Annotated in this window: 41 protein-coding genes (2 of these 41 only partly in view); 10 read left to right on the top strand and 31 right to left on the bottom strand. The window is 73.1% G+C overall.

Annotated elements, in window-relative coordinates; genetic code table 11:
- The 3 genes from Sru01_RS06060 to Sru01_RS06050 all read left to right on the top strand — a co-directional run.
- Positions 1-1233 carry the 3' portion of an NsdA family TPR-like regulatory protein gene (locus tag Sru01_RS06060; RefSeq protein ID WP_203982869.1) on the top strand. The gene continues 186 nt to the left of window position 1, outside the view, so 1233 of the gene's 1419 nt are visible here — the last part of the coding sequence; its start codon lies off the left edge, out of view; its stop codon occupies positions 1231-1233.
- A 93-nt stretch (positions 1234-1326) separates the two neighbouring features.
- Entirely contained in the window at positions 1327-1743 is a 417-nt protein-coding gene (locus tag Sru01_RS06055; protein ID WP_203982868.1) for a hypothetical protein, read from the top strand.
- A 23-nt stretch (positions 1744-1766) separates the two neighbouring features.
- Positions 1767-5126, top strand: coding sequence for a tetratricopeptide repeat protein (locus Sru01_RS06050; protein ID WP_203982867.1), 3360 nt, complete (start codon positions 1767-1769; stop codon positions 5124-5126).
- A 71-nt stretch (positions 5127-5197) separates the two neighbouring features.
- Here Sru01_RS06050 and Sru01_RS06045 read toward each other — a convergent pair whose 3' ends face one another.
- The 9 genes from Sru01_RS06045 to Sru01_RS06005 all read right to left on the bottom strand — a co-directional run bounded on the left by Sru01_RS06045 (position 5198) and on the right by Sru01_RS06005 (position 18975).
- Positions 5198-6427 (bottom strand): acyltransferase family protein, encoded by a 1230-nt coding sequence (locus tag Sru01_RS06045; protein ID WP_203982866.1) that lies wholly within the window; start codon positions 6425-6427, stop codon positions 5198-5200.
- A gap of 202 nt (positions 6428-6629) precedes the next feature.
- Positions 6630-7433, bottom strand: coding sequence for a thioesterase II family protein (locus tag Sru01_RS06040; RefSeq protein WP_203982865.1), 804 nt, complete (start codon positions 7431-7433; stop codon positions 6630-6632).
- A 45-nt stretch (positions 7434-7478) separates the two neighbouring features.
- On the bottom strand, positions 7479-8291 hold the full coding sequence (cuyB, locus tag Sru01_RS06035; protein ID WP_203982864.1) for a cysteate racemase: 813 nt from the start codon (positions 8289-8291) through the stop codon (positions 7479-7481).
- Between the two features lie 97 nt (positions 8292-8388).
- On the bottom strand, positions 8389-10962 hold the full coding sequence (locus Sru01_RS06030; protein WP_203982863.1) for a condensation domain-containing protein: 2574 nt from the start codon (positions 10960-10962) through the stop codon (positions 8389-8391).
- Position 10963: 1 nt separating this feature from the next.
- Positions 10964-12901, bottom strand: a complete 1938-nt coding sequence (locus Sru01_RS06025) for a non-ribosomal peptide synthetase (RefSeq protein WP_203982862.1) — start codon at positions 12899-12901, stop codon at positions 10964-10966.
- Positions 12902-12947: 46 nt separating this feature from the next.
- The gene (gene asnB / locus Sru01_RS06020) at positions 12948-14807 is read right to left on the bottom strand and encodes an asparagine synthase (glutamine-hydrolyzing) (RefSeq protein WP_203982861.1); all 1860 of its coding nucleotides are present in this window, start codon (positions 14805-14807) and stop codon (positions 12948-12950) included.
- A 292-nt stretch (positions 14808-15099) separates the two neighbouring features.
- Positions 15100-15978 carry an LLM class F420-dependent oxidoreductase gene (locus tag Sru01_RS06015; protein ID WP_203982860.1) on the bottom strand — a complete coding sequence of 293 codons (879 nt, stop codon included), beginning with the start codon at positions 15976-15978 and terminating at the stop codon, positions 15100-15102.
- A gap of 48 nt (positions 15979-16026) precedes the next feature.
- A complete protein-coding gene (locus tag Sru01_RS06010; RefSeq protein ID WP_203982859.1) occupies positions 16027-17274 on the bottom strand; it encodes a cytochrome P450 family protein in 1248 nt (415 codons plus the stop codon).
- 129 nt (positions 17275-17403) lie between these two features.
- A complete protein-coding gene (locus Sru01_RS06005; protein WP_203982858.1) occupies positions 17404-18975 on the bottom strand; it encodes an FAD-binding oxidoreductase in 1572 nt (523 codons plus the stop codon).
- Positions 18976-19305: 330 nt separating this feature from the next.
- Here Sru01_RS06005 and Sru01_RS06000 point away from each other — a divergent pair, with 330 nt between their 5' ends.
- On the top strand, positions 19306-20652 hold the full coding sequence (locus Sru01_RS06000; protein WP_203982857.1) for an extracellular solute-binding protein: 1347 nt from the start codon (positions 19306-19308) through the stop codon (positions 20650-20652).
- Here the strand turns inward: Sru01_RS06000 and Sru01_RS05995 are convergent.
- From Sru01_RS05995 to Sru01_RS05980, 4 genes are all read right to left on the bottom strand, one after another.
- Positions 20639-21160 carry a DUF6114 domain-containing protein gene (locus tag Sru01_RS05995; RefSeq protein ID WP_203982856.1) on the bottom strand — a complete coding sequence of 174 codons (522 nt, stop codon included), beginning with the start codon at positions 21158-21160 and terminating at the stop codon, positions 20639-20641. The genes Sru01_RS06000 and Sru01_RS05995 overlap by 14 nt on opposite strands.
- Positions 21151-21789, bottom strand: a complete 639-nt coding sequence (locus Sru01_RS05990) for a DUF6230 family protein (protein WP_203982855.1) — start codon at positions 21787-21789, stop codon at positions 21151-21153. Before Sru01_RS05990 ends, Sru01_RS05995 begins: the two co-directional genes overlap by 10 nt.
- Positions 21790-22012: 223 nt before the next feature.
- Positions 22013-22714 (bottom strand): DUF2306 domain-containing protein, encoded by a 702-nt coding sequence (locus Sru01_RS05985; RefSeq protein WP_203982854.1) that lies wholly within the window; start codon positions 22712-22714, stop codon positions 22013-22015.
- Positions 22715-22765: 51 nt separating this feature from the next.
- Positions 22766-23848, bottom strand: coding sequence for a DUF2855 family protein (locus Sru01_RS05980; protein WP_203982853.1), 1083 nt, complete (start codon positions 23846-23848; stop codon positions 22766-22768).
- Between the two features lie 279 nt (positions 23849-24127).
- On the opposite strand from Sru01_RS05980, the gene Sru01_RS05975 reads away from it, so the two are divergent.
- Both Sru01_RS05975 and Sru01_RS05970 read left to right on the top strand, forming a co-directional pair.
- Positions 24128-25348 carry an acyltransferase family protein gene (locus Sru01_RS05975; RefSeq protein WP_203982852.1) on the top strand — a complete coding sequence of 407 codons (1221 nt, stop codon included), beginning with the start codon at positions 24128-24130 and terminating at the stop codon, positions 25346-25348.
- A 738-nt stretch (positions 25349-26086) separates the two neighbouring features.
- Complete coding sequence (locus Sru01_RS05970) at positions 26087-27454, top strand: outer membrane protein assembly factor BamB family protein (protein WP_203982851.1); 1368 nt, start codon at positions 26087-26089, stop codon at positions 27452-27454.
- Positions 27455-27547: 93 nt separating this feature from the next.
- On the opposite strand, the gene Sru01_RS05965 is transcribed toward Sru01_RS05970, so the two are convergent.
- The 7 genes from Sru01_RS05965 to Sru01_RS05935 form a co-directional block, all read right to left on the bottom strand.
- The gene (locus Sru01_RS05965) at positions 27548-27877 is read right to left on the bottom strand and encodes a YciI family protein (protein ID WP_203982850.1); all 330 of its coding nucleotides are present in this window, start codon (positions 27875-27877) and stop codon (positions 27548-27550) included.
- 134 nt (positions 27878-28011) lie between these two features.
- Positions 28012-29670 (bottom strand): MFS transporter, encoded by a 1659-nt coding sequence (locus tag Sru01_RS05960; RefSeq protein WP_239136983.1) that lies wholly within the window; start codon positions 29668-29670, stop codon positions 28012-28014.
- 622 nt (positions 29671-30292) lie between these two features.
- Positions 30293-31372, bottom strand: coding sequence for a prephenate dehydrogenase (locus tag Sru01_RS05955; protein WP_203982848.1), 1080 nt, complete (start codon positions 31370-31372; stop codon positions 30293-30295).
- 343 nt (positions 31373-31715) lie between these two features.
- Positions 31716-32519 carry a TIGR03084 family metal-binding protein gene (locus tag Sru01_RS05950; protein ID WP_203982847.1) on the bottom strand — a complete coding sequence of 268 codons (804 nt, stop codon included), beginning with the start codon at positions 32517-32519 and terminating at the stop codon, positions 31716-31718.
- A gap of 109 nt (positions 32520-32628) precedes the next feature.
- Positions 32629-33741 (bottom strand): carboxymuconolactone decarboxylase family protein, encoded by a 1113-nt coding sequence (locus Sru01_RS05945; protein ID WP_203982846.1) that lies wholly within the window; start codon positions 33739-33741, stop codon positions 32629-32631.
- 31 nt (positions 33742-33772) lie between these two features.
- A complete protein-coding gene (locus Sru01_RS05940; protein WP_203982845.1) occupies positions 33773-35425 on the bottom strand; it encodes an FAD-dependent oxidoreductase in 1653 nt (550 codons plus the stop codon).
- Positions 35422-35952, bottom strand: coding sequence for a DUF5987 family protein (locus Sru01_RS05935; protein ID WP_239136998.1), 531 nt, complete (start codon positions 35950-35952; stop codon positions 35422-35424). Before Sru01_RS05935 ends, Sru01_RS05940 begins: the two co-directional genes overlap by 4 nt.
- 509 nt (positions 35953-36461) lie before the next feature.
- Between Sru01_RS05935 and Sru01_RS05930 the strand changes: the two genes are divergently transcribed.
- A complete protein-coding gene (locus Sru01_RS05930; RefSeq protein WP_203982843.1) occupies positions 36462-37241 on the top strand; it encodes a helix-turn-helix transcriptional regulator in 780 nt (259 codons plus the stop codon).
- Between the two features lie 209 nt (positions 37242-37450).
- Here Sru01_RS05930 and Sru01_RS05925 read toward each other — a convergent pair whose 3' ends face one another.
- The 10 genes from Sru01_RS05925 to Sru01_RS05880 all read right to left on the bottom strand — a co-directional run bounded on the left by Sru01_RS05925 (position 37451) and on the right by Sru01_RS05880 (position 54090).
- On the bottom strand, positions 37451-38833 hold the full coding sequence (locus Sru01_RS05925; RefSeq protein WP_203982842.1) for a cytochrome P450: 1383 nt from the start codon (positions 38831-38833) through the stop codon (positions 37451-37453).
- Positions 38830-39369 (bottom strand): flavin reductase family protein, encoded by a 540-nt coding sequence (locus Sru01_RS05920; protein WP_203982841.1) that lies wholly within the window; start codon positions 39367-39369, stop codon positions 38830-38832. The genes Sru01_RS05925 and Sru01_RS05920 overlap by 4 nt, the downstream gene beginning before the upstream one ends.
- Positions 39370-39402: 33 nt before the next feature.
- A complete protein-coding gene (locus Sru01_RS05915; protein WP_203982840.1) occupies positions 39403-39831 on the bottom strand; it encodes an acyl-CoA thioesterase in 429 nt (142 codons plus the stop codon).
- A gap of 3 nt (positions 39832-39834) precedes the next feature.
- Positions 39835-45624 (bottom strand): type I polyketide synthase, encoded by a 5790-nt coding sequence (locus Sru01_RS05910; protein WP_203982839.1) that lies wholly within the window; start codon positions 45622-45624, stop codon positions 39835-39837.
- Entirely contained in the window at positions 45621-46607 is a 987-nt protein-coding gene (locus Sru01_RS05905; RefSeq protein WP_203982838.1) for an enediyne biosynthesis protein, read from the bottom strand. The genes Sru01_RS05910 and Sru01_RS05905 overlap by 4 nt, the downstream gene beginning before the upstream one ends.
- Before the next feature lie 5 nt (positions 46608-46612).
- A complete protein-coding gene (locus tag Sru01_RS05900; protein ID WP_203982837.1) occupies positions 46613-48580 on the bottom strand; it encodes a CRTAC1 family protein in 1968 nt (655 codons plus the stop codon).
- Positions 48577-49560: a DUF1702 family protein gene (locus Sru01_RS05895; protein ID WP_203982836.1), complete on the bottom strand. Its 984-nt coding sequence runs from the start codon at positions 49558-49560 to the stop codon at positions 48577-48579. The genes Sru01_RS05900 and Sru01_RS05895 overlap by 4 nt, the downstream gene beginning before the upstream one ends.
- A gap of 340 nt (positions 49561-49900) precedes the next feature.
- Positions 49901-50893 (bottom strand): DUF1702 family protein, encoded by a 993-nt coding sequence (locus Sru01_RS05890; protein ID WP_203982835.1) that lies wholly within the window; start codon positions 50891-50893, stop codon positions 49901-49903.
- Between the two features lie 316 nt (positions 50894-51209).
- On the bottom strand, positions 51210-52025 hold the full coding sequence (locus tag Sru01_RS05885; protein ID WP_203982834.1) for an AfsR/SARP family transcriptional regulator: 816 nt from the start codon (positions 52023-52025) through the stop codon (positions 51210-51212).
- 634 nt (positions 52026-52659) lie between these two features.
- Positions 52660-54090, bottom strand: a complete 1431-nt coding sequence (locus Sru01_RS05880) for an MFS transporter (RefSeq protein WP_203982833.1) — start codon at positions 54088-54090, stop codon at positions 52660-52662.
- 137 nt (positions 54091-54227) lie between these two features.
- Between Sru01_RS05880 and Sru01_RS05875 the strand changes: the two genes are divergently transcribed.
- The 3 genes from Sru01_RS05875 (at position 54228) to Sru01_RS05865 (ending at position 57459) form a co-directional block, all read left to right on the top strand.
- The gene (locus tag Sru01_RS05875; RefSeq protein ID WP_203982832.1) at positions 54228-54824 is read left to right on the top strand and encodes a TetR/AcrR family transcriptional regulator; all 597 of its coding nucleotides are present in this window, start codon (positions 54228-54230) and stop codon (positions 54822-54824) included.
- Positions 54825-55188: 364 nt separating this feature from the next.
- On the top strand, positions 55189-56646 hold the full coding sequence (locus Sru01_RS05870; RefSeq protein WP_239136982.1) for an MDR family MFS transporter: 1458 nt from the start codon (positions 55189-55191) through the stop codon (positions 56644-56646).
- A gap of 207 nt (positions 56647-56853) precedes the next feature.
- The gene (locus Sru01_RS05865; protein ID WP_203982831.1) at positions 56854-57459 is read left to right on the top strand and encodes a hypothetical protein; all 606 of its coding nucleotides are present in this window, start codon (positions 56854-56856) and stop codon (positions 57457-57459) included.
- Between the two features lie 35 nt (positions 57460-57494).
- On the opposite strand, the gene Sru01_RS05860 is transcribed toward Sru01_RS05865, so the two are convergent.
- Positions 57495-57671: the 3' portion of a hypothetical protein gene (locus tag Sru01_RS05860; RefSeq protein WP_203982830.1), read on the bottom strand. The gene runs 222 nt beyond the window's last position; 177 of the gene's 399 nt are visible here — the last part of the coding sequence; its start codon lies off the right edge, out of view; its stop codon occupies positions 57495-57497.

Below are 57671 nucleotides of genomic sequence, written 5' to 3'. Positions count from 1 at the left end.
TATCCTATCCTCTACAGCCGAGTGTTCCAGGTGGACGAGACGAAGCTGTTCGGCAAGGATATACTCGCAGGAAATGATGACAAGTCCGGGGACATCGGCATCGGCGGTACCGGGCGCTGTCCTGAAAGCTCGTCGCCCGGTCCTCTCGCCGACGGGATGGCAGCCAACGGCGAAACGTTGGACTGTCTCACTCTCGCCTGGACGGTGGGAAGATTGGACCAGCGAATGGAGCGACGCGGCCTGCTGCAACTCGCCGCGACCGTCACGGCGAGTGCCGCGCTCGATCCGTCGGAACGGCTCATCCGTGCCCTCGCTGGAGATCATCGGCCGGACGGCGTGACGGTCGGTCACCTCGAAGACCGGACGAGAGGGTTCCACCGGCTGGAAGGACATCTCCCTGCAGCCGTTCTGTACCCCGCACTCATGTCTCATCTCGGTGACATCAGCGCACTCCTGGAAAGCAGCTCTCGGGACGTCCTGAGGCAACGCCTTGCCGTCACGGCCGGCGAGAGCGCGGTGCTCGCCGGCTGGTTTGCCTGGGAGATGGGGAAGACCAGGCAGGTGGCCTCGATGTCACGTCTGGTCAACGTCGCCGCCAAGCACGGTCGCGATCCAGCGATCACGGCGATATGGGCGGGATATCGCACTTACACGCTGGGTCGGAAACGCGTCCACGCACCGCGGCTCGCGGCAGCTGCGATCGAACAGGTCGGAGATTCCGCGCCTGCGACGCGCGTATACCTGCTGGCGCGCCTGGCCGAGGAGTCGGCCTTCATCGGAGACCGGAAGACGGCGATCGCCGCCATCGGCGAAGCCGAGGACCTCTACCCTGCGGCGGACATCACTTCTCGACCTTGGACCTTCTTCCTCGATGCCGCACGGTTCGCCTCAATGGCACTCGCGGTCTACACCCGAGTGCACCACGAGGAGAAGGCCGCCGCCGCGCTGGACGCGATCGTCACGAACCTCGGTCCCGAACCCGAGATAAAGAAACTATGCGTCCTGAAAGCCGAGATGGCCATCGCCCGGCTCAGGCTGGGCGACGTCACCGGTGGCGTCACATCGGCACGCTCCTCGCTTGCCGCAACGGAGGCGATGGCCGCACCCCTGGGCTGGGAGCGACTCGACCAGACAGTCCACGAAATGCGAAGGTTCCGGACTGTCGCCGCCCGTGAGTTCCGGGCAGAATATGCCGCTATCCGACCTCGCGAAGCTCTGTCGTCTCCGCATTGATCCAATGCAGTCATACCTGGCGGCCGGTCGGGTGGGACGCCGTTATCGTGCGATCACGCCATGTGATCTTTCGGATGATCGATGATGTCGGGTATGCGCGGAGGGATGCTGTTATGGGGTGGAGCTGGGGTCGCGGTGGTGGCCTTGGCAGGGCTGGGCGTATACCTGGCCCGGGTGGGACTGGATGAGGCTGACAAGCTGGCCAGCGTCGGCGGGCTGTTCGTCGGGCTGGTCGGGCTGGGCGTGGCGGTGTACGCGCTGGTCACCGGCCCGGCTTCCGGTGGAGGGGTACGGCAGCGGGCCACGGCCACCGGGCGTGGCCGGGTTCGGCAGGCCGGCCGTGACGTCAACGAAAGAGCAGCAGCACGTCCGGGGCTGGCCGCAGACGGCGGCGCCGGGGCCGAAAGCGGCACCGCAGCCGATGCGGCGCACCGCGATGTACGGCAGCGGGCCACGGCCGGCGATGGCGGCCAGGTGGACCAGGCCGGTCGCGACATCGATCAGCGGTGAGTCCGGCGTCGAGGCCCGGCAAGGTGACCCAGCGGGCGCGGGCCACCGGGTTGGCCAGTATCGTCCAGGCGGCCGGTGACCTGATCATCTACGGCGGGACAGAGCCCTACCGGTGGGCGCGCTGGCCATCGCCACCGGCGCCGCCGGCGATGGGCGGGGCGCGGGCGCAGCCCAGTGAACTGCTGCGGGCGGCGAACGCGTTGATCGGCTTCACCGGTCGTGACGCGCTGCTCGCGAGGCTGCGGGAGTGGCGGGACGCGGACGCCGCGCTGGCGGTCCAGCTGATCCACGGACCGGGCGGGCAGGGGAAGACACGCCTGGCCGGTCAGGTGGCCGCCTTGTGGCAGCGCGAGGGGTGGGCGGTGCTGGCGGCGCACCATCGGCGCGACCGCTCGGTGCCCGCGGAGTTCGAGGTACCCGATCTCGCCGGGGCGGCCGGGGTGCTGGTGGTGGTGGACTACGCCGAACGGTGGGACACCGCGGACCTGCTGACGCTGCTCGCCGATGCCCGGGCCCGGGCCGGGCTGCCGGTGCGGGTGCTGCTGCTGGCCCGGCCGGCCGGCACCTGGTGGCAGAGCCTGAGCGGCCGGATCCAGCGTGACCTGCGCCTGGCTCCCACCCGGGAGGAGCTGGCGCCGCTGGAACAGGACCAGGGCGTCACCCGGGCCGGGCTGTTCATCGCGGCGCGCGACCGGTTCGCCGAACTGCTTCAAGTGCCCGGCGCCGGCGGTGTCGCGCCGCCACCGGCGCTGGCGCGGCAGGAGGATTACCGACTGGTGCTGGCCGTGCACATGGCCGCCCTCGCCGCGGTGCTGGCCCACGAACGAGGACAGCCGTCTCCCACCGATCCGGTGCGGGTGTCGGAGTTGCTGCTGGCGCGCGAGCGGGACCACTGGGAGGCGATGGCGGCCCCGAACCGGGAGAAGCCCCTGGCCACCACGCCGGACGCGATGGCACAGGTCGTCTACACCGCCATCCTGACCGGCCGGCTCGGCCACCCCGACGGCAAGGCGGCGCTGGCCCGGGCGGACATCGATTCCACCCTGTCCACCGGGCAGCTCCTCAAAGACCACGCGGTGTGCTACCCACCCGGACCGGCGGACCTGGCACAACAGTCCTCCGGAGACCGGGGCCGGGGCGGCGTCACGGTGCTGGAGCCGCTGTATCCAGACCGGCTGGGCGAGGACTTCCTCGCGCTGTCCACCCCAGGCCACTCCTACGACTTCCCGACCGATCCGTGGGCGGAGCAGGCACCAGCCCGCCTGCTCGCCCCGCCCGACGGGCAGCATGCTCCGTCGGGCGACGGTGACGCGGTCTGGGTCCGTCACGGACTCACGACCTTGATCGAAGCATCACGCCGCTGGCCGCACCTGGCCACCACGCAGCTGGCTCCACTACTGACCGCCCACCCCCAGCTGGCCCTGCACGCCGGCGGCGCCGGACTGGCCGCCCTCGTCAAGCTCGAGACCATCGGCACCGCTTTGCTGGAAACCATCGAAGCCGCCCTGCCCAAGCACCGGCACATCGACCTGGACATCGGCATCGCCGCCCTCACCGAGCGGCTGGCCGAACACGGGCTGGCCACCAGTGACGGCCCTGCCCAGCAGGCTCGCATCCAAGAGCATCTGGCACTCCGCCTGCATTACGCCGGCCTCCATATCCGTGCCCTCGCGGAAAGCCAACAGGCCACCCGGCTATGGTGGGATCTGCTCGGCGTCCGGCAGGGCGCTTACCTCCCTGCCCTGGCAAGCTCGCTGAGCAACCAAGCGATCTACCTGTCGAATCTCGGGCGACGGGACGAAGCGATCATCATCTCCGCAGAGGCCCTATACCAGCGTCGACAGCTGGTCACCTTCGACAAAGAGGCCTACCTGCCCCATCTGGCCAATTCGGCAAACAACCACGCGAACCGGCTGGCAGAGGTGGGACGGCGGACCGAAGCGGTCACGCTTTCCAGCGAAGCCCTCGACCTATACCGAGAGCTGGTCACACGTTGCCGAGACGCCTACCTGCCGGACCTGGCCAACTCCATGAACACCCACGCGAAGCTACTGACAGAGGTGGGGCGGGGGACCGAAGCGGTCACGCTTTCCAGCGAAGCCGTCGACCTATACCGAGAGCTGGTCACAGGTAACCGAGACGCCTACCTGCCGGACCTAGCCACCTCGTTACACAACCACGCGATATCCCTGGTGCAGATCGGGCGGGGAGCCGAAGCCGCCGAGCTCTCCCAACAAGCCCTCGACCTGTATCGGGAACTGGTCACCCTCAACAACGACGCCTACCTGCCCAACCTGGCCAACTCGATCACCAACCACTCGAACCTGCTGGCGACCCTCGGGCGGCGAGCCGAAGCCGCCGGCCTCTCCCGACAAGCCCTTGATCTATATCTGCGGCTGGCCGCCCTGGACAACCACGCCTACCTGCCCGGACTGGCCAACGCAGCGACCACCCACGCCCGTCGGCTGGCGGAGGTCGGACGGGGAGCCGCATCTGCCGCCCTCTCTGAACAAGCCCTAGGCCTGTGGCGAGAACTGGTCAAGCGCCACCGAGACACCTACCTCCCCCACCTGGCCATCTCCGCGAATCACCACGCCCTGCTACTGGCGGCGGCCGGACGGGTGGCCGAAGCCATACCCCTCTCCCAAGAAGCCCTGAACCTGCGGCGAGAACTGGCCACCCGCAACAGGGACGCCTACCTGCCCAACCTGGCAGAGTCGGCCCACGACCACGCCCGCCAACTGGCATGGGCCGGACGGGTGGCCGAAGCCATACCCCTCTCCCAAGAAGCCCTGAACCTGCGGCGAGAGCTGGCCACCCGCAACAGGGACGCCTACCTGCCCGACCTGGCCAAGTCAGCGAGCCACCACGCTGCTCTGCTCAACGGAGCCGGCCGGCCGGCCGAAGCCATGCCTCTCTCCCACGAAGCCGTCGACCTGTGCCGGGAGTTGGTCACTCGTAATCGAGACGCCTACCTGCCCGACCTGGCCGACTCGGCCACCATCCACTCGAAACTGCTGGCGGCCCTCGGGCGGCGAGTCGACTCCATCATCCTCTCCCAGGAAGCCGTCGGCCTATGGCGGGAGTTGGTGACGGACAATCGAGATGGCTATCTGGCGGGTTACGCTCGCGGTTTCGCATGTTTCGGGTCCGTGTTGGTCGAAGGAGCCCGGTTCCGGGAGGCGATCACGCCGTTGACCGAAGCGCTTATCACGATTCAGAGCTTGCCAGAGCATGACCGGGTCTATCTCGCCCTGATCGTCCAGGAGCTGCGTCGTGCCTACGCGGGCGATGCCGGCGGAGTGGCCGAGGAGTTCCGGGCGATCACCGGTCGGGATGTTCCCGCATGGATGAAGCAGTCGCCCGACGCCGGCGAGACCTGACGTCCTGGCCCGTACCCTTTCACGCGCGGTGGCGCCCCGGAGGAGAGGGCTCCGGGGCGCGCGGGTGTAGGTCAGCGGGTGGCGGGGACGGGGGTGGAGGGCTCGGCGGGGGGTGTGGCGGGGGTCTCGGGGAGGAGGGTGACGACGCTGAACTGCTTGGGGGCCTTACCGAGGCGCTCGCGCAGCTTCATCGCCGGGCTCTCGATCAGGTAATAGCTGATCGTGGCGCAGACGATGCTGCCGGCCAGGGTGACCGCGAGCAGCACCCAGAAGTTGCCGGCGCGGAACAGGTCGCCGTCCCAGAAGTAGATGATCGCGATGTGCCAGAGGTACAGGCCGTAGGAGATGCGGCCGAGGAAGAGCATCGGCCGGTTGGTGACGACGGCCGCGATGAACCGGGACCGCTGCTCGGGCAGGGTCAGCGGGGTGACCGCGAGCAGGCCGAAGGTCAGGTACAGCACGTGCTCGGCGACGCTCTGCGCCAGGCCGGGCGAGTTGGCGCTGCCCGGGTCGCCGAACGGCGAGACGCAGGCGAGCAGGTAGGCGGCCAGCGCGCCGATCCAGCAGGCGATCTGCCGGCGGTCGGCGGCCCGATAGACGCCCGGGACGGCGTCCCAGGACACCTGGGCGCCGGCGGACAGGGTGGCCAGCATCATGCCGGTGGCGATGAAGTCGATCCAGCCCAGCGGCCAGTTGCCCTCGATCGGCCACGGCCCGAACGCGGAGCTGTGCGTCCAGGCGGTCCAGGCGACGCTGACCGGGATGACGGTGGACAGCGAGATCAGGATGCGGCGGACCCGGGCCGCCGGGGTGGCCGCGCCGCGGGCGATCCGGTGCAGGATCCAGGCGATGACCGGCAGCGCGAAGTAGAAGGCGATCTCGGTGGACAGGCTCCAGGTCTGCTCGCCGCCGAGCACCCAGGCGTTCTCCTGGTAGATCTGCAGCAGCAGCACCGGGCGCAGCACGTCCCAGAAGCCGTGGATGTTGTCCCGGTTGAGCACGATCAGCACGACGGCGATCAGCGCCCAGTAGGCGGGCAGGCAGCGCAGCGCGCGGCGCCACAGGTAGGGCTTGACGCGGGGGGTGGGCGTGTCGGCGATGGCCGCCAGGGCGAAGGGCCGGTAGAGCAGCATGCCGGACAGGGTGAAGAAGATCGGCAGGCTGACCTGGAGCTGGTTGAACAGCACGCTGAAGATGCCGTTCCCGGTCTCTTCCATGCCGGGCGCCTCGTTCCAGCGCATCTGGCCGGCGCTGAACGCGACGTGCAGGACGAGCACCCCCAAGGCGGCCAGGCCTCGCATTCCCTCAAGTTGTGGGAAATACCGGCGCGCCGTGCTCGGGGTCCCGCCTCCGGGATTTCCCGCCTTCTCTGACACGACCATTGAGTGCTCCCTTACGAATTGGTCGACGTGACCAGCTTCGTCCGGGTCATTCCGGCCCCGCATCTCAGATAATGCGGACCTTTCCTTTTCCGCATTCCACAACAAACCGGAATGCGGTCGCTCAGGGCTCGTAGGGGCGGGCCGCGGCGGCCGGGCTGACCGCCCGGGCGATCTCGGCGGCGACGATCCGCCGGTGCGGCTCGTCCATCAGGTAGAAGTGGCCGCCGGGGAGCAACCGGAAGCGGACCCGCGCGTCGGTGCGGCGGATCCAGCCGGCCAGCTCCGGCGGGTCGACCAGCTCGTCGTGGGTGCCGCCGAGCACGGTCAGCGGCAGCGCGAGCCGGCCGGCCAGGTTGCGGCGCACCAGCGTGCCGGCCAGGCCCAGGTCCGAGCGCAGCAGCCCGATGAGGTAGCCGCGCCAGAACGCGTTCTCCAGGATCTCGTCCGGGGTGCCGCCGCCCAGCTTGATGATCTTCAGCAGGGTCTCCTCGTCCCACTCGCCGGCCCGCTCGGCCCGCGCCCCGGCCGGCGGGTGCGCGCTGAGCACCAGCGCGTTGCACAGCTCGGGCCGGGCCAGCGCGACGGCGACCGCCAGCGCGACGCCCATGCTGTGCCCGAACAGCACCGTCGGCCGGGTGGGCAGCGCGGCCAGCTCGCCGACGATGGCCTCGACGATGGGCGCCGGGTCCTGCGGGCCCTCGGGGTAGCCCTCGGTGAAGCGGCGCTCCCGGCCGGGCAGCGTGACGCCGAGCACCTCGTGGTCGTCCGGTAGGCAGGACAGCAGCGGCATCAGCGCGTTCGGCCCGGCGCCGGCGTGCGGCAGCGCCACCACCCGGGCCACCGGCTCCACCATGGCGGGCCGCAGCTCGGCCAGCCAGGAGCCGGCCTTGGCCCGGCCCCGCTCGCGTACCCTCATCTCAGCCATTCTCCGGTGATCCTCCCGTCCCCGCCGGGGCGCGGCCCCGGCGGGTCATGTGCCGGCCGCCGCGAGGGCGGGCGCGGCCGGGGCGTACAGCTCGGCGACGCAGGCGGCGGCCAGCGCGTCCAGGCTGGACACCATCATGGCGGGCGGCAGCGCGGCGGCGGCGTAGGCCAGCGGCAGCTCGGTGCAGGCGGCCAGCACCGGCACCCGGCGGGCCCGCCACAGCGCGTGCGCCGCGGCGGCGTAGCGGCGGGCCGCCTCGCCGGTCCGGCCCGCCTTGACCAGCGTCGCCGCCTGGTGGATCTCCTCGCAGGCCGCGGCGCCCGGCACCAGCAGCGGGTAGCCGAGTGCCGCCGCCCGTCGCTGGTACAGGCCGCTGACGACGGTGCCGGTAGTGGCGGTCAGCCAGCCGCCCTCGGGGGCGCGGCGCGCGGCCTCGGCCAGGGTGGCGTCCACGATGTGCACCAGCGGCGCCCCGGGGCCGTCCGGCAGCCGGTCGATCGACACGTGCGCGGTGTTGCACGGCACGGCCAGCAGGTCGGCGCCCCAGCGGACCAGGGTGGCCAGCCCTTCGCGGATGGCGGGCAGCGGCGACGGGCCGCCGTCCAGGATGGCCGCGGTGCGGTCCGGGACGGCGGGCTCGGACAGCACCAGGACGCGCGGGTGGTCCTGGTCGGCGCTGCCCGGCACCCGGGCGGCGAGCAGCCGCAGGAACTCGGCCGTCGCCGCCGGGCCCATCCCGCCCAGCACCCCAAGGGTGCGGGCCGGCGTCCTCCCCGCGGGCTCCGGCGCCGCCACCCCGGCCGTCAGCGGGACCGCCGGCCCGGGAGCCACCGCCCCGGCCGATCTTGGGGCCGCCATCCCGGCCGACCCTCGTGCGGCCGTCCCCGCAGACTCCGGTGCCGCGATCCCGGCCGATCCCGACGTCGCCGTCCCCGCCGATCTTGGGGGCGCCATCTCAGCCGACCCCGGTGCCGGCGCCAGACAGCGTCGCGGCGACCCGGTCGGGGACGCCGGCGGCGGCCAGCTCGGCGCGCAGCGTGCCGCCGCACCACCAGTCGAGGTACGCCCGGCCGTCCCGGACGGCGCCGGTGACGGTCAGCGGGTACCCGGCGGGGGCGGGCGGCGCGGTGAGGTCCACCTCGTCCCGGCCGGCCAGGGCCAGCGGCGCGCCGGCCGGCAGCAGCCGGGCCAGGTCGCCGAAGTGGTCGTACCGGACCTGGGCGACGGTGCCGGCCGGGGCCGGGCGGGCGGTGCCGTCCGCGGTGACCAGCAGGGTGCGCGGCGCGGTGTGCGCGCCGGCCAGCCGGACCGCGCCGGCGCGGTCGCCGGGACCGCTGTGGTCGGTGACCTCGACGGCCAGGTGGTCCCCGCCGAACCGGGCGGTCAGCTCGGCGGCGAGCGCGGCGAGCACCGCGCCGGCGGCCGGTCCACCGGCGACCGGCTCGTCGCCGCTGCGTACCCGCAGCCGCGCCTGGTCCTCGCCGTCCCCGGCGGGCAGCACGCACGCCTCGCCCGCCGGGACCGCGGAACCGGCCACCGGCACGACTCCCGCCGTACCGGCCACCGGGGCCGGTCCGGCGGTGTCCAGGGCCGGTCCGGCGGGATCCGGGGCCGGGTCCACCGGGGCGAGGACGACCGGCTCGCCGGCGGCGAGCTGCCGCCAGGCGGTGGACAGGTCGTCCAGCAGCAGCCGCCAGGTGTGCCCGTCGGCGGCCAGCTCGTGCACCACCAGCAGCAGCCAGGACGGCCGCGCGCCGCGGTCGATCACCGCGAGCTGGACGAGCGGGCCGGCGGCCAGGTCGATGCGCGAGCGCATCCGGTCGGCGGCGGCCCGCAGCAGGCCGGGCTCGACGTCCGGCTCCATCCGGGACAGGTCCAGCCCGATGACCGGCAGCGCGCCGACGCCGCCGTCCCGCCGCCGCCACTCGCTGCCGTGCCGCTCGAACCGGGCGCGCAGCGCCTCGTGCTGCATGAGCAGCTGGAGCATGGCCTTCTTGGCGCGCGCCGGGTCGGCGCGGCCGGGCGGCTCCAGCAGCAGCGCGCGGGCGTGCCGCTCCGGCCGGCCGGGCCGGGACAGGACGGCGAACTGAGCCGGGGTGAGCGGCGGCACCGGGTCGGCCGGGACGGCGTCGGCGGGCTCGTCGGCGGCGTCGGCCAGCTCGGTGCCGAACCGGGTGGGCCGTGGCGGCGCCAGCTCCTCGCGCAGCACCTGGCCGCCGGCCCGGGGAATGCTCTCGACCGGCACCCACCGCTCGGGCACCAGGATGTCGGGCACCACCCGGGCGACGGCCGCGCGCAGCTCGTCGGGGTCGGTGACGCCGTCCGGCACGTAGTAGGCGACCAGCCGGCTGCCGAGCCGGGCCCGGTCGGCCGGGTCGGCGTATCCGATCTTGGCGAGCATCCGCTTGACCCGGGGGATGTTCACCGGGGTGCGCAGCTCCTCGTCGGCCTCGGGGACGGTCAGGTGGCCGACCCGCACCTCCCATCGGGTGGGCGCCTCGTAGTTGTGGTAGCCGCGCTCCTGGTTGTGCACGTACACGCCGACGTCGTTGATCATGCAGTTGGAGCTGCAGAAACCGGTGTCCTGCGGCTGCGACCAGAACGAGGAGGTGCGCTGCAGGAACTCGCGGATGCCGGTCTTGGTGACGTCGGAGTAGCGGAAGTAGTCGACGACCTCCACCGAGTCCACCGCGGCGGCCTCGATGGCGCTGCCGGACTGGTGGTAGATCTTGCGGCCGATGGCCAGCTTCGGCTCGATCTCGGCCGGGTCGAAGACGCCCTGCTGGTAGAACCAGGACAGCCGCTCGTCGATGATCTGCCCGCGGGACAGCCCGGTGACGATGGTGGGAATGCCGCGCTGGTGGGCCAGCTCGGTGCTGAGGTCCAGCAGCGAGCGGAAGCAGCCGTTGCACACGCTCTTGTGCTGCTGCAGGCTGAGCAGGAAGATCTTGTTCTGGTCGGCCCGGGTCGCGGTGACGTGCTCGATGCCGAGCGACTCGGTGATCTCCTTGACGTTGTTCAGCGCCGTCTTGGAGATGAAGCCGTTGTCGAAGGTGAAGGTCATCACCCGCAGGCCGAGGTCGACCAGCTGGTGCAGCACGTAGGTGCTGTCCTTGCCGCCGCTGAACAGCAGCAGGCAGTCGTAGGCGGAGCCGCGGGCCGCGGCGCGCGCCCTGATCCGGCGGACCATCTCGGCCGGCTCGCCGAAGAAGGCGTGGATGCGCTCCCGGTTCGCCTCGTACATCTGGCACAGGTTGCACACGCCGGCGTCGTCGAAGGTGATACCGGGGTACCTCTCGGTGATGTTGCAGCGGACGCAGTCGCGTGGCCCGGCGGCCACCGTGGCGCCCTGGAAGACGACCGCGCAGTCGGCCACCCCGCCCTGCTGCCGCAGCGCCGCCTCCACCTCGCGCTCCAGCAGCCGCGCCTGGTCGGCGCCGAGCTCGCCCAGCCGCGCCGGGTCGGCGAGCCCGGCCGCCTGAGCCGTCTCGGCCGTCTCGGCCGTGTCCTGTCCGGCTGACCCGGTCATGTCACACCCCGCTCTCGCGCGCCGGGCCGCCGGCGGCGCCGGCCAGGCCGGCGCCGCCGGCGCCGTCCGCGCCTTCGATGACCTCGATGTCGCTGATGTCGTTCAGGGAGACGAACAGGTCGTCCAGGGGGGCGTCCTTGGCGAGGATCGCGTTCTCGATCAGCTCGGCCAGCTCGGCGATGGTCGGCCCGGCCAGGAAGTCCTGCAGCGGGATCTCCACCCCGAACTCGCCGACCAGCCGGGACAGCAGCTCGAAGACCAGCAGCGAGCTGCCGCCGACCTCGAAGACGCTCTCGTGCACGTCCACCTCGTCCACCGGCAGGATGCTCGTCCACACCCGGGCGACCGCCTGCTCGGTGGGGGTGCGCGGCCCGACCCGTTCCTGCTCGTCGTCGGCGTCCCGCCGCAGCACCGGGGTGGGCAGCGCCCGCCGGTCGATCTTGCCGCTGATGGTGCGCGGCAGCTCGGCGAGCGGGACGAACATCGCCGGGATGGCGCTCTCCGGCAGCCGCTCGCGGACGTGCCCGCGCAGCACCTGCGGGTCGGCGCCGTCGGCCAGCTCGACGAAGGCGCACAGGTAGGGCACGCCGCCCTCCTCCTCGGCGGCCACCACCGCGGCGTCGCGGACCGCCGGGTGCTCGCGCAGCACCGCCTCCACCCCGTCCAGCTCGACCCGGACCCCGCCGATCTTGACCTGGTGGTCCTTGCGGCCGAGGAACTCGAGGGTGCCGTCGGGCAGCAGCCGGCCGTAGTCGCCGGTGCGGTAGACGATGTCGGCCGGGTCGCCGGTCAGCGGGTTGGTGACGAACGCCCGCGCGGTCGCCACCGGCTGCCGGTGGTAGCCGAGCGACCGGTAGGGGGTGCGCAGGAAGATCTCACCGACGTTCCCGGGCGGCGCGGGCTCGCCGAGGCCGTTGAGCAGCAGCACCTCGGTGTCCGGCAGCGGCCGGCCGATGGGCAGCGAGGGCCGGTCCACGTCGGCGCGGGTGACGAAGTGGAAGGTCTTGGTCATCGTCGTCTCGGTCGGCCCGTACAGGTTGAGCAGCCGTACCCGGTCGCCGAAGTGGTCGAGGAACCGGCCGGCGTCGGCGGGCGGCAGCTTCTCCCCCGACATCGCGACGCAGCGCAGCGCCGGGAACTCGTGCCCGCCGGCCGCGGCCTCGCGGATGACGCCGCGCAGCAGCGACGGCACGCAGTGCACCAGGTCGACCCGGGCGGCGTCCAGCCACCGGGTGAGCGCCGACGGGTCGAGCAGCGCCTCGGCGGGCGGCACGCAGATCGTCCCGCCGGTGGTGAGCGGGACGAAGACGTCGCGCAGCACGGCGTCGAACGCCGGCGAGGTGAGCTGGCTGACCCGCCAGCCCGGCTCGACGCCGAGCAGCCCGGTCTCCCAGCGGACGAAGTGGTCGATGCCGCTCAGCCGGCCGACGATGCCCTTGGGGCGGCCGGTGGAGCCGGAGGTGAAGAAGATGTAGGCCGGGTCGTCGGGGTCCGGCTCGCGGGTGGACGCCGGCCGGCCGGCGCCCGTCGCGGTAGCCGTCTCGGCGAGCGCGACGCGCACCGCGGCGGGCGCGGCGGCGGCCAGCACCCGGGCGGCGGTCTCGGCCACCCCGGTGCCGACGACCGCCCAGCCCGGCGCGGTGTCCTCCAGCATCTGCTCCAGCCGGACGTCCGGCGCGTTCATGTCCAGCGGGACGAAGACGGCGCCGATCCGCAGCACGCCGAGCAGCGCCGCGACGATCTCCCGGCGGTCGGCGGCCAGCACCGGGACGAGCGATCCCGCCCCGGCCCCGGCGGCGCGCAGCGCGCCCGCCACCTCGCCGGCCCGGGCGTCCAGCTCGGCGTAGGTGAGCCGGCCGGCCGGGGTCTCGACGGCCACCCGGTCGGGGAACCGCCCGATCGCGCGCCCTACCAGCGACTGGATCGCTTCGAAGGCCATCCTGCCTCCTCCTTCTCCGTCCGGGACGCTCGCTCCGCTCCCCGGCTCATGCGTGGTCGGCCAGCTTGAAGGTGTCCAGGAGGATCCCGAACGTCAGGACGACGAGCAGCAGGTCGTCGCCCAGATGGGGGTGGACGTCGAAGTCGTCCCGCAGGTACCGGGACTTGAGGTGGTCGACGACCACCGGGTCGAAGAAGCCCTGGCGCCGGACGCGCTCGTGGGACAGCATGTCGTTGATCCACTCGACGTTCTGCCGGAGCAGGTGCGGGCTGCCCTGCGCGCGGAAGCCGAACTTCTCCCGGCTGATGATGTCCGGCGGCACCAGCCCCTGGGCGACCTGCTTGACCACGTACTTCTCCCCCAGGTCGTTGACCTTCAGGTGCTGGGGGATCGTGGTGGCGAACTCGATGACGTCGATGTCGAGGAACGGGTAGCGCGCCTCCACCGAGTTGGCCAGGGCCATCCGGTCGCCGTGGTCGGACAGCAGGTGGTCCGACAGGCGCAGCTTGAAGTCCAGGTAGGAGCGCTGGTTGAGCCGGTTGCGGCCGGCCAGCCGCTCCTTGTCCACCAGCGGGTGGCGCAGGCAGTCGAACGCGGCGAAGCCCTCGCGCACGCCGTCGGCGAAGATCTCCATCTTGGACTCGCGCCAGGCGTGGTACGAGCGCTCGTAGAACAGCCCGGGGTCGCCCCACAGCTGCCGGCGCACCTCGTCCTCCAGCGCGTCGTCCAGCCCGTTGCCGCCCCGGCCCGGGCCGCGGCCGAACCGGTCGAACCGGTAGCCGACGTAGCCGCCGAACAGCTCGTCGGAGCCCTCTCCGGTGAGGATCACCTTGACGCCGTTGCGCCGGGCCAGCGCGGACAGCGCCATCGAGCAGGTGTTGTAGGACTCCTTGACCGGCATCTCGGCGTGCCAGACCATCCGCTGCAACTCCGCCTCGATCTCGGCGGCGGTGAACTCGGCCTCGTGGTGGCGGGAGCCGACCTTGTCGGCCATGATCCGCTGGTAGCCGGACTCGTCGATGGCGGCGTCGGGGAAGGTGATGGAGAACGAGTGGGACGGCGGGGTGGTGCGGCCGACCAGCGCGGCGATCAGCGAGGAGTCCAGCCCGCCGCTGAGGTAGAAGCCCACCGGGACGTCGGCCTGCAGCCGCCGCCGCACCGACTGCTCCAGCAGCTCGCGCAGCGTCTCCACGTAGTACTCGTCCGGCCGGGCGGGCACGTCGCCGAGCGGGAAGTCCAGGTCCCAGTACCGGGTCTCGGAGACGTTCCCGTCCTTGACCAGCAGGTAGTGGCCGGCCCGGACGCTGCTCACCCCGCGGAAGATCGTCCGCGGGCTGACCAGGCCGGGGAAGGTGAGCACCTGGTCCAGCCCGGTGAGGTCGACCTCGCGGGGCACCCCGGGGTGCTCCAGCACGGTCTTGCCCTCCGAGCCGAACACGAAGTGGTCGCGGGTGACGGCGTAGTGCAGGGGCAGGATGCCGACGTGGTCGCGGGCCAGGAACAGCTGCCGCTCCCGCCGGTCGTAGATCGCGAAGGCGAACTGGCCGTTCAGCCGGTTCAGCAGCGCGGTGCCCTCCTCCTCGTACAGGTGCACCAGCACCTCCACGTCGCAGGAGGTGCGGAACCGGTGCCCCTTGGCGACGAGCTCGGCGCGCAGCTCGCGATGGTTGAAGATCTCGCCGTTGCAGACCATGACGACGGCGCCGTCCTCGCTGAACATCGGCTGGTCCCCGCCGTGCAGGTCGATGATGCTCAGCCGGCGGAAGCCGAGTGCGACGCCGTCTTCGAGGTGGGCGCCGGTGGCGTCCGGGCCGCGGTGGACGAGCGTGTCGGTCATCCGCGCCAGCGCCGGCTCGTCGATGGCCGGGCCCTGGTGGAGGGCCATCGACCCTGCGATCCCGCACATTTCCCGGGCGCTCCTTCCATGGACATGGATAGGGAACGGGCAGAGAATCCGGTGATCCGCCCCTTTTGCATCGTGGCACCGCACCGTGCGGACCTGCATCTTTTGGAGTGCTTCCCGGTGCCCGCCGGAGAACGGCACGCTTGAACACGCGTTTCTCCGGCGCGCCGGAGCCGAATTCTCCGGGCCGCGGATTTCGGCCGCGGAATCACGGCCGCGGAATTCCGGTCGCCGCGATATCCGGGCACGAATTGCGCCGGCCGTTCCCGCCGGCCGTGCCCGGTGCTGCCGGGTGTCAGGCGTCCGCGACGGCGGGGATCACCTTGGTGCCGATGATCTCGACCTGGCGGACCGGGTCGGGACCGGACACGATGCCGATCGCCGTCTCGACGCCCTGCGCGGCCAGCCCGCGCAACTGCTCGGCCAGCGCGGCGGCGCCGGCGCCGTCCGGGCCGGTGTCGAACGGCATGATGCAGGTCTTCTCGATGGCGTCGTAGTCGCGCCCCTCGGCCGCACAGTGCGCGCGCAGCACGTCGAGCTTGGCCGGCAGGTCCGGCCCGGGGTAGAGGTTGCAGGCGTCGGCGTGCCGGGCGACCAGCCGCAGCGTCTTCTTCCCGCCGCCGCCGATCATGATCGGCGGGTGCGGCCGGGCGAGGGTGCCCGGGGCGCTCAGCGCGCGGTCCAGCCGGTAGTGCTTCCCGGCGAACGGCTGCTCGGTGCCGCGCTCCCCCTGCCACAGCGCGTGGCAGATCCGCACGGTCTCCTCCAGCATCTCGAACCGCTCGGTCAGCGAGGGGTAGGGGATGCCGAGGCCGCGCGCCTCGTCCTCGTACCAGCCGACGCCCAGGCCGAGCATCGCCCGCCCGCCGGACAGCACGTCCAGGGTGGACACCGTCTTGGCCAGCAGGCCGGGCTGCCGGAAGTGCACGCCCGCCACCACCGGGGCGATCCGGCAGCGGCGGGTGTGCGCGGCGATGACGGCCAGGGTGGTGAAGCACTCCAGCTGCGGCGCCTCCGGGCCGCCCGCGTGCGGCCCCTGCCAGAGGTGGTCACCGACCCCGACCAGCGAGAAGCCGGTGTCGTCGGCGGTCCGCGCGATCCCGGCCAGCGTGTCCGCCATCCGGGCGGTGCCGCCCTCCCAGGCGAAGTCGCCGATCACCAGTCCGATCTTCATACCGTCTCTCCAGGTCTGCTGCCGAGCCCACCTCGGGCCGGCGGCGGGTCAGGCGTTGGCGGGCACCCGGGCGGTGAGCCGGACCGGCAGGCTGCGGTGGCCGTTCATGATGAAGGTGGGCAGCGGCTGCAGCTCCTCGACCGGCACCGCCAGGTTGATCTCCGGGAACCGCTCGAACAGGGTGGACAGCCCGATCGAGCCGACCAGCCGGGCGATGCCGGCGCCCAGGCAGTAGTGCGGGCCGTACCCGAAGGAGATGTGCTCCTTGTCGGCCCGGGTGATGTCGAACTCGCAGGCGCTCTGGCCGTGCACCTCCGGGTCGCGGCCGGCCGCGGTGTAGTTCACCAGGATGGGGTCGCCCTTGCGGATCAGCACCCCGTCCAGGTCGATGTCCTCGGCGGCGAAGCGCAGCGGGAGGCTGGCCAGCGGCGCCTGCACCCGCAGCACCTCCTCCAGCACGTCGTCCCACGGGCGGCGGCCGGAGGTGACCATCTCCAGCTGCTCGGGGTGGCTGAGCAGCTCGGTCACCGCGTTGCTCAGGAAGTTGATCGTGGTCTCCGAGCCGGCGCCGAGGATCGCGAAGATCGTGTCGGTGAGCTCGCCCTCGGTCAGCTTGGAGCCGTCCTCGTCGTCGCGGGCCGCGATCAGGTCGCTGGTGATGTCCTCGCCGGGGTTGGCGCGCTTGGACGCGATGAACTCGGCCATCGCGTCCCGCCAGCCGGTGAGGATGGAGTGGGCCTTCTCCGGGCTGACGGTGGTGTCCACCATCATCTCGATGACGACCGCGGTCTTGGCCAGCGCCGACTGGTCCATGCCGATGATGTCGGCCACCAGCCGGGCCGGCAGCGGGTAGGCGAACCGCGAGCGCAGGTCGACGACCTCGCCGGGCCCGGTGGTCGCCGCCAGGTCGTCGAGGATCTCGTTGGTCAGCTCGACGATGCGCGGCCGGATGGCCTCGATCCGGCGTGGGGTGAACGCCTTGCCGACCAGCCGGCGCAGCCGCTTGTGGTCGTTGCCCCAGGAGGTGGAGATGTTGTCCATCGCCACCCAGCTGATCAGCTCCCAGTCCGGGCGGATCTCGCCGCTGGTGAACGCGGGCCAGTGCGCGCGGGCGCTCTTGGTGACCCGCGGGTCGGTCAGCAGCCGGCGCAGCACGTTGTTGCTGGTGACGAACCAGGCGGTGACGCCGCCGGGCAGCTCCACCTGCGTCGCCGGGCCGAGCCTGCGCAGCCGCTCGGCTTCGGCGTGGATGTCGGTTCCGGTGATGTCGAGGGCGACGGGGCAGCGATTCTCCATGGATGTCTCCGAGGTCTCGTACGTGGAACTGGGCGTGGGGCGCCCGCCCCCGGCGCCGGGCCGGGGGCGGTCTCGCCGCTGGGGAGGGTCGCTCGTCCGCCGCCGGGGCCGGCCCGCGCGGCCGCGCGGTCAGTCCGGCAGCCGGACCGACAGCGCGTGGCGGAAGGTGTCGCGCGGGTCGTACCGCTTCTTCACCCGCTGCAGGCGCGGGTAGTTGTCCTTGTAGTAGAGGGTGTGCCAGGGGACGCCGGAGGTGTTCAGCTCCGGGTCGGCCAGGTCGGCGTCGGGGTAGTTGATGTAGGCGCCGTCGGAGCGCTCGTCCGGGCCGGGCACCCCGCCGCTGTCGGCGTACACGTCGCGGTACAGCTCGCGGATGAGCCCGATGTTGGTGTCGTCGTCGGCGGGCGAGCCCCAGGCGCCGAGGTAGGCGGCCTTGAGGATGGAGTCGCGCTGCGCGGTGGCGGTGGCATCGGACGGGACGGTGTTCACCTGGCCGCCGTAGCCGACCAGCAGCAGCTGGGTCGGGTTGTACACCTCGCCGGTGAGGTGCCGGTGGATGGCGGCGATCTGCCGGTCGGTGTACCCCTTGCGCATGTACGCGGCCTTGAGCTTGAACCGGCGCACCCCCGGGTTGCCCGGGTCGCCGTAGCCGGGGTAGGACGCGGCGTACAGCCAGGGCTGCACCTCGTGGAAGCGCGCCTGTGGCGCGGCCGGCACCCCCGCCGAGACCTCGTCCAGGAAGGCGTCCATCAGCGCCTCGGCGTCCGGGGTGCCCTCGTCGACCAGCGCGCCGACCATCAGTCCGGGCGGGGTGGACCGGTGGGTGCCGTGGAAGTAGGGGAACAGCCGGGCCTGCGGGGTGCCGGCCGCGCTGTTGTTCTCGCACCAGGTGCCGAAGTTGCGCAGCAGGGTGGTGAACCCCTCCTCCGGCATGCCGTCCCAGGACCAGATGGCCATCCCGCTGCGGGTCGCGGCGGGCGCCTTGGGCAGCAGGGCCGCCGGGTCGGCCGCGGGCGTGCCGGGGGCGCGCATCCAGTAGCGGGTGACCACCCCGAAGTTGCCGCCGCCGCCGCCGGTGTGCGCCCACCACAGGTCGTGGTGCGGGTCGCCCGGCTCCCGGGTGGCGATGATCGCCTGGGCGGTGCCGTCCGCGCCGACGCACACCACCTCGACCGCGTACAGGTAGTCGACGACGGCGCCGTGGCTGCGCGACAGCGGGCCGTAGCCGCCGCCGGCGAAGTGGCCGCCCGCGCCGACCTCGGGGCACATGCCGCCGGGCAGGGTCACGCCCCATCCCTTGAACAGCACCCGGTAGACGTGGCCGAGGGTGGCGCCCGGCTCGATCGCGAAGGCGTGCCGCCGCTCGTCGTAGTAGACGGCCGTCATCTCCGACATGTCGAGCAGCACCTTGACCCGCGGGTCGGCGACGAAGTTCTCCAGGCCGTGCCCGCCGCTGCGCACCGCGATCGGCCGGCCGGCGGCGACCGCCTCGTTCACCGCGTCGACGACCTGCGCGGTGGTGGTGACCACCCGGATGTAGTCCGGGCTGCCGACGTGCCGGTGGTTGGTGCCGCGCAGCATGCTGTCGTACCGGGGGTCGTCCCGGGTGATCGTCGAGGGACCGAAGGCGGTGGCGGCCCGGCCGGCGACCTCGGCGGTGCCCGAGCCGTTGGAATGGCCGCGACCCTGCACTTCCGTCATGTCGTTCCTCCAAAGGCGGCCGGCGGCGCCGGCGCGCGCCGCCCCGGGCCGGTCGGCCCGGCTCACACCACCTTTGCCGCCGCCCCCGCCCGGCCGCATCTTCACCCGTGCTCTCCCCCGGTCTCCCCCGATCTCCCCTCCGCCGGGCCAGGCCCCGGCAGCGCACGGGCGAAGATGCGGGGACACCGCCGGGCGCCCACCATGGCGGACAGGACAGGTTCCCCGCGTCTGGCGAGCCCGGCGCGCGAGCGCGCCCCGGGCGGGTCGGTCCGCGACCGCCCCCGCGCGACGTCCCGGGGCCGGCCCCGCTCTCGACGAAAGGATCAGGACGTGACCGAGCCGAGCCGCTCCGACCGCATCGTCATCGACGCCTTGTTCTCCGGCTACACGTTCCCGAACTTCCTGGCGCCCATCCAGCGGCGGGCCGAGGAGTTCGAGCGGCTGCACCCCGAGTACAAGATCAACGTCGGCAGCCACTACTTCCAGAACCTGGCCGAGGAGATCTCCAAGGCGACGCTGGCCGGCCGGCCGCCGACGATGGCGTCGTACTACAGCGGCGCCAGCCAGCTTGCCCGCGACACGCTCACCGCGGACGGCCGGCCGCTGTACACCTCGGTGGAGAAGGCGATCGGCGGGCGCGCCGAGATCCTCGGCCACCCGGTGGTGCTGGACGACATCGTGGCCGCCGGCCGGCACTTCTACACCATCGACGGCACGTTCGCCGCGCTGCCGGTGACGCTGTCCACGATGCACATGTACACCAACACCACGCTGCTGCGCGCCGCCGGGATCGACGAGGTGCCGCGCACCTGGCAGGAGATCGAGCGGGCGTGCGCGGCGGTGGCCGCGCTGCCCGGCGGCCCGCCGCACGCGATCAGCTGGGCCAACGACGGCAAGTTCTTCCAGCAGGCCCTGGCCCACCAGGGCGCCCTGCTGGTGGACCAGGACAACGGACGCACCGGGCGGGCCACGAAGATCGACCTGCGCTCGCCGGAGATGATGGCGTACGTCATGTGGTGGTACCGGCTGTTCCGCGATGGCCACTACCTGCACACCGGCAAGCTGGAGGACTGGGCGGGATCGTCCCAGGCGTTCGCCGAGCAGCGGGTGGTCTTCCGGTTCAGCTCCTCCTTCGAGTCGCCGTACATGGTGAAGGCCGGCCGGGAGAACGGGTTCGAGGTGGCGGTCACCCCGACCCCGCACAACGGGGACGTCCCCTTCGCCGGCAACTGGATCGGCGGCGACGCGATGTGGCTGGCCGACGGCCTGGACGAGGCCACCCGGGACGGCGCGCTGGCCTTCATGCAGTACCTCAACAGCCCGCGCAACGCCGCCGAGTGGCACAAGGTGTACGGATCGGCGCCGGTCACCGGCGCGGCGGCCGCGCTGCTGGAGCGCGAGGGCTGGTACGACGAGCACCCCTACCACCGGGTGGCCACCGAGCAGCTGGACCTGACGACCGGGGCGCCGGGGGCGCAGGCGGCGGTGCTCGGCCACTTCGCGCAGATCCAGCACGAGATGATGTTCGCTCTGGAGGACATGATGGCGCGCGGCGCCGACCCGGCCGAGCGCTGGGAGCGGGCCGCCGTGGCGGCCGAGGCGCTGCTGGAGGACTACGGCGCCTCGTGCACCGGCCCGGGTCCGCGGGCCGCGCACTGCCTGCTCATCGACAGCTGACACCGTCGCCGGCATCCCCGGCGGCCCTCCCGGCGGCCCTCCCGGCGGCCCTCCCGGCGGCACCGTCCGGCGCGCCGGCGCCGGCGGGGGTGCCGGGCCCCGCCGGGGCTTCGGGCCCGGCCGGGCCGTCCGGGGCCGCCGCCGGGGCGGGGGCCGGCGTCCAGGCGACGGTCAGCGCGCCGCCGAACAGGCCGAGCACCAGGCCGAGCAGGAAGCCGCCCACGTTGGCGTACACCACCGAGGCGACCGACAGCAGCAGCGCCACCATGCCGAGGAACACCCGCTGGGCCGGCTGCCCCCAGACGAGCACGCCGGTGATGATCATCATGATGGAGATCAGGTACGCCAGCCCGGCCTGCGCCGAGTGCAGCACCAGCGGCAGCGCGTCCAGCGAGAACGGGATGCTGAGCAGCTCCGCGCCGGCCAGCAGGGTGAGCAGGCCGCCCCAGAACGGCCGGGAGCGCCGCCAGGCCCGCCACCGCGCCCGGGCCGCCCGGATCAGAAGCACTCGTGGTCGCCCTTCAGCACCCGCAGCGAGGTGTTGGGCAGGTCGATGGTGGTGGCGCTGAGCGCGAGCAGCACCTGCCGGACGTTGCGGTTGACCACCGAGACGGCCTGCGAGCCGACCGTGCCGGGCGGGCCGGCCACGCCGGGAATGGCGTCCAGCGTGCTGGCGTCCAGGCCGACCTGCAGCCCGGTGTAGGTGGGGTGGCTGTCGATGCTGATCACCTTGGCGACCTGGTTCTCCGAGGTCACCGGATGGTCGTACCGCCCGGCCAGCGTCCGGATCGTCACATCGCCGAACGGCGTCGCGGTCAGCACGCTCTGGCACAGGTCGTAGGTCTCCACGTACCGGCCGGCGATGATGTACACCGGGATGCGGGTGCCGTCCTTGGTCGTCACCACGCCGCCGAACTCCTCGACGCCGCGGGCCCGGATCTCCCGGATGGCCTGCTTGATCTCCTGGCCGGCGACCACGAACGAGGCGCCGATCGCACCGGTGACCGTGGCGGTCAGCAACCCGGTGGCCGCGGCCGCGGCGGGCACGAACACCACGGTGAACCGGCGCCACCGCACCCGTCCCGGCTCCCGCGCCGGCGACCCGCCGGACTCCGTCCGTTCCCCTGCGCCGGTCACCGCCGCCCACCTCCCCGCCTCGCGGCCGCCCGCACCGGCGGCGCGGGCCTGCCCCGAGCATGGTGAGGCACGCCGGCCGCCGTCGACCCGGCCACGCGGCACCTCGCGGCGGTTTTCCGCGTTTCTTCACCGGACATGACGAAAGCCGCGCCTCGCGGCGCGGCCGTTGACCCGGCGGCGGGCGGCCGATGACCGCCGGCCACCGGGCCGGGACCGTGGTGCGCTACCGGGTGCGCGATCCGCGCAGCACGCCGGTCCGCCCCTCGGTGTGGTACAGCCACCACTGCACGAGCATCAGGTTGAACACCCAGCCGACCCAGCGGGCCGCCTCCAGCATGTGCAGGAAGGAGACCTCGAACGGCATCCGCATGAGCACGTTGACGATCAGCACGCCCCAGATGTTGTTCATGATGATCGCGAAGCTGTACAGCATGAACCGGCGGTGCAGGTCGTAGCGGCCCTTGCGGGCGTAGACGACGGCGATCACGGTGAAGGCGATCCACAGCGAGGTGGCCGCGGCGACGCCGATCTGGCCGACGGTCGGCGCGAACCGGACGATGATCAGGCCGACCGTGCCGCCGACCAGGGCGCCGGCCACGTAGACGCGCCCGCTGGCCCGGTGCACGGCCGGGTGCCGGCGGCGCAGCCACGGCCACACCTGGAAGCAGGCCGAGATGATCGCCAGGGTGCCGGCCACCATGTGCACGACCAGCAGCGGGTAGTACGCCGGGAAGCCGTCGTGCGGCGGGGTCGGCGCCTTGCTCTCCGGCACGTACGGGCTGATCTGGTAGAAGAGGTAGGCCACCACGAGCGCCATCAGCGGCGCGATCCATGGGCGGCGCCACCAGGAGCGCGGGGCCCGGCCGGAGCCGGGCGCCGGTCGCGCCGGGGCGGCCGGCGCGGCGTTGCGGGTGTCGAGTGTCACGCTTGCTCTCCTCCTGCCCGGGCTCGGCCCGGCATGTGCTGGTCTAGGTGATCAGGGGCGCAGCACGTGGCCGGTGTCCGGGGGCAGCGTGCCGGTGAGCACGGCGGCGAAGGCCTCGGTGATCGCCTCCGGCCCGCGCCCCTCGCGGACGGTGAGCCACGAGGTGGTGCTGTTCAGGAAGCGCTCCTCGGACTTGGCGTAGCGGCCGTAGTAGGCCTCGGGGCCCTCCTGCTCGGCGGTCTGCCACTCCACCGCCGGGGTGAAGAACACCTCGGCGGCCGGGCCGGGCAGCCCGGGCGGCGGCGGCACCATGGCCTCGGGGTGGGTGAAGCCGATGAGCGTGGTGGTGCGCAGCTCGCCGGCGAAGCGTCCGGCGACCGCGAGCCGGACGCCGGCGTCGCCGGTGCAGTCCACGAAGACCGCCGGCCCGGCGAGGTTCAGGGTGTCCAGCTCGTCGTAGGTGGTGACCGTGTCGTACAGGCCGAGCCCGGCGGTGAACGCCGCGTTGCGCGCCGAGGTGACGGCGGCCGTCTCCAGGCCCAGGCCGCGGGCGGTGATCTCCTCGACCAGCCCGATCGCCACCTTGCTGGACGCGCTGGTGACCACCAGCGCGCGGGCGCCGGCCGCGGCCTGCCCGGCGAGCATGTCGGCCAGGTTGTAGGCGGCGGGGTAGACGGGGTGGATGAGCGTGCGGCGGTCGTCCAGCGCGTCGGGCTCCTCGGCGCGCTCGAAGTGCCAGTACCACGGGTGCAGGAAGTGCCGCTGCGGGGTGCCGTCGGCGAAGCCGCGCGGGGTGGGCTGCGGGGCCACCACGTGGTGGGTGGACATCGGCAGATAGCCGAAGTAGCGCTCGCCGGGCGCGATCTCCGGGTGGCGCGACTCCTCCACCCGCGCGTGACCCCACACCGGGACCCGGCCGTACCCCTCGGGACCGGGGAAGGCGTCCCAGAAGGGGATGTCGGACGCGCCGAACCGGGCGTAGGTGGCGTTGTTGGCGGTGAGCCCGAACTTCTCCACGGCCAGGCGGACCTCGCCGGGCCGCAGGTCGGGGCAGGAGGCGGCGCGGACCTCGCTCGCGGTCAGATCGTCGCGCTTGTAGACCAGGTCCCATCTGTCCGGCTGAGGCACTGTCATCTCCTTGGGGTGGCGCGGGTGGGCGGCGTCGGCCCACACGGCCACATCGTTTCGCCGCCCCGGGCGCCGCGCATCTCCTGGATTGCGGGGTGCCGCGCGGCCCGCACCCCGGCAGGGAAGGCGAGGAAAGTCCGCAATACGGAATATGTGCGATCGGCCGCGCGCCGCCACGCTGGTGGCTACCGGCTCGGTGGGTGGCGACCGCCCGATCGTGGCGACGCCGTTCGGGCGGCCGCTCGCTCGAGCCTTCGCGAGCCCGAACGTGGAAAGGCACCCGAAATGGTGGATTCCCCGCCCCCTCCCACCGTCCGTCCGCACATCACCCGGCTGGACTCGCTGACCGGAATGCGGTTCCTCGCGGCGGTCTGCGTATTCATGTTCCACGGGTTGTGCACCATGCTGTTCGCCGACCGCAGCTGGCAGATGACGCCGGCGCCCGGCCCGCACGCCATGGTGTTCTGGCAGGGCAACTGGACCTCGGTCAGCTTCTTCTTCGTGCTGAGCGGCTTCGTGCTGGCCTGGTCCCGGCGGCCGGGCGACACCGCGGCGCGGTTCTGGCGCCGCCGGGTCTTCAAGATCTGGCCCAACCACCTGCTCACCCTGATCGCCGCCGCGGTGCTGTTCGGCGGCCTGCTCGGGCTGCCGCTGGACGGGACGACCGGCGTGCTCAACGCCTTCCTGGTGCAGTCGTTCTGGCCGCAGCAGGAGGTCTGGGCGAGCTACAACTCGGTGTCGTGGTCGCTGTCCTGCGAGGCGCTGTTCTACCTGCTGTTCCCGCTGCTCATGCGGTACATCGACCGCATCCGCCCCGAGCGGCTCTGGGCGGCGGCCGGCGTCGTGCTGGCCGCGGTGTTCGCCGTCCCGCTGGTGGCCACGCTGCTACCGGACGGGCCGTGGCAGCCGCTGTCCCAGTCCGGGCCGGTCGCTTTCTGGTTCACCTCCAAGTTCCCGCCGGTGCGGCTGCTGGAGTTCGTGTTCGGCCTCCTCCTGGCCAGGATCGTCGCCACCGGCCGGCGCGTCCCGCTCGGCCTCGGCGGCGCGACCGCGCTGACCGTCTTCGCCTACGTGGTGGCACCGCTCTTCCCGCTCACCTACCCGCAGGTCGCGGTCACGCTGCTGCCGCTCGGCCTGATCATCGCGGCCGCGGCGGCGGGCGAGGCCGCCGGTGTCCGCGCCTGGACCGGCGGCCGGGTGATGGTCTGGCTGGGCGAGACCTCCTTCGCCTTCTACATGTGCCACCTGCTGATACTGGTGTTCACCGGGTCGGTGCTGCTCGGCGGTCGCGGCGCGTCCACGCCGGTCGCGCTCGGGGTGCTGGCGCTGGTGTTCCTGGCATCGCTGGGCGTGGCGGCGCTGCTGTTCCACCTGGTGGAACGGCCGATCATGCGCCGGTTCGCCACCTCGCGCCGCCGCCCGCTGCCGCCGCTGGCGCCCATCCCGCCGGGCCCGGGCACCACGCCGGCCGAGCCCGCGCTCAACGCGCCGGACCCCGGACGCTGACCGGGCGCTCGGTACGCGGCTTTGCCGGAAATACTGTGCTATTCGGCCAGACAGCTCGGTGAAGCGGTCAATATCCTGCTCTCCGTGACATACGGGGAGACACATCGGCCGGCTCCGGCAACGGGGGGCCCCGGTGGCGGGCCCGGTGGCCCGCCACCGGGGCCGCCGGGGGCGCCCGGGCAGCCGGGGCCGCAGTACGGCCCGGCAGAACAGTACGGACAGTACGGCCCCGAGGGGCAGTACCGGCAGGGCGGACAGTACGGGCAGAGCGGGCAGCCGGGGGGCCGGCCCGGGTCCGGGCCGTATCCGCCGCCGGGCGACGCGGGGCCCGGCGGACCGTACCCGCCGCCGCAGGACGCGCCCGCCCCCTGGCCGGCCCAGGGGCCGGGCGGGTATCAGCAGGGGCCCTATCAACCCGCCCCGAACCAGCAGGCCCCGTACCAGCAAGGACCGCACCAGCAGGGGCAGCACCAGCAGGCCCCGAACCCGACGGGTCCCTACCAGTACGCCCCGAACCAGCAGGCTCCGAACCAGCAAGGGCCGTACCAGCAGGGGCCGTACGGGCCGGGGCCCGGCGCGCCGGGCTACGGGCCTGCGGGGCCGGGCCCTGGACCGCAGCCGGGGTACGGCCCGCCGCCGGGCGGATCACCGTACGGGACGTCCGGCGGCGGGTGGCCGCCGGCCGGCCCGCCGCCCGCGGGCGGGGGCCGGCGGCGCGGGCCGTGGATCATCGCCGGGGTGGCCGCGCTGGCCGTACTGGTGGCGGTGGCGGCGGTCCTGGTGATCCGCCCCTGGGAGACCGAGCCGGGGGGCGCGGTCGCCGGTGACGGCGGCGGGGGTGACGGGACCGCGGAGCTGGCCGGGCAGGTGGGCTGGGCGGTGAAGTCCGCCGGGCGGCCGCGGCTGGTCAACGGCGCCGAGGGGTTCGGATCCTGGGTGGCCGGCGAGCTGTTCGTCCGCGCCGACAACGACGTGATCAGCGCGCGGGACGCGGCCGGCAAGGAGGCCTGGGGGCTGCGGCCGCCCGAGGGCGCCATGTTCTGCGGGGTGAGCCGGGAGGCGGTGTCCGGCACGATCGCCATGGCCTACGGCAAGGTGCAGACCAACACGGTGGCCACCGGGCTGAAGAGCGTGTGGTGCACCAACGTCGTGCTGGTCGACCTGGCCACCGGCAAGGTCCGCTGGGACGCCGATCTGACCGGGACCGACAACTACCGGACCCTGCGCCGGATCGGCAGCTCGCCGAACCAGGGCATGTCACTGGCCATCGCCGGTGACACCGTGGTGGTCGGGTACTACTGGAGCGCGGTCGGGCTGGACGTGGCCGGCGGCCGGATCCGCTGGGAGATGAAGAAGATCCCCACCAGGGCCGGCGACTCGACCTGCGTCGTCGAGGACGTGCTGGCCGGGCGGACCGGCGCCGTGCTGCTGGCCGGCTGCGACCGGCGCGACCCGGCGGCGGTCATCTCGGTGGATCCGGCGACCGGCGACCGGCGGTGGCGCGCCGACCTGCCGGCCGAGACGCTCGGGGACACCCTGACGGTCGGCCGCTCGCTGGTCTCGGCGGACCCGCCGGTGCTGGCGAGCCGGGGTGGCGCCGCCAGGAACGGGCGCTACCTGGTGCTGGACGACTCCGGCCAGGTCGCCGCGACCATCCCCCAGCGTGGGTCCTGGGGCGAGCTGGACATGAGCCCGCTCGGCTTCGGCATCCGCCGGGCGCGGTACCGGACGATGGTCGGCGCGGACACCCTGGTCACGGTCACCGCCGAGCAGCGGGTCAACCAGCTGCGCTCCACCAACCAGGTGGTGGCCTTCGACCTGCGCAGCGGGCGGCCGAAATGGACCGCCGGCCTGGGCCCGGAGACCACGGCGGTGCCGGCCGCCGTCGACCGCGACACGGTGATCGTCATGCGCACCGGGACCTACGAGGCGCCGCCCCAGGCCTACCGGCTGAAGCTGGCCGACGGGAAGGGCGGCCCGATGGGCCCGGCCTACGGCCGCGATCTCATCTACGCGCCGGCCGGCAGCCTCTTCCGCTTCACCGGAAAGGCGCTGTTCATGGCGAGCGATCGGGGCATCAAGTTCAGCGCGGTCCTGCTCCGCTGAGCCGCCCCGGCGGCCGGGCCGGCTCGGAGAGAACGACGTCGCCGCGGCGAGCGGGTGGCTCGCCGCGGCGACGGGTGTACCAGGGTCCGGCGGTCAGCCGAACAGTGGGCGCACCTCGATGCCGCCCCGCCAGGTGCCCGGGCTGAGCTTGGCGATCTCCACGGCGTGGTCGAGGTCGCGGGCCTCGATGACGGTGAAGCCGCCGAGCACCTGCTTGTCGTCGATGAACGCGCCGTCGGTGACGGCGTCCTTGGTGACGGCCTTGGCGGTGGTGCTGGGCTGGAAGGCGTACCCGGCCACGATGGTGGCACCGAGCTCCTCGACCTTCGCGGCGTAGGCGCCGTGCGCCTCCAGCTCCTCCTGGGGGGCGTCCGACCAGTCGGCGGGGGCGGGCGCGTAGAGCAGAATGCCGAACTGAGCCATGAGGCTCTCCTTCCGTCGTCTTCTCGGTTATCTCATAGCGCGGACCGGTCGCCGGGCCGCCGGTGACAGTTCCGGCGGCGGCGGGGTCCGGGTCGTGGGCGCGCCGGCCGGCCAGCGGCGGCCGGCGCGGGGTGTCACGCCTCGCGGGCGGCGACGGTGACCTCCTCGCGGTCCGCGGCGGCGGGACCGGCGGCCGGGTCCGCGGCGGGGCCCGCGGCCGGATCGCTCGCCTCGCCGGCCGCGGCGCCGCCCGCCGGGGCCTCGCCACCGCCGGCCGGCGGCTGCCCGAAGGCGGGCAGCTCGCGCAGCACGACCGCGTTGAGCACGGCCACGCCGAGGACGATCAGGGCGCTGATGGCCGCGACGATGTGCAGGCCGGTGGAGAACGCCTCGCGGGCCGGGGCGAGCAGCGTCTCGGCCACCTGGCCGGGCAGGCCGCCGGCCGCCGCGGTGGCGCCGGCGACGCTCTCCCGGGCCGCGTCGGCCGCGGCGGCCGGCACGCTCGCCGGGATGGCGTCGGCGATCTGCGTGCGGTACACCAGGGCGCCGATCGTGCCGATGGTCGCGATGCCGATGGCGTACCCGAACTCGTTGGCGATCTGGCTGAGCGAGGACGCCGACCCGGCCTTCTCCGGCGGGACCGAGCCGACGACCAGGCCGGTGCCGAGGGTGAGCAGCGGGCCGCCGCCCAGGCACCAGATCGCGTACCCGATGATCATGCCGGCCGCGGAGTCGGCCTGGGTGAGCACCACCAGCCCGGCCACCACGATCAGCAGGCCGCCGGCGATGAGGCGTCCGGGGCGGATCTTCCCGGCGAGCTGCGGGCCGACGGTGACGCTGACGATGCCTAGCACCAGGCCGGGCAGCAGGCCGAGTCCCGCCTGCAGCGGGGTCATGCCGGCCACCGACTGGAAGTACTGCGCGACGAACAGCATGGTGGTGCCGGTGAGCGCGCTGTAGAACAGCATGCTGGTCAGCTCGGTGTTGAAGATCTTGTTGGTGAACAACCGCAGGTCGAGCAGCGGGTCGGCCAGCGCGCGCTGGCGGCGCAGGAAGATCACCGCCATGGCCAGGCCGACCACCAGGGCGACGACCGGGACCGGCGCGAAGCCCTGCTTGGCGATCTCCTTGACGCCGTAGATGAACGGCAGCACCGCCACCAGGGACAGGAGCACGCTGGTCAGGTCGATGCGGCCGGCCTGCTCGTTGCGGTACTCCGGCAGCAGCATCGGGCCGGCCACCAGCAGCAGCACCATCGGCGGCACGCCGAGCAGGAAGACCGAACCCCACCAGAAGTGCTCCAGCATGACGCCGCCGACGATCGGGCCGATGATCGCGCCCAGCGAGAAGGAGCCGGCCCAGATGCCGATGGCGCTCGCCCGCTGCTTGTCGTCGCGGAACATGTTGCTGATCAGGGAGAGCGTGGAGGGGCCCAGCGTGGCGCCGGCGATGCCGAGCACGGCGCGGGCGATGATGAGGCTGATGGCGCTGGTGGAGTACGCCGCGACGATCGAGGCCAGGCCGAACGCCGCCGCGCCGATCAGCAGCAGCTTGCGGCGGCCGATCCGGTCGCCGAGGTTGCCCATGGTCACCAGGAAGCCGGCGACCATGAATCCGTAGATGTCCACGATCCACAGCTGCTGGTTGCTGCCGGCGCCGAGGCGGGCGCTCAGCTCGGGCAGCGCCAGCAGCACCACGAAGATGTCCAGGGATACGAGGATGGCCGGTAACGCGAGTACGGCCAGGCCCACCCACTCGCGTCGTCCAGCCTTCGGCTGCACTGCGTCGGTCACGTTCCTATTCCTCTCTTCGTCGGCCGTGAAGCAGCGAATGGCCGCCATTAAGGGATATGGTGCGATTTACGGTGGATCTGCTCGATATACGGGTGGCAAGTCCGGAGTCAGCGATTCGGGAGGAACCCGCCATCGACCTCCGGAAGCGGCACCCGCCTCCCCGTCCCGGCCGCCGGACCGGCGGAATCGCCGGCGTGCGGGAGATTTCGGCGAGCGGAGCGACCGAGGATCGCCAGGAACGAATTCGACGCCGGCGCGGACCGGAGCTCCGGCGCGTCCCGTATCTGGTGACGGGACGGGGCGGCGGAACGCCGGGCCGCCATCGCCAGAAACCCGGCAAAGCATTCTTTAGTACGACACACCGCCACCGACTTCCGCGCGGTCGCCCGGACATGACTTCGTCGACATACCACGCAATGCGGGCAAACCTCCGAAATCTCGCCATGCTTTCCACCTGTCATGCCGGCCGGTGATCTCCTTCCCGCCGGCGACGCCGGGCGGTGACTTTCCGCTGATGCTCTCCCCAGCATTCTCCCGTTCCGGCACCGCCGGCACTTCTTCCAAAATGCTCTCCCGCGCCGCTCCGCTCGGATTTCACCCGACGGGATATGGCGGGCGCGGGTCAGGCGGCCCGCCGGCCCACCCAGGCCTGGGCCGGGGCGGCCGGGACGGGGGCGGTGTCCGGATCGGCGGGCGTGGCGATCCGGGCGCGACCCAGGTTCCCCCGCGACAGCAGACCGGCCAGGACGGCGGCCGGGTGCCCGGCCCCGGGCGCGGACGCGCCGGTCCGGCCGGCCTCCGCCGCCGGCCGCGGGCCCGGGGTCCGGGCCTCGGCGGCGCGCAGGGCGGCCGCCGCGGCGGCCAGGTCGGCCGCCACCGCCTCCAGCACCGCGGCGACCGGCCCGGCGTTCTGCCGGAGGATGTCGGACCACAGCTCGGGCGGGCCGGCCGCGATCCGGGTGGTGTCCCGCAGGCCCTGCCCGGCCAGCACCAGCGCGTCCGCGCCGTCCTCGGCGAACCTGGCCGCCAGCGCGGCGGCGACCACGTGCGGCGCGTGCGACACCGCCGCCACCATCCGGTCGTGCTCGGCGGCGGCCACCGCCCGCGGCACTCCCCCGCACAGCAGCACCAGCCCGGTGACCAGCGCGACGGCCGCCGGCGAGGCACCGGCCGGGCACAGCGCCCACGGGCGTCCCTCGAACAGCCCGGCGCGCCCGGCGGCCGGCCCGGAGATCTCCCGGCCGGCCATCGGGTGCCCCGGCACGTACGTCGCCAGGTCGCAGCCGGCCCGCCGGGCCGCGGCGACGATCCCGGCCTTGGTGCTGGCCACGTCGGTGTAGGCGGCGCCCAGCCCTCGCCGCTGCGCGTCCCGCAGCACGGCCGGCACGGTGGACGGCGGGGTGGCGATGACCACCACGTCGGCGGGTGGCGTCTCCGGCCCCAGCACGGTGCCCGCGCCCATCAGCTCGGCCTGCGCCAGCGAGGCGGCGTCCCGGTCGGCCAGCGCGACGTCCACCCCGGCCCGGCGCAGGCCCAGCGCGACCGAGGTGCCGATGACGCCGGTGCCGATGACCGTCACCCGGCGGACGGCGGTCGCCGCCGTCCCGGCCGGCGGCCCGCCCGCCGGTCCCGCCGCCGCCTCGGTGTCCCGGAGCGGCCGAAGACCCGGCGCCGTGCTGCCCGCGACCGTCGCGATCGTCATCTGTCCGCCACCTTTCCGCACTGCTCGGCGGGACCGGTTCCCGCACCACAACTGTGCGGCCCGGCCGGGGGCGGGGGTAAGCGGTGGCGGCGGCAGCAAGTTGCCCCCGCGCCGCCGCTTCCTGCCACCCGCCGCCCCACGCCCTCCGCGCATGCCGAACGGCCCCACCGGCACGCCGGTGAGGCCGTTACGAGTGATCATCGGGCGAAGCCCGGCAGGCCGGCTGCCGTGCGAGGGGCGCGGCGGTGGAGTGAGGAGGAGGGAGGGTGAGGAACGATCCCGAGCGACGAACGAACCCCGCCGCCTCAAGGCGCCCCTCGCCGCCGGGCGGAGCCCGGCAGATTTACACAGCGGCGGGGGTGAACTGGCCGGGGGTGCGGCCGGCGCCGGCCGGGCCGCGGTAGCACTGGGCGATGTCCAGCCAGTGGTCGGCCTCGTCGCCGGTGGCCACCACGGCCAGGTCGTCGCGGTGCCGCCGCCGGGTGACCAGCAGGCAGAAGTCGGCCGCCGGGCCGGTGACCTTCTGCGGCGAGTCCGCCGGCCCGTAGGCCCACAGCTCTCCGGAGGGCGCGGTGAGCTCGAAGCGGAACTCGGTCGCCGGCGGGGTGAGGCCGCGGGACAGGTAGCCGAAGTCCCGGGTCAGCACGGCGAACACCACCAGGTGCTTGAGCCGGTCGGTGAACTCGCGGCGCGCGCCGAGGGCGTCCATGACGTCCTGCCCGTGCGCGAACTGCTCCATGATGCCGGCGCAGGCCAGGACGATGGGCGGCAGCGGGTTGACCAGCCACGGCACGACCTGCCCGGCCGGTACCGCGGCCAGCGCCTCGACGACTCCGGCGCGCTCGGCGCGCCACTTGCCGAGCAGCTGCTCGGGGGTATCCCCGGCGTACAGGCCGAGCGCGGCGTTGACCGCGCCGTTGAAGTCGTGCTCGGCCCCGGCGATCATGGCCTGGAACGCCTGGGCGTCGGACGCCGCGGTCCGGGCCAGCCGGAAGATGAACGTGAGGTGGGCGATCTGGTCGAAGATCGTCCAACCGGGGGCGGGGGTGGGGGTGCGCCACTGCGACGCGTCCAGCCCGGCCACCAGGGCGTCGAGTTCCTCGCCCTCGTCGGTCAGGGCCTGGAGCACCTCATCGAGCTCGCTCACGCGATCCGTCCTCTCAACTGGATGGGCAGGTCTGTGCGGGTCGGGCGGGCCGGACTCACCGGCGGTCCCGGGCGGGCCGGATTCGCGGCGGCGCCGGGGCGTGCCGGGCTCACCACCGGTCCTGTCCGGCGTGCCGGCCGCCGAGCGCGACGAACCGGCCGCGCGCGTCCCGGGGCCGGGCACCGGCCGGGACGGCGGGGCGGAATCCGGCGGCGACCCGGCGGGCGGCGGCCATGCTCGCCCAGGAGGTCAGCTCGACCAAGGCCGGGTCGCCGGGCGTGCCCGCGCGGTACTCCCCGATCACCCGGTCGTCCACCTGATAGGCGGCCATGGCGGTGAGCAGCGCCAGCCGGCCGGCCGGACGATGCTCGGGGGCGAGGCCGGCGGCGGCGTCCGCGGCCCAGCCGCGGCCGAGGCCCGGCGGCTCGCCGTCCCAGCCGGCCAGCCGGTCGGCGACCAGCTCGCGGACCGGGCCGGGCACCGACCGCCGGCCGGCCCGGTCGATGGCCGCCGCCGCCCGGGCGAAGGCGCCGGCCAGGTTCGGGTCGCCGTGCGCGAAGGCCAGGTCGGCGGGCAGCGCGGCGGCGGGCAGCAGGGTCAGCGACTCCCCGGGCACCGCGGCGCGGCGGGCCGCCGGCCGCATCATGGTGCCGAAGAGCCGCAGCAGGCGCCGGCGCGCCCGGACGGGCAGTCCCGGCGGCAGCGGCGACTCGCCGAGGAAGACGCCGACCATCCGGTTGAGGTAGTGGAAGGTGACCGCCACCGCGATCAGCTCGCGGGCCTGGCCGGCCGGTGCCGGCGGGCCGGCCGGGGCGGCGGTCCCCGAGCGCCGGGCCCACCCGGCGATCCCGTCCGCGGGCGCCGGCGGGTCGCCGGCCGGGCCCGCCGACCGGGCCAGCGCGTCGCCGGTGGCCTGGTGGACGTCCACGCAGTACGGGCAGGCGTTGGCCGCCGAGACCCCGGCGGCCACCGTCTCCTTGACCACGCGCGGCACCGTCCCGGCGGCCAGCAGCGACTCGCGCAGCATCGTCCAGGACGCGGCGAGCGGCCCGGCGGCCGGCGAGTGCAGCAGGATCGGCGGGGCGAGCATGCCGAAGTCGCGCGCCGCCTGCGCGTACACCCGGGCGACCGCCGCCTCGGCGGCGCGCGGCGGCACCGGCGTGACGTGCCGGACCTGGCCCAGCACGCCGGGCAGTGTCAGACGGGTCAGCACCTTGCCCATGGTTCTCCTTGGCTCCCGGCCGGCCGGGCGGCTAGCGGGTGAGGGTGGGCAGCAGCGGGGTGACGCCCCGGCGGCCGCTGGTGCCGCCGCCGGGGGCGGGGGCGCCGTAGGTGACCTCGACGCCGCGCTCCTGGGCGGCCCGCACGATGCCCGGGACGGCCCGCTCGGCGAGCGCCGAGATGGTCATAGCCGGGTTGACGGTGAGGGCGCCGGGCACCGCCGAGCCGTCGGTGACGAAGATGCCCGGGTGGCCGCGCAGCTCGTGCCGGTCGTCCAGCGCGGAGGTGGCCGGGTCGTCGCCGATGCGGCAGGACGACAGCGGATGCACGGTGTAGGCGCCGACGACGTCGTTGGTCCACGCCGCGACCTCGGCGATGCCGTCGCGCTCCAGGATGTCCTTCACCTCGGCGTCGGCCATCGCCCACGCGCGCAGGGTGCTCGGCCGCGGGTCGTACTTGAGCCGGCCGACGCCCAGCATCTGCTGGGAGAGCCGGTCAGCGTTGCCCTTGGCGGGCGGCGGGCCGAAGACGCCCTCGTTGTCGTCCTCGATCATCTGGAAGATGATCAGCCAGGACTGCCAGCGCTTGAGGATCTCCTTCTTGTCCACGCCGAACCAGCTCGGGCCGGTCGCGCCGGGCACCTCGGCGAGGATGGTGCCGAGGCCGGGCGGGAAGTACAGCTGCTCCAGCGAGTAGCGGGTGTACTCCGGCAGCGAGCCGTCCAGCCGGTCCCAGCTGGCCACGACCGGTCCCTTGCCGATCTGGTTGGCCGCGTAGCCCAGGCCGTCCTCCCGGGTGAGGCCGAGCACCTCGCGCACCTTGTCCTCGTTGAGGATGGCGGTGTTGAGCCGCTCGCCGTTGCCGGAGAAGTAGCGGCCGACCGCGTGCGGCATCTTCCCCAGGGTTTGCTCGCTGCGCTGCAGGATGACCGGGGTGGCGCCCGCGCCGGCGGCCAGCACGACGATCTTGGCGTCGATGGTGCCGGACTCGCCGCGCAGCCGGTAGTCCTCGGCGTCCATGACGTCGTAGTGCACCCGGTAGCCGCCGTCGCCGGTACGGGAGATCTGCTGCACCTCGTGCAGCGGGCGGATCTCCGCGCCGTGCGCGACGGCGGCCGGCAGGTAGTTGAGCAGCAGCGACTGCTTGGCGTCGAAGTGGCAGCCGGCCATCATCCAGTTGCAGTTGGTGCACTTGGACAGGTCCACCGCGGCCGGGACCGGGTTGGCGGTGCGGCCCGCGTGGTCGCAGGCCGCCGCCCACAGCCCGCCGGCGTAGGTGACGTCCTGCCAGCCCTGCTGGGTGATGGAGATGGACTCGGCGACCCGGTCGTACCAGGGGTCCAGGGTGTCGCGGCTGACCGCGGCCGGCCACATGCGCCGCCCGATGCTGCCGTGCCGCTCGAAGACGAAGCGCGGCGCGCGCGGCATGGCGGCGAAGTACACGACGCTGCCGCCGCCGACGCAGTTGCCGCCGAGGATGCTCATGCCCTCGCCGACGACGAAGTCGAAGGCCCGGGTGTAGGACGAGCCGAGCTTGAAGTCGTGGTCGAAGTCCGGGGCGGTCAGCCAGGGCCCGCGCTCGAGCACGACCACCTTGGCGCCGCCGGCGGCCAGGTGGTAGGCGGTGATCGCGCCGCCGAAGCCGCTGCCGACGACCAGGACGTCGGTGCGTTCGGTGCTGCTCATGCCGGGCTCCCTGAGGGCGTCGTGTCGGGGTGCAGGCGGGCCAGCGGCCGGCCGTAGCCGAACCGCGGGAAGCGCCAGCGCCCGTCGGGGTCGGGCGGCGTGATGCCGAGGGCGGTCAGGCCGGGGTGGCCGGCGGCCAGCGCGTCGGCGGTGTGCATGTGGGCGGCCGAGTCGAACGCCATGTTGCAGAACAGCGCGAGGCTGACCCACAGCGCCTTCTCCGGGTGGCCGGGGGTGGTGATCCGCCGGACCAGCTCGGTGCGGTCGGCGAACGCCAGCGCGACGAACGGCGGGACCGTCTCGTCCAGCGTCAGGCCGGTCTCGGCCGCGTACGCCCGGGCGTGCCCGTCCAGCGCGGTCGCGAACCCGTCCAGGCTGTCGTGCAGCCCGGTGGCGTCCCAGCGCAGCAGTTCGAGGGCACCGGCCGCCACCGCTCCGCCGCCGGCGGCCGCGCCGGCCACGGCCCGGTCGTCCGGCGAGCGCCTCTCCCCGGGGATGATCGTGTCCGCGAACGCCTCCAGGGTCATCGTCACGGCCTGATCTGGGTCTGCGGTTGCCGGTCGCATAGGCGTTTCCTCGTCCGTCTCGGTCGACTGCCGACCCGTTCATGGTTCGTTCCGGGCCGTCGCCGCCGCATCTTCTGAGTTGCTTTGCGGCCGCCCGCGCCGCACGCCGGCGCCGGCCCGGCGCGCCGACCTCCGGATACCCGCCGCCCGGCGGCGGCCGTCCTATTGCCGAGGCCGGGAGGACGGCCGGAATACCCCGGCCGGCCATCCCCAGGACGAAAGGTATATCCGCAGGCTGGGGGCGGATAGGGGTTGTCGGGGAAGGGCACTGCACCCAATTCTGATGACGTGGCCGAGTGCCGTGGACGCGCCGGCGCCTAGCGCCGTTCCTCCCGGTTTGCACACCATGGCCCGCGTGGGACCCATCGGCCGCCGTGCGGCGCGAAGGATGACGGAGGCTCGTGATGAAGGGATCTCCCGTGTCGATTCGGGGTCAATTCTCACCACCCTTCCAACGCACGGGGGGAGCAATGGAGAACGCCATCGAGCAGGCAGTGCTCAGGGTCGTGAAAAGCATGCACGAGAATCTCGGCGAGCAATTGACGATCAATGACATGGCCCGTACGGCGATGTTCAGCAAGTTCCATTTCTCCCGGGTATTCCAGCGGGTCACCGGACTTTCACCGGGCCGTTTCCTTTCCGCGGTCCGGCTGCAGGAGGCCAAGCGGCTGCTCGCCTCGACCTCGCTGACCGTCACCGACATCAGCCACCGGGTCGGCTACTCCAGCGTCGGCACCTTCAGCTCCCGGTTCACCAGCAGCGTCGGCCTCTCGCCGACCAAGTACCGGCAGCTGCGGACCGCGGCGCCGCAGATCATCATCGACCGGTGGGGCGAGACGACCGGCGACGGCGGGACCACCACGGTGCGCGGCGCCATCTTCTCCCCGCTGGCGGACCGGCCGATCTTCGCCGGGCTGTTCCCCGACCGGATCCTGGAGGGCCGGCCGGTGCGGTACACCGTGCTGTCGGAACCCGGCCCCTACGTCCTGCCGGACGTCCCGCCCGGCGAGTGGCACCTGATCGCCCGGTCGGTGGCCGACGGCTTCGAGGACGCCGACCACCTGCCGGCGGGCGCGGACGGCGGCGTCTGCGTCGGCCGGCTCGGGCCGATCACCGTGCGCCCGGGCGCCGGCACCGCCGTCGCCGATCTGCGGCTGCGCCCGATGCGCCCGCTCGACCCGCCGGTACTGCTGGCGCTGCGCGACGTGCTGCCGGCCCGGGCCCCCGAGCCCGCCGAGCTCGTCCACTGATCCCGCCGCCCGCGCCCCTCCGCGCTCCTCCCCCGGAATCCGGCCGGCCGCGTCCGTCCAGAATTGCGGCCGGCACGGGCGCGGTAGGTCGTCCGCGGGCCACCGCCCGGCACCGCCCACCCGGCGGAACCGGCAGAACCCCCAGAACCGGCAGAACCGTCGAGCCCGCCCCCTCCGGCCGAGGGGGCGGGCTCGGGTCGTGGCCGGGGTCAGCGCGCGGCGTGCACGGTCATCGGCAGGCCGCCCTTCACCCGCAGCGACAGCATCGGCTCGGGGACGACCCGCTGGCCGGGCACCGTGGCCAGCCGCAGCTCGCGGGCCACCATGGCGATGACGAAGGTGGCCTCCATCATGCCGAGGTGGTTGCCGACGCAGAACCGCGGTCCGGCGCCGAACGGGATGTAGGCGTACCGGGGCCGGCCGGACGGCCGGTCGGGGTCGAACCGCTCGGGGTCGAACGCGTCGGGACGCTCCCAGAACGCCGGGTGCCGGTGCAGGGTGTACGGGCTGATCAGCACGTCGGCGCCGGCCGGCACGTGGTAGCCGCCCACCTCGTCCTCGCCCTGGGCCTCGCGCGGCAGCATCCACACCGGCGGGTACAGGCGCATGACCTCCTCCACCACCATCGCGGTGTACCGCAGGCGGTGCAGGTCCCCGTGCTCGGGCAGCCGGTCGCCGAGCACCTCGACGGCCTCGGCGTGCAGCCGTTCCCGGACCTCGGGGTGCCCGTCGATCAGGTGGAACGTCCAGGCCAGCGTGCTGGCGGTGGTCTCGTGCCCGGCGAGCAGCAGGGTGACCAGCTCGTCGCGCATGCGCCGCCGGCCGACCAGCGGGTCGGCCTCCTGCCGGGTCGAGGCGATCAGCCGGGAGACCACGTCGTCCCCGTCCGCGCCGCGGGCCAGCCGGTCGGCCTCCAGGTGGTCGACGATGCGCTGCAGCTCGGCGCGGGCCCGGCGGAAGCGCAGCTGCCGGGGCAGCGGCACCCACATCGGCACCTTGCTGAGCGTGACCAGCTCGAACATGGCCTGGTCCTGCACCGCCTCGAACGAGTGGCCGATCGTGCCGAACGCGCCGAGGTCGGCGTCCAGCAGGGTGCGGCCGAGCACGCCCAGGCTGAGCGCGGTCATCTCCTGCACCACGTCGACCGGCTCGCCGCCGACGCGCGAGCGTAGCCGGTCGACCATGGCCGCCGCCTCGGCGGCGATGATGCCGTCCATCCGGGAGATCCGCTTGTTCTGGAACACCGGCTGGATCATGCGGCGCTGCTTGCGCCACAGCTCGCCCTCGCTGGTGAGCAGGCCGTCGCCGATGGCGCGGCGGGCCTGCACCAGGCCGACGCCCTTGTGGTAATTGCCGCTGTTGTCGGCCAGCACGTGCTTGGCGTGGTCGGGGTGGTTGAAGAAGTACAGCTTCTTCGGCCCGATGGACAGCCGGGCCGCGTCGCCGTACGTCGCGGCCAGCGCCATCAGCGCCAGCCGGTCGCCGGCCAGCTTGCGGAACAGGCCCGGCGCCGCCCATGGGGACGGGCCGGGCGGCACCCGCCGGCCGTCGGAGGACGGCCGGGCGGATGCCTTGGCACCGGTGAGTGTCACGCGGGCACCTCGCTCCAGTCCGGGCTGAGCTGCCGGAACTTGCCCTTGAAGACGAGCAGCGCGTCCCGGTCGGTCTGCTGGTGCAAGGTGAGGATCTTGCCGATGAAGATGGTGTGGTCGCCGCCGTCATAGGTGCGCCACAGCTCGCACTCGAAGCTGGCCAGGGTGCCGTCCAGCAACGGCACCCCGGTCAGCCCGCCGGGCAGCCAGTCGACGTCGTCGAACTGCGCCGCGCCGAGCGTCCGCCAGCGGTTGGCGAAGTGCAGGGCCGCGTCCTCCTGGTGGGCGGCGAGCACCGACACCCCGAAGTAGCCCGTCTCGGTGAGGCACCGGTGCATCACCGCGCCGCGGTCGACGCAGATCAGCACCAGCGGCGGGTCCAGCGACACCGAGGTGAAGGAGTTGGCGGTCATGGCGTGCGGGGTGTCCCCGCCCGTCGTGACCACGGTGACCCCGGTGGCGAAGGTCCCGAACGCCCGCCGCAGCGACCTGGCGTCCGCCACCGGGCGGACGGTTGTGGAATTGTCGACGTCCAACGCTGTCCTCCTGGCTTCCGGTCCGGCGCGCGGCTACGCGGCGTACGGTTCGAGCGCCTCGGCCAGGGCGTCGGGCACCCTGGCGGGGACGGTGCGGGTGTTGGGCCCGCGCATGCACGCCACCCGCTGCCGGCCGCGGGCGATGAGCGTCTCGCGGTCGCCGGGGTCCAGCCGGACGTAGTCGAAGCTGAACTCGACCTGCGTCTGGCCCAGCTCGACCAGGCGCATCCGGATGGACAGCTCGTCGAACGCGGTGATCTCGGCGAAGAACTCGCAGTCCACCTTGAGGGTGAACAGCTTCAGGTCGTCCTGCAGGTCGGCCAGGACCTCCGGGGCCCGCTGCTTGAGGAACATCTCCCGGCAGCGTCCCTGCCAGCGCAGGTAGTTGACGTAGTAGACGTTGCCCACGATGTTGGTCTCTTCGAAGCCGACCGTGTGCAGGTATTCGTAGTACTTGCCCATGGCCTACGACCGCCCTTCGGTGAGGATGGCGAGCACGACGGGCTCCGGGGCGTCCCGGAGGGTCGTGACCAGCGTCGAGACGCGCACGCCGCCGGCGGCGAGCACGACCCAGGGGCCCCGGCCCGCCTCGGTGGCGGTGATCGGGGCGGTGTCGGGCGATCCGGCGCCGGCCAGGCAGGCGGCGGCGGCCAGCACCCGGGCGCCGGCGGTGTCCGGCCCCTCGCCGGTGCGCGCCGAGATCTCCCCGGCGAGCGCGGCGTGCGGGCCGAGTTCCTGGCCCCACTGCTCCTCGGTGCGCGCGGTGACCGCGGCGACCGCGCAGCCGGTGGTGCCGGGCGCCACGACGCACAGGGTGAGCCCGGCGCCGTGCGCGACGGCGGCGGTGCCGGTGCCGGCGAGCTCGTTGACGCCGTCCGGTAGCCCGGCGGCGTCGACCGGCCGGCCGACCGCGCGGCCGGCGGCGACTGCCGCGCGGGCCCGCCGCGCGTCGGGGGCACCGGCGTCGCCGGCGGCCGGGTCGTACGGCTCGACCGCCACCGCGGCCCGCACGCCGGTCAGGTCCTCCAGCGTCCGCTCCAGGTAGGAGCCGAGCAGCGGGGCGACCCACGGCCCGCGGCCGTCCTTCTTGCGCACCGCCTGCAGCCGCAGCCCCGACCAGCGTTCGACGACCTGCCCGCCGGCGTCGCGCACCGCGATGTCGTACAGGTAGGTGTCGCCGTCGCGGGACCGCTCGGTGGCGCAGTAGCGCAGCTCGCCGGTGCCCTCGGCGGTGGTGCCCGCCGAGTGGATGCGCTCGATCCCGGTGGGCAGCAAGGTGGCGTCCGGCACGCAGACCTGGTTGCCGTGCATGAGGGCGTCGCGCATGCCCGGGTCGGCCAGCAGCAGCCCGCCGGGCAGGAAGCCGGCGAACCAGTCGCCGGACGCCTCCGCCGCCACGTCGGCGTCGACGTGCCGGGCCGCGGCCCGGTGGTAGCGGCGCAGCCGGTGGAACCGGCCGCCCTGGAACAGCACGTCCCCGTACATCTCGGTCCGCGGGTCCAGGGGCACCGCGGGCAGGCCGTCGCCGGCCTGGTCCGGGGCGCCCTGCGGGGCCGGCTCGCCGGTGTAGCGCAGGGTGGCCCGGAAGTGGTCGACCTCGTAGCCGGTCTCCGCGCTGCGGATGGCCGCCGCGACGGTGCCGTCGTCGACGACGGTGGCGGCGATCCGGATCGCGGTGCTGCCCTCCGGCGGGATGATGATCGGCCGCAGGAACTCGGCGTCCTCGATCACCGGTGCCGCCTGGTGCCCGGTGGCGGCCGCGGCCACCTGGGCCATGGCCTCCATGCCGAACACCGCGGGGAACAGCAGGTTGCCGTCCAGCAGGTGGTCGGCCAGGTAGAGGTCGGTGCCGGCGCTCATCTCGGCCTCGGTGACCAGCTCGACGCCGTGGTAGCGCACCAGCGGCTTGTCGACGAACCGCAGCAGCGGCAGTTCCGGCAGGTCGTAGCGCACCGTGTCGATGCCCTCGGTGCGCCCGCTGATCACCACGACCGGCGGCACGTCCGGGTCGGCGACCAGCCGCCGCATGATCCGCACGCCCTGCTCGGGGGAGATCGGCGAGATGCCCTTGCGGGCCAGGCCGTCCACCACCGAAAGGCGCTCGCCCATGCCGACGTCGGACCAGACCGACCACTCCATGCAGATGGCGCGGCAGCCGGGGTTGCGCTCCCCCACCTCGCGGGTGAGGTCGGCCAGCCAGTCGTTGGCGGTGGCGTAGTGCGCCTCGCCGTGCAGCCCGGCCCGGCCGATGATGCTGCCGAACGACACCAGCAGCCGCAGCCGGGACTCGTCGACCGCGGCGAGCACGTTGCGCAGGCCGTCGATCTTCGGGGCGAAGGTGCGACGGAACGCGGCGGCGTCCAGCGTGGTGATGCCGCCGGGCTCGTTGCGCCCGGCGCCGTGCAGCACGGCGGTGACCGGGCCGAGCGCGGACTCCAGCTCGGCGACGGCCGCGCGCACCTGGCCGGCGACGGTGACGTCGGCCCGCGCGTAGTGCACGGTGACACCGGCGTCGGCCATCCGCCGCAGGTTGGCGGCCAGCTCGGGGTCGCCGGCCGGGTCGGACCGGCCGAGGACGGCCAGCGCCGCGCCGGTGTCCTGGGCCACCGCCAGGGCGCACTCGGCGGTGATGCCCTTGCCGCCGCCGGTGACCAGCAGCACGTCGCCGGAGCCGAGCGGCTGCTCGATCCGCGGCGCGCCGACCGGCAGGGCCCGCATGGTCGGCACCCGGCGGGTGCCGGCCTCGTCGTAGAACGCCTCGGCGAACCGGGTGGTCGCCGCCACCTCGGCCACCACCAGGTCCACCGCCGCCGGGGTGGCCGGCACGTGCACGATGGTGGTGCGCAGGTGCGGCGCCTCCAGCTGCAGCGTCTTGGCCAGGCCGGCCGCGCCACGGTCGTGCTGGACGACGACGAAGCGGGTGCCCGCCTCGGCGCCGGCCGCCACCTTGGCGGCCTCCAGCGCCTGCGCCAGGTGCTCCTCGGCGCAGCCGGCCGGCAGCACCACCACGATGCCCGAGCCGACCTTGCCGCTCTCCAGCGCCTGGTGCAGCGGCTCGGCGAGCGGCGAGCCGCCCGGCGCGTACAGCCGCCACCGGCCGTTCTCCTGCGGGGAGGTGCGGGCGGGCAGGCGCAGCACGTCGGCGTCGACGGCGAACGCCCGCGCCCACGGCGCGGCACCGGCCACCACGGCCGGGGCGGCGTTCCCGGCGGCCGAGGCGTCGGCGGCCAGCGCGTCCAGCGCCTCCGACAGCTCGCGCAGGCTCGCGGTGGCGAGGTTGGTCGGCGCGTGCGAGGCGGGCACGCCCAGTTTCTGGGTGGCCTGGTCGATGATGTGCATGACGGTGACCGAGCTGAGGTGCAGCTCGTCCAGCGGCCTGCTGTCGGCGCCGACCATCTCCAGCGGCAGCTCGGCCCGCTCGGCGGCCAGCCGGCGCAGCAGGTCGATGCTCGACTCCGGGGCTCCGGCGGTGGCCGGTCCGGCCGTCGCGGGGGCCTCGGCGGCCGGCGCCTCCGGCCGGACGACCACGCCCTCGATGGTGACCGTCGGGGCCTGCTCCACCGGGCTCTGGAAGAACGAGAACTCGGTGCCGACCGCCAGCGGCCGGACCAGCCGGCCGTGGAACAGCTCCTCGTGCGCGACCGGCACGCCGGTCACGTACGCGGCGCCGGCCACCCGCAGCAGCCCGGCGATCGACTCGTCGTCGGTGTCCAGCGCGATGGCGGGCACGTCGGTGACCGACGCGGCCAGCGTGCTGAGCACCCGGCCCGGGCCGACCTCGACCAGCAGGTCCATGTCCTTGGCCGCGACCTCCACCGCCTGGGTGAACTGCACCGGCGCGGTGATCTGCCGGCCGAGCAGCGCGGGGAGGTCGGTGTCGGGCTGCAGCACCTCGCCGGTGACCGTGGAGACGATCTGCCGGCCGACCGGGCCGAACTCCTCGCCGGCCAGGTGCTCGCCGAACGCCTCGGCGGCCGGGGCGACCAGCGGCGAGTGGAAGGCGTGCGACACCGCCAGCCGGGTCCACTTGACCCCGGCCGCGGTGGCGCGGGCGCCGAACTCCTCGATCGCGTCCACCGGCCCGGCGACGACGGTCTGCTCCGGGCCGTTGTAGCCGGCGATCACCACCGGCAGGTCGCCGGTCAGCTCGGTCACCGTGTCCGGCGTGGCGCGCACGCCCGCCATGGTGCCCGAGGCGCTGTGCCGGGTCATCGCCTCGCCGCGCGCGGCGGCCAGCCGCAGCAGCGCCTCCTCGGTCAGCGCGCCGGCCCACTGCAGGGCCGACAGCTCGCCGAGGCTGTGGCCGACCGCGACCTCGGCCTCCACCCCGATCAGCGACAGGGCCCGCAGACCGGCCATCGAGCCGGTGACGATGCGCGGCTGGGCGACCGCGGTGGCCACCATGTCGCCGCCGGTGGGCAGGCCGGCCTGGAGGTAGATCTCCTCGACCTCGGCGAAGCGCCGGCGCAGCGCGCCGCCGCTGGTGCCGCGGCCCGAGCCCTGCCCGGGGAACAGGAACCCGACCCGGCCGGGGCCGTCGGCGTGCCCGAGGAAGGCGCGGCCGTCGGCGGCCAGCACCCGGGTGCTGCCCGCGTCCAGCGCCTCGACCAGCTTGGCCAGCTGCTTCTCGGCGTCCTCGGGGGAGGTGACCACCACGGCGGCCCGCCAGGGCAGGTCGCGCAGCTCGCCGCGCAGCGTGGCCGCCAGGTCGGCGAGCTGGGCGTAGGACACCGCCGGGACGAAGCCGGCCAGCTCGGCGAGCCGCCCGCGCAGCTCCTCCGGCGAACCGGCGTCGGCGAGCAGCAGCTCGGCGTCCTGCAGCGCGCCGGCCAGCATCCGGGTCCGGGATGGCACCCGCCGCCGCGGCCCGGTCTTCTCCAGCACGACGTGGGTGTTGATGCCGCCGAAGCCCATCGCGGTGATGCCGGCCCGCACCGGGGCGCCGTCCGGCCACGGCTCGGCCTTGCGCAGCGCGCGCAGCTTCGCCGACTCGTCGGTGAGCACGTCGTGCGGCTCCACGCAGCCGATGGCCGGCGGCAGCACCTGCTCGTGCACCGCCATCGCCGCCTTGATCAGGCCGGCGATGCCCGCCGCGGCCTTGGCGTGCCCGATCATCCCCTTGATGGAGGTGACCGCCGCCCGCCCCACGGTGGGGTCGGCCTCGGCGCGGGCCTGCGACAGCGCGGTCAGCTCGGTGGCGTCGCCGACCGCGGTGCCGGTGCCGTGTCCCTCGAACAGCTCGACGGTCTCGATGCCGAACCCGGCCCGCTCGTAGGCGCGGCGCAGCGCGAGCTTGTAGCCGCTGACCTCCGGGCGGGTGATGCCGCCCTTGCCGTCGGAGGAGATGCCCCAGCCGGCGATGGTCGCGTAGACGCGGTGCCGGCCGGCGACCGCGTCCTCCTCGCGCATCAGCACGATCATGCCGCAGCCCTCGCCGGGCCAGAAGCCGTTGGAGCGGCGGTCGTACAGCCGCATCTCGCCCTTGGCCAGCGCGCCGGTCTTGGCGAAGCCGACGATCTCGAACGGGTCGATGGACAGGTCCACCCCGCCGGCCAGCGCCACGTCCACGTCGCCGTCGATGAGCGCCTTGCAGGCGGTGGTCACCGACAGCAGCGAGGAGGAGCAGGCCCCGTCGACGGTGTAGCCGCCGCCGTTGAGGTCGAAGTGGTTGCAGATCCGGCCGGCGATGGTGTTGGACAGGCCGCCGGCCAGGGTGTCCTCGTCGATGGAGGGGAACGGGCTCTTGTAGGTCTCCTCCAGGCCGGCCAGGAAGGTGGCCAGCCGGTCGTCGTCCCAGCCCTGCTCCTTCAGCGCGGCGCCCACCGTGCGGCGCACGTACGGCCAGCGCAGCCGCATCACGTTGGCCCGGGTGAACTCGCCGGTCAGCGTGTTGCCGACCACCACGCCGGTGCGCTCGCGGGGCAGGCCCTCGGCCTTGGGGAACCCGGCGTCCGCCAGCGCCAGCCCGGCCATGTCCAGCGCGAGCCAGTGCGTGAGGTCGGTCGACCGGTAGGTGCTGCCCGCGATGCGGTAGCCCAGCCGGTCGAACTCGTACCCCTCGATGACCGCGGCGGTGCGGGCGTAGAAGGTGTCGGGGTGCGCCGGGTCGGCGTTCCAGTAGTCGTCCAGCCGCATCCGCACGTCGGGCAGCCTGCGGAACGCGCGGCGGCCGGCGAGAGCGTTCTCCCACAGCTCCCGTGGCGAGGCGGCGTCCGGGTAGCGGCACGCCATGCCGACGATCGCGATCCTGCTCATACGGTCGCGACCTCTTTCCCGGCGGCCGGAGCCTTCTCGATGGGCAGCTCCGCGACGGCGCGCAGCGCGGCCTCGCGCTCGCGCTGCTCGCGGGCCTTGTTGACGAAGTGCAGGCCCCAGAAGAAGCCGCCGCGGATGGCGCAGATGCCGGCGGTGGCGAAGAACAGGGCGTAGGAGATGTGCACCGCGGTGAGCACCCCGTACAGCAGGGCGATGCTGCCGCCGAAGACCACCTGGGATGCGGGCCGCGACGGGCTGGTGCCCGGGTCGGTGACCATGTAGTTGCTGTAGAGCACGAAGGCGACGCCGGTCATCATGCCGAGCGCGGCGGGGATGGAGGTGTCGAAGAAGATCCCGCGCACGACGGCCTGGAGGACGAACACGCCGGCCCAGCCCATGATCAGTGGCATCCGGTTGGTGAGCTTGCCATTGAGCATCGTGCCGCCGAGGATGATGATGCAGGGCACCAGCCAGTCGATCCAGGTGTCGACGTTCTCGGTGAAGTGGTACGGCGGGGCGATGCTGGCCCACGGGAAGACCAGCAGGATGACCGCGATGCCGAAATTCGACGGGTTCATGTAGTGCCGCATCCGGCCCTTGACCGGGGCGCGCAGCACCCACTTGGCGCCGACCGCGACGGTCACGCCGAACAGCAGCACCAGGATCTGGTCGTTGACGTAGATCAGCATGTTCATCGCCAGGCTGGTGATGTGCGCCGGGTACAGGAACTGCACCAGCCCCTTCAGGCCGCCGCCGGCGTACCGGGGCGCGCGGCCCTCGACCTTGGCGCCGATCCACTCCAGGCCGAGCTCGGTGGCGTAGCCGGTGGCCAGCGCGGCGAACGGCCAGGTCCACGGCTGCTCGAAGCCGAGCAGGGTGTAGCCGACGATGTTGAACACCGTGATGGAGATCGCGAAGTTGCGCAGCGCGGTGATGACCTTGGGGTCGTGGCGCGGTGGGGCGCTGGGCTTGTTCTCAGCCATGTGGATCACTTCTCCTTGGCCGTGCTACCGAGGACGAGCGTGTGGCGGCCGGGGGCGAGCTGGAGCTCCTGCTCGTGGGCCTGGCCGTTACGGTCCCGCCAGTTGATCTTGACCGGGATCGGGCCGGTGACGTTCTGGCCGAGCCCGAGGTGGACGTCGGTGGTGCGCCGGCCGGAGTGGCCGCTGCTGCCGTCGACCCGGCCGACGTACATCCGGCCGTCGGGGGTCTTGGCGCACACCTGGGCACCGGTGACCGGCGAGCCGGCCGCGGGCAGCGCGCCCTCGGCGGCGGGGGTGTCGCGGACGAGCTTCAGGTCGAGGTAGGCGCCGGTGGCCGGGCTCTGGTTCTGGTAGAACACCGGCTCCTCCCACTGCCGGGCGACCGCGAAGTCCAGCCGGCCGTCGCCGTCGGCGTCGCCGGTGGCGATGCCGCGGGTCGGCACCGGCACGGCCAGGCCGAGCTCGCGGGCCAGGTCGACGTAGCGGCCCTCGGGGCCCTTGACGAAGAAGTGCAGCGTCTGGTGCCCGCCGATGTCGTCACCGGCGTTGGCGTTCGGCCACCAGAACGGGTTCTGCAGCAGCTGGTCGTTGGCGGTGGCCAGCTCCTGCAGCTGCGGCCAGCGGTCGATCTGCCCCTTGACGAAGCCGGTGGCCTGCGCGATCGCCGGCTCGCCGCCGTTGTTGAAGTCCTCGATCTTGATGTCCCAGCCCCAGCCGGACCAGGCGGTGCCCGCCGCGGCGCTCTCGTCCTTGAACGGGGCGACGCCCTCGCGCAGCTTGGCGCGCATGTCGCCCTGGTTCTTGGCGGTCGCCATGAACTGGAAGTTGCTCTCCTCGATGCCCCACGAGGTGGTGATGTTGCTGACGAACATGTCGTACAGGCCGTCGTGGTTCAGGTCGCCGAAGTCGACGCCCATGCCCTTGAAGGAGTCGTGGCCGACGGTCTTGGACTTGGGGATGATCGGCGAGCGGACGCCCTCGACCGGGGACAGCTTGATGTGCCCGGGGGTGGAGCGGTTGTAGAACATCCGGTCCGGGCCGAAGTCGTTGGCCAGGTACAGCTCGGGCAGCAGGTCGCCGTCCAGGTCGGTCGCCGAGGCGCCGAGCTCCCAGCCGCGGGAGGCGGCGTCGGGCAGCACGTTGTCCAGCTTCTGGTAGCTGACCGCCGGGCTGTCGCCGGCGCTCGCGCCGGTCCAGCGGAAGAAGTGGTCGGTGCCGCCGTTGTGGCCGTTCGACATCGAGTGGTTCATGTGCACGCCGCCGCTGACCGTGGAGTCCAGCACCGGGCCGTCGGCGAAGTAGTTGCCGATGAAGATGTCGTCGTGGCCGTCGCCGTCGAAGTCGGCGACCGTCGCGGCGTTGGTGTTCCACTGCGCGCCGGTGTAGACGCCGCCGGTGGAGTTCGGGCCGGGCACCAGCTCGGTGGCCTGGTAGGCGGCGGCGTCCAGCTTGGCCGCCCCGGTCTTGGCCAGGTACACGATGGGCGTGCGGCCCCACATGTAGACCAGCAGGTCCAGCCGGCCGTCCTCGTTGTAGTCACCCGGGACGCAGCCCATCGGCGCCATGTGGTCGTTGACCGGCAGCGCGGAGGGGTCGAGGGCGAACGGCGCGTACCGTCCGGCGCCCACGCCGGGGGCCGGGGTGATGACGGCCTGGTCGATGCGGGTGTCCACCAGGCACAGGTCGTTGGACAGCCCGTCGCCGTCCAGGTCGTTCATCGCGATGGCCGCGCCGACCGAGGAGATCCAGGCGTCGATGTGGGTGTAGTCCTTGTTCACCTTGCGGATCGTCTGCTGCTTGTATCCGCTTGGCAGCGCGATGGACAAGGGCTTGAACGAGTACTTGGACGCCAGGTCGGCGGTCTCGGCCGCGGAGTACGAGGGCAGCCGGGCGATCAAGAAGACGCTCGTGACCAGCACGAGGGCGACGATTCCCGGTAGCTGCCTGCGCAGCCAGCCAAGGGTCGCAGTCACGGGCTAACACCTCCAAAAGAAACGAATTGGTCGGCGATGCGCTGCCGCCACACCTCGTAGGCCGGCACATCACCCTGGATCGGCTGGTCGGGACGTGATTGGTTGCTGACCCGCGCCGCCTGCTCGGGCGGCAGGCCGCACAGCACGCGGGTCGCGGTCTCGGTGGCGGGCACCACCAGCCCGGGGCGCACCCGGGCCTCGGCGGCGAACGCCGACCCCTGGGCGAGCTGGCCGCGGTACGGGCCGGCCCGGTCGCGGAACGCGCGCAGCTCCGCCTCGTCGGCGCCACAGGCGTAGGTGGCGGCCAGCCCGGTGCCGGCGTACAGGTCGGCCCGCCGCGACTCGGGGAACCGCTCGATCATCGAGGCCACCCGGTCGGGGTCGGTGCCGCCGACGAACCACAGCGCCCGCCCGATGCCCTGGTCGATCGCCCGGTTGGCGTACCCGGGCGGGCCGTCGGCCGGCCACGGGAAGTGCGGGTCCTGGTACTGCTCGTGCACGTACTGCCGGGTGCGGAAGTAGGCCTGGTGGAAGCCGTAGCCGTCCAGCGCCAGCCAGCGCAGCAGCGGGTCGGGCAGGTGCAGCCGGGACCACAGGAACCTGGGCAGCCGGGCCATCGCCCAGCCCACCCCGACGTAGACGAGGTAGACCTGGGCGTCGCCGCCGGGCCGGGCGAGGAACCCCTCGACCTTGCGGCCGGTGGACAGCGGCGTCGCGTCCAGGATGCCGAACGCCATGCCCGCGCCCTCGTAGGCGAAGCCGCGCCACCGGGGCGGGATGGCCTCCAGCCGCTCCTCGGCCTCGGCCGGGGTGCGCGCCTCGGCCGCGTAGGCGTAGCCGGTGAGGAACATCTCGCCCACCGTCTCCAGCAGCTCGCGCGCCTGCGGGCTCTTTTCGTGGAAGCCGCGGGTCTGGAGTTTCGTCTCCCGGACGTTCGGCGTGATTATGCGGCGTCTGAGCGCCCGTAGACCGCTGGCCAAAACACCTCTCCCTCCCCGGAGTTTTCCCTTGTCATCGGGACGGTCTGTGGTTAAATCAAGCCATATGTCGCGGATGTGAATCCACTTCGGTCGTGCTCAGCGGAAACGCCGGATAATTCGAGCAAGCCGCGATAAAGGCGCCCGGTTGAACGGCGCGATGGCACGCCGGACGGCGGGCCGTCCGGAAATCCCGGCGCCCGCTCTTTCCCGAACCGAGAGTGGCGGCCCGCCGGTCACCCGGCGCGGCGCCGCCGCGTCCATGCGCCCGCCGGGCGGTTCAGGCCGGCCGGCCGGGCGGTTCAGACCGGCCGTCGGGGGCTGGGCCGGCCGGCGGGAGGGCTCAGGCCGGCTGGCGGACGGTGGACGGCGCGAAGTGGGCGCGCACCCCGCCGCGCCACAACTCGTACGCCGGCACCTCGCCCGCGGCCTTGTCCACCGCGGTGGCGTCGGCCAGCGCGACGGCGCCGTCCACCGACAGGTCGGCCAGCACCGACAGCGCGACCTCGGTGTGCCGGGGAACGTGGCCGGCGAAGTGCCGCGCCTTGGCGGCGAACACCGAGCCCTGGGCCAGCTCGGCGTAGTGCTCGCCGCTCTCGCGGCGCAGCACGGCCAGCGCCTCGGGACCCGCGCCGCCGGCGAAGGTGGCGGCCAGCCCGACCCCGCTCCACAGGTCGGCCCGCCGCCCGGCGGCGAAGCCGCGCACCCGGGACGCGACATCGTCCACCAGGCCGCCGTGGATGAACCACAGCGCCCGGCCGATGCCCTGGTCACAGGCGCGGGTGAAGTAGTCGGCCCGCCCCTCCCACGGGTAGGGGTCCAGCGGGCGCTGCCGGTCGACGTACCGCGCGGTCTCGAAGTAGGCGCGGTCGAAGGCGTAGCCGTCCACCGCCAGCCAGCTCATCGTGGGGTAGTACGCCGACCCGGTCAGGTCCGGCATGATCTTCTTCCACAGCGGCCGGGGCAGCCGGGCCATGGCGAACCCGATGCCGATGTAGGTCAGGAAGATGTGCGGCTGCCCGGAGCCCATCAGCAGGTCGCGGGTCCAGTGCCGCCGGCCGCGGCCCATGGCGTCCAGCACGGTGAACCCCATCGTCGCGCCCTCGTAGGCGAAGCCGCGCAGTTCCGGGTCCACCATGGCCAGCCGGCGCTCGACCTCCCACAGGTCACGCGCGTCGATCGCCCACTCGAAGCCGGTGATGACCGACTGGGGAATGGCCTCCAGCCGGCGGGTCGCCTCGCTCGGGGTCACCGGGAAGCCCCGCTCGGCGAAGGTGACCTCGGCCAGCGAGGGCGTCAGCACGAGCCTGCGCAGGGAACCAAGAAAGGTCGGCATACCAATGCTCCTCAGCCATCACCGGCGGGAACGGCACTCCAGCCGGACCCTTTCATGGTGGTATGAGGCCAAGTGCGGCACATCTCCCGTCGTGCGGACGCGCCCCGGCGGCCGGCCGGACGGGGTGCGGTAGGGGGAGCACGCCCGGTGCCGCACGGAGGGACGGCACGGAGGGACGGCACGGAGGGACGGCACGGAGGGACGGCACGGGGCGGGCGGCGCGGGGGCGGGCGGCGAAGAGGGGCGGCGCGGGGCGGGCGCCACCCCTCGGGATCGGGCGGGCGGTCCCGGCGGGCGGTCGGCCGGGACCGGCCGGTCAGCGCGCGAGCACCGGCTGGGGCGCCCGGCGGACCGGACGCTCGCCATGCGCGGCCGGTACGGGGGCCGGGACGGTGACGGGCGGCGGGACGGTGACGGCGGCGTGCTCGTCGCCGTACATCATGATCGGGTCGTGGTTGAGGATGGCCTGCTCGTACCGGCGCAGCGCCGGTGAGGGTTCGATGCCGAGGTTGTCGGTCAGCCGGCGATGGAACCTGCGGTAGACGTTCAGCGCGTCGATCTGCCGGCCGGACCGGTAGAGCGAGATCATCAGCAGCTTGCAGAACTGCTCCTGCAACGGGTTCTGCGCGAACAGCTCGGTGAGCTCGGGCAGCACCTTGGCGTGCCCGCCGTCGTCCAGCTCCAGCTGGTAGAGCAGCGCCAGGGCGGCGTTGCGCGCCTCCCGGTACTTGCCGGCCGCGGTCTGGCAGAGCGGCCCGCCGACCAGGCCGCCGTAGACCGGGCCGCGCCACAGGGCCAGCGCCTCGCGCAACTCGGCGATCTCGGTGCGCAGGTCGCGGCGCAGCCCGCTCTCCACCCGGGCCCGGATCGTGCCCACCGCGTTCAGGAACCGCCAGGCGTCCAGCTCGCCGCGGTCGACGGCCAGGACGTAGCCCGAGACGCTGGTGGTGAGCCGCGACTCCCGGCCGGGCTCCAGCCGGCACAGGCTGCGCCTTAATCGGCTCACCTGGGCCTGCAGGGCGTTCTCCACCTTGGCCGGCGGAGTGGTGCCCCAGAGCTCCTCCATCAGGGAGTCGACGGTGACGAGCGTGCCGCCCGACACCAGCAGCGTCGCCAGCAGGGTCTGCTGCATCGTCCCGCCGAGGCGGACGAGTTGGTCATCGCTGCGAATCTCAATGGAACCTAGGATCGAAAAGGCCAACATGATTGCTCCCCGCAAACGCCAGTTCATCCGATCGGATTACCACCGGGAAAAATACCCCGCTCCTTTCTCTCGCGCGCGCCGCCCATCACGGAAACGCCCCTCCCGGGTAATCGGCATTTATCCGTATACTTATACGCCGGTACGAATATAAAATAATTACGGCTTAAATCTAGCATGCGGCCCACAGGCTGTCCAGACCGCCCCGCTATGAAGGAAATGTCCAAATATGGAACTTCATTAGCCGCCGGCCATCCATCCGGCGGATCCGGCAGCCCGCCCGGTGAAACGCCCAGCTCAGGCCGGGTAACCCGATGACAACGGACGCCGGATATCTGATTTCTCAGCCAACCTCAAATAAATGGCGATCACGCCTTCCCATTCGCTCCGCACGGCCCGCGAATGGGTGCGGCCCCTTTGCCGCGCCGGTTCCCGGGCCGGGCCCGCCGGTTCGCCGGACGGGCCCGGCCGGGAACGCCGCCCCGCCCGTCAAAGCAGGGTGCCCGGCGACGGGCGGGGACCGTCGCCGGGCACATCTAGCGCAGCCGCTTCCCCTCCCAGACGCTCAGGCGGTGACGCGGCGCCGATATCGGACCATCCCCGCCGCGGCGACCGCGGTGATGAGGATGGTGATGGCGGTGACGGTCCACAGGCCGGCCCGGTAGCCGCCGAGCCCGCCGTCGGCGAAGACGCCGAGCATGGTCGCGATGACCGCGATGACGATGCCGGTGCCGACCTGCGAGGCCGCGTTGAACAGGCCGGAGGCCAGGCCCTGCTCGTCCTCGCGGGCCGAGCCGACCGCGGCGATGTTCAGCGCGGGGTAGGCGGCCGCGAAGCCGAAGCCGCCGAGCAGCTGCTGCACCAGCAGGATGACGATCGGGTCCACCTTGCCGATCAGCAGCACCCAGGCCAGGTAGCCCACCGCCAGCATCGCCAGCCCGGTGAAGGCCACCGGCCAGGCGCCGTACCGGGTGACCGCCGCGGCGCCGAAGCGCGCGGTGGCCGCGGTGAGCACGCCGCCGAGCAGGAAGGCCAGGCCGGCCTGCAGCGGGGACCAGCCGAGCACGTCCTGGTAGTACAGGGTGAGGACGAACTGGAAGCCGACGTAGGCGCCGAACATCAGCATGCAGAAGTTCGCCCGGGACAGCTGGGGCCGCCTGAAGATCGTCAGAGGCACCAGCGGGGTGGGGTGGGTCCGCTCGACCACCAGGAACAGCGCCAGCAGCACCGCCGCGACGGCGAGCGAGCCGAGGGTGAGCCCGTCGCCCCAGCCGACGACCGAGGCCCGGCTGACCGCGTACACCAGCCCGACCGCGCCGCCGGTGACGGTGATCGCGCCCAGGATGTCGATGCGCTGCCCGTTGCTCTCGCGCGGCAGATCCGCCGGCACCGCCACCATCGCCGCCACGATCACCAGCAGGCCGACCACCGACGGCAGGAACAGCACCAGCCGCCAGGAGATCTCGGCCAGCACGCCGCCGAGCACCAGGCCGAGGGAGTAACCGGCCGACACGATGGCGAGGAAGGTGCCGAGTGCCTTGTTGCGCGCGTCCGGGTCGCGGAAGGCGTCCAGCAGGATGGCCATCGCGACCGGGGCGGTGAAGCCGGCGCTGATGCCCTTGAGCAGCCGCGCGACGACCAGCACCAGGCTGCCGTCGGTGAGGCCGCCCACGAAGCTCGCCACCACGAACACCGCGAGCCAGCCGATCAGCAGCTTCTTGCGGCCGAACAGGTCGGCCAGCCGGCCGCCGAGCAGCAGGAAGCCGCCGAAGCCTAACGCGTAGGCGCTGACCACCCACTGCAGGGTGTCGGGCGACATGCCGAGCTCCTGCTGCACCAGCGGCAGCGCCGGGCCCATGCTGGCGATGTCCATCGCGTCGAGGAACTGCACCGCGCAGACCACCGCGAGCAGCAGGCCGGCGTTCCTGATCCGGCTCCCGACGTGCGACGGGAGATCGCGCGTGGCGGCCCGCGCGGCCGAGGATGTCTCCGTCATTTTCACACTCCGATCCATGCTTCGCTTTTTGGACCGGTCGGTCCCGGACCAGTCGGTCCATTTTTAGCGTAGGCTGGAGGAGCTGTCAACGACACGTGTCGAGGCGGGGAGACACACGGAGCGAAAGGAGTCATGGAGTGGCGAGAACGCCAGCGCCCGGCACCCGCCGGCGCATCATGCTGGTCGCCTCCCGCCTGTTCCGGGATCACGGCGTGCGTGCCGTGGGGATGCAACAGGTCATCGACGAGACCGGCCTGGGGAAGAGCCTGCTGTACCGGGAGTTCCCCAGCAAGGACGAGCTCGTCGCGGCCTGGCTGCGGGAGAGCGACGAAGAGTGGTGGCGAATCGCCGAGGATGCGATCGACCGGCACACCGGTGACCCGGTGCGGCGGCTGTTCGCGCTCGTCGAGCTCACCGCGGAGAGCGCCCGCTCTCCCGGCTTCCACGGCTGCGTCTTCTACAACACGTCCTTGGAGTTCCGCGACGACGACCACCCGGGACGGCGGGAGGCACTGGCGCACCTGCGCCGGATGCGCGACCGGCTACGCGTCCTGGGCATGGAGGCCGGCGCCGAGCGTCCGGATGACCTGGCCGACGCACTCATGCTCGTCATCGGCGGGCTGTACGTGAGCGCGGCGGCCCTCGGCCCCGACGGCCCCGCCAGGGTCGCGGTCAGCACGGCCGAGACGCTCATCCGGGAGCACTGCCCGGTCCCGGCCGCCGCCGGCGCCTGACCCCGGCCCCAACCGGCCGCCCGGCGCCCAGAGACCCACGGTCCCCGGGCGCCGGGCGCGCCACGTCCCGCACCGGCCAGGAGTGAGCGTCCCCCGCTCCGCCGGGAGCGTGACGTTCGCCACAGTGCGCGGCGGCGATGATCACGACATATCATCCCAGAAGCGGACGATCGTACCTCCGCGGATCGCGCCAGAGCCGAAAACCTGGTGAATCCGGGGGCGATTGTCGGAATGCTGGGGGCGAACGATGAGTTTTGTCGGTGGTGCCCGTCAGTCTTGCATGACCACGACTTGTTGTACGTCGCCCGGCCGTGACGGCCGGACACACTCCCACGTCATGTCCCACCACCCCGATCGAGGTACCGTGTCCAGCCCAGTGCTCGACTCCCCCGCCAAGCCCGAAACCCCCGTCAAGGGTCGTACTCCGCCGGTGATCCGCCTGCTGGTGCTGGCCACGTTCGTCGTGATCCTCAATGAGACGATCATGGTGAACGCGATTCCACGACTGATGGTGTCGCTGAACATCACCGAGCAGAGCGCGCAGTGGCTCTCCACCGCCTTCATGCTCACCATGGCCGCCGTGATCCCGATCACGGGGTGGTTCCTGCAACGGGTGTCCACCCGCCACGCGTACGCCACCGCGATGGGCCTGTTCCTGCTCGGCACCGCGCTCGCCGCGGTCGCCCCGACGTTCGCGGTGCTGCTGGGCGCGCGCATCGTCCAGGCGTCCGGCACCGCGGTGATGATGCCGCTGCTGATGACGACGCTGATGCAGGTGGTCCCCCCGACCGACCGCGGCCGGGTGATGGGCAACGTCAGCCTGGCCATCTCGGTCGCGCCCGCGATGGGGCCGACGGTCTCCGGGCTGATCCTGCAGTTCGGCTCCTGGCGGCTGCTGTTCGTCGTGGTGCTGCCCATCGCCGGTCTGATCACCTGGGGCGGGCTGCGGCAGCTGAAGAACGTCGGCGAGCCGCAGTACAGCACCATCGACTGGGTCAGCGTGGTGACCGCCGCGCTCGGCTTCGGCACCCTGGTCTACGGGCTCAGCCGGTTCGAGGGCGGCGAGGTCGGCCTGGCCTCCACGATCGTCGCGGCGGGCGCGGCCATCATCGCGGTCTTCGTCGTCCGTCAGCTGGTGCTGCAGAAGCGCGGCGTGCCGCTGCTGGACCTGCGCACGCTGCGCCACCGCACCTACACCGTGGCGCTGATCATGATGTGCGTGGCCTTCATGGCGATGCTCGGCTCGATGATCCTGCTGCCGATCTACCTGCAGAACATCCGCGGGCTCAGCCCGCTGCAGACCGGCCTGCTGGTGATGCCCGGCGGCCTGGCGATGGGCCTGCTCGGCCCGAGCGTCGGCCGGCTGTTCGACCGGTTCGGCGGCCGCGTCCTGGTCATCCCGGGCGCCATCGGCATCGCCCTCTCGCTGACCGGCTTCACCCAGGTCACCATGACCATGCCGTTCTGGCAGCTGCTCGGGATGCACGCGCTGCTGATGGTGAGCCTGGCCGCGAGCTTCACCCCGCTGTTCACCCTGGCCCTCGGCTCGGTCCCGCCGCCGCTGTACCCGCACGCGAGCTCGATCCTGAGCACGCTGCAGCAGGTCGCCGCGGCCATCGGTACCGCGCTCGTCATCACCGTCATGGGCGCCCGCGCCGACGCACTTCGGTCCACCGGGGCGACCGACGTGCTGGCCGCTCTCGGCGGCATGCGGATGGCGTTCATCGTCGGCGCGGCGCTGTCGCTGATCGTGATCGTCACCGCGCTGATCCTGCCGGCCCGGGTGGACAACGACGGCGCCGAGTTCCACGGCGGCCACTGACCCGGCCGCCCGGAGGGAACGGACGCTCCGCTCCTCCGGCAGCTGAAGCCCTCGCACGAAGCCCCCGTAGCGCGACCGCTACGGGGGCTTCGCCTTTCACCCTGGTGAGGTTCCGCCATGGAACGATGCTCGCCCGGAACGGGCCGACCTATGCTGGAAACGCAACCTGAGCCACATGTCGCAGCGGCCTGTCGGGATGGGAGCGCCATGAAGCCCACGGTGGTCAACCTCATGCGGTACCTCGGCGGTCTGGCGGCGCTGTGGGGCATCGCATACGTGATCAACGGCATCACGCAGGCCGGCGCTTACGTGCGCATCCAGGTCAACCCGGCTGCCGGGACGGCCGACCAGTTGCGGTTGAGCGGCGTGAACATGCCGTACGGCGTCAAACTGGACACCGACCAGTTGCCTGTGCACGCGTGGGGCTCCACGGTCCTCGAACAGGCGCTCTCGCGTGGCGATGTGCTGCTGGCCGGCCTGTGCGCGTTCGCCGGCGCGCTGCTGCTCGAACGACTGCTCATGACCTTCCTCCAGGGGCGCCCGTTCGCCCCCGGCAACGCCGCCAAGGTGGGCCGGCTCGCCGCCCTGGTGGTGGTCGCCGGCGTGGGCGGCCCGCTGCTGCCGACGATCGCCGCCTGGATGGCGCTCAACCGGACCGCCCTCGCCGGAACCTTCACGGCGGCCTACGACTTCTCCCCGGTCCCGCCGGCGATCGGCCTGATCCTCACCGCCCTCGCCGTGTTCATCCGTAGCGGCCGGACACCCGAGGAAGAGCTCACCGCGCCCCGGCTGAGCCGGACCACCGGTTCCTGACCAGCGCGGGATGGAGTGCCGCCCACACCACGAGATCAGGCCGCGGTAGGCCCCCGGACGTCTCCGTTCGCCTTCGGCCGGCCGCGGAGCGCGAACGTGGACAGCACGGCGGTCGGCACGGCCAGGAAACCCAGCAGCGCGGCCCGGCCGGTCCGCGCCCGGTCGCAGTAGGTGTTCACCCTCTGGTGGGTGTCCCCCGGCGCCCCGGCCGT

This window comes from Sphaerisporangium rufum (assembly GCF_016863395.1).
GTDB classification, from domain to species: Bacteria; Actinomycetota; Actinomycetes; order Streptosporangiales; family Streptosporangiaceae; genus Sphaerisporangium; species Sphaerisporangium rufum.
This window is presented reverse-complemented; position numbering and strand designations above follow the sequence as displayed.

Bases quoted from the DNA above. Each gene is read 5' to 3' on its own strand.
- Sru01_RS06055 (WP_203982868.1), top strand. From the start codon at position 1,327: ATGCGCGGAGGGATGCTGTTATGGGGTGGAGCTGGGGTCGCGGTGGTG.
- Sru01_RS06045 (WP_203982866.1), bottom strand. From the start codon at position 6,427: ATGCGAGGCCTGGCCGCCTTGGGGGTGCTCGTCCTGCACGTCGCGTTC.
- Sru01_RS06040 (WP_203982865.1), bottom strand. From the start codon at position 7,433: ATGGCTGAGATGAGGGTACGCGAGCGGGGCCGGGCCAAGGCCGGCTCC.
- cuyB (WP_203982864.1), bottom strand. From the start codon at position 8,291: ATGGCGGCCCCAAGATCGGCCGGGGCGGTGGCTCCCGGGCCGGCGGTC.
- Sru01_RS06030 (WP_203982863.1), bottom strand. From the start codon at position 10,962: ATGACCGGGTCAGCCGGACAGGACACGGCCGAGACGGCCGAGACGGCT.
- Sru01_RS06025 (WP_203982862.1), bottom strand. From the start codon at position 12,901: ATGGCCTTCGAAGCGATCCAGTCGCTGGTAGGGCGCGCGATCGGGCGG.
- asnB (WP_203982861.1), bottom strand. From the start codon at position 14,807: ATGTGCGGGATCGCAGGGTCGATGGCCCTCCACCAGGGCCCGGCCATC.
- Sru01_RS06015 (WP_203982860.1), bottom strand. From the start codon at position 15,978: ATGAAGATCGGACTGGTGATCGGCGACTTCGCCTGGGAGGGCGGCACC.
- Sru01_RS06010 (WP_203982859.1), bottom strand. From the start codon at position 17,274: ATGGAGAATCGCTGCCCCGTCGCCCTCGACATCACCGGAACCGACATC.
- Sru01_RS06005 (WP_203982858.1), bottom strand. From the start codon at position 18,975: ATGACGGAAGTGCAGGGTCGCGGCCATTCCAACGGCTCGGGCACCGCC.
- Sru01_RS05980 (WP_203982853.1), bottom strand. From the start codon at position 23,848: ATGACAGTGCCTCAGCCGGACAGATGGGACCTGGTCTACAAGCGCGAC.
- Sru01_RS05975 (WP_203982852.1), top strand. From the start codon at position 24,128: ATGGTGGATTCCCCGCCCCCTCCCACCGTCCGTCCGCACATCACCCGG.
- Sru01_RS05965 (WP_203982850.1), bottom strand. From the start codon at position 27,877: ATGGCTCAGTTCGGCATTCTGCTCTACGCGCCCGCCCCCGCCGACTGG.
- Sru01_RS05955 (WP_203982848.1), bottom strand. From the start codon at position 31,372: ATGACGATCGCGACGGTCGCGGGCAGCACGGCGCCGGGTCTTCGGCCG.
- Sru01_RS05945 (WP_203982846.1), bottom strand. From the start codon at position 33,741: ATGGGCAAGGTGCTGACCCGTCTGACACTGCCCGGCGTGCTGGGCCAG.
- Sru01_RS05940 (WP_203982845.1), bottom strand. From the start codon at position 35,425: ATGAGCAGCACCGAACGCACCGACGTCCTGGTCGTCGGCAGCGGCTTC.
- Sru01_RS05935 (WP_239136998.1), bottom strand. From the start codon at position 35,952: ATGACCCTGGAGGCGTTCGCGGACACGATCATCCCCGGGGAGAGGCGC.
- Sru01_RS05930 (WP_203982843.1), top strand. From the start codon at position 36,462: ATGGAGAACGCCATCGAGCAGGCAGTGCTCAGGGTCGTGAAAAGCATG.
- Sru01_RS05915 (WP_203982840.1), bottom strand. From the start codon at position 39,831: ATGGGCAAGTACTACGAATACCTGCACACGGTCGGCTTCGAAGAGACC.
- Sru01_RS05910 (WP_203982839.1), bottom strand. From the start codon at position 45,624: ATGAGCAGGATCGCGATCGTCGGCATGGCGTGCCGCTACCCGGACGCC.
- Sru01_RS05905 (WP_203982838.1), bottom strand. From the start codon at position 46,607: ATGGCTGAGAACAAGCCCAGCGCCCCACCGCGCCACGACCCCAAGGTC.
- Sru01_RS05890 (WP_203982835.1), bottom strand. From the start codon at position 50,893: ATGCCGACCTTTCTTGGTTCCCTGCGCAGGCTCGTGCTGACGCCCTCG.
- Sru01_RS05885 (WP_203982834.1), bottom strand. From the start codon at position 52,025: ATGCAGCAGACCCTGCTGGCGACGCTGCTGGTGTCGGGCGGCACGCTC.
- Sru01_RS05880 (WP_203982833.1), bottom strand. From the start codon at position 54,090: ATGACGGAGACATCCTCGGCCGCGCGGGCCGCCACGCGCGATCTCCCG.
- Sru01_RS05865 (WP_203982831.1), top strand. From the start codon at position 56,854: ATGAAGCCCACGGTGGTCAACCTCATGCGGTACCTCGGCGGTCTGGCG.